General features: G+C 58.9%; 44 protein-coding genes, 1 tRNA gene and 1 pseudogene (1 of these 46 only partly in view). 19 read left to right on the top strand and 27 right to left on the bottom strand.

Annotated features, from left to right (window positions below):
- The first annotated feature begins 183 nt into the window (after positions 1-183).
- Entirely contained in the window at positions 184-1,554 is a 1,371-nt protein-coding gene (gene creD / locus NHU87_RS21440) for a cell envelope integrity protein CreD (RefSeq protein ID WP_253552305.1), read from the top strand.
- Between the two features lie 195 nt (positions 1,555-1,749).
- Here the strand turns inward: creD and NHU87_RS21435 are convergent, their stop codons facing one another.
- The 8 genes from NHU87_RS21435 to NHU87_RS21400 form a co-directional block, all read right to left on the bottom strand.
- Positions 1,750-2,379 (bottom strand): glutathione S-transferase, encoded by a 630-nt coding sequence (locus NHU87_RS21435; RefSeq protein ID WP_253552308.1) that lies wholly within the window; start codon positions 2,377-2,379, stop codon positions 1,750-1,752.
- 385 nt (positions 2,380-2,764) lie between these two features.
- Complete coding sequence (locus NHU87_RS21430; protein WP_253552304.1) at positions 2,765-2,944, bottom strand: hypothetical protein; 180 nt, start codon at positions 2,942-2,944, stop codon at positions 2,765-2,767.
- Positions 2,941-4,071 carry a PepSY-associated TM helix domain-containing protein gene (locus NHU87_RS21425; protein ID WP_253552303.1) on the bottom strand — a complete coding sequence of 377 codons (1,131 nt, stop codon included), beginning with the start codon at positions 4,069-4,071 and terminating at the stop codon, positions 2,941-2,943. Before NHU87_RS21425 ends, NHU87_RS21430 begins: the two co-directional genes overlap by 4 nt.
- 72 nt (positions 4,072-4,143) lie before the next feature.
- Positions 4,144-6,573, bottom strand: coding sequence for a TonB-dependent siderophore receptor (locus tag NHU87_RS21420; RefSeq protein ID WP_253552302.1), 2,430 nt, complete (start codon positions 6,571-6,573; stop codon positions 4,144-4,146).
- 234 nt (positions 6,574-6,807) lie between these two features.
- The gene (locus NHU87_RS21415; protein ID WP_253552301.1) at positions 6,808-7,782 is read right to left on the bottom strand and encodes a FecR domain-containing protein; all 975 of its coding nucleotides are present in this window, start codon (positions 7,780-7,782) and stop codon (positions 6,808-6,810) included.
- Positions 7,779-8,297, bottom strand: a complete 519-nt coding sequence (locus tag NHU87_RS21410; RefSeq protein WP_253552300.1) for an RNA polymerase sigma factor — start codon at positions 8,295-8,297, stop codon at positions 7,779-7,781. Before NHU87_RS21410 ends, NHU87_RS21415 begins: the two co-directional genes overlap by 4 nt.
- A 246-nt stretch (positions 8,298-8,543) precedes the next feature.
- Positions 8,544-9,251, bottom strand: coding sequence for a 3'-5' exonuclease (locus NHU87_RS21405; RefSeq protein ID WP_253552299.1), 708 nt, complete (start codon positions 9,249-9,251; stop codon positions 8,544-8,546).
- Positions 9,248-11,188 carry a putative nucleotidyltransferase substrate binding domain-containing protein gene (locus NHU87_RS21400; protein ID WP_253552298.1) on the bottom strand — a complete coding sequence of 647 codons (1,941 nt, stop codon included), beginning with the start codon at positions 11,186-11,188 and terminating at the stop codon, positions 9,248-9,250. Before NHU87_RS21400 ends, NHU87_RS21405 begins: the two co-directional genes overlap by 4 nt.
- 266 nt (positions 11,189-11,454) lie before the next feature.
- Between NHU87_RS21400 and NHU87_RS21395 the strand changes: the two genes are divergently transcribed.
- Both NHU87_RS21395 and NHU87_RS21390 read left to right on the top strand, forming a co-directional pair.
- Positions 11,455-11,901: a response regulator gene (locus NHU87_RS21395; RefSeq protein ID WP_253552297.1), complete on the top strand. Its 447-nt coding sequence runs from the start codon at positions 11,455-11,457 to the stop codon at positions 11,899-11,901.
- A 118-nt stretch (positions 11,902-12,019) separates the two neighbouring features.
- A complete protein-coding gene (locus NHU87_RS21390) occupies positions 12,020-12,463 on the top strand; it encodes a hypothetical protein (protein WP_253552296.1) in 444 nt (147 codons plus the stop codon).
- Positions 12,464-12,523: 60 nt separating this feature from the next.
- On the opposite strand, the gene NHU87_RS21385 is transcribed toward NHU87_RS21390, so the two are convergent.
- Complete coding sequence (locus NHU87_RS21385) at positions 12,524-14,722, bottom strand: malate synthase G (RefSeq protein WP_253552295.1); 2,199 nt, start codon at positions 14,720-14,722, stop codon at positions 12,524-12,526.
- On the opposite strand from NHU87_RS21385, the gene NHU87_RS21380 reads away from it, so the two are divergent.
- Together NHU87_RS21380 and NHU87_RS21375 are read left to right on the top strand one after the other, a co-directional pair.
- Positions 14,705-14,971 carry a hypothetical protein gene (locus tag NHU87_RS21380; protein ID WP_253552294.1) on the top strand — a complete coding sequence of 89 codons (267 nt, stop codon included), beginning with the start codon at positions 14,705-14,707 and terminating at the stop codon, positions 14,969-14,971. The genes NHU87_RS21385 and NHU87_RS21380 overlap by 18 nt on opposite strands.
- Positions 14,972-15,292: 321 nt before the next feature.
- Positions 15,293-15,811, top strand: a complete 519-nt coding sequence (locus tag NHU87_RS21375; RefSeq protein WP_253552293.1) for a glycine cleavage system protein R — start codon at positions 15,293-15,295, stop codon at positions 15,809-15,811.
- A gap of 215 nt (positions 15,812-16,026) precedes the next feature.
- Here NHU87_RS21375 and rarD read toward each other — a convergent pair whose 3' ends face one another.
- From rarD to NHU87_RS21350, 5 genes are all read right to left on the bottom strand, one after another.
- On the bottom strand, positions 16,027-16,914 hold the full coding sequence (rarD, locus tag NHU87_RS21370; RefSeq protein ID WP_217857379.1) for an EamA family transporter RarD: 888 nt from the start codon (positions 16,912-16,914) through the stop codon (positions 16,027-16,029).
- 162 nt (positions 16,915-17,076) lie between these two features.
- Positions 17,077-18,051 carry a serine/threonine protein kinase gene (locus NHU87_RS21365; protein WP_253552292.1) on the bottom strand — a complete coding sequence of 325 codons (975 nt, stop codon included), beginning with the start codon at positions 18,049-18,051 and terminating at the stop codon, positions 17,077-17,079.
- Positions 18,052-18,233: 182 nt separating this feature from the next.
- Entirely contained in the window at positions 18,234-20,135 is a 1,902-nt protein-coding gene (locus NHU87_RS21360; protein ID WP_253552290.1) for a PhoX family protein, read from the bottom strand.
- A 193-nt stretch (positions 20,136-20,328) separates the two neighbouring features.
- Positions 20,329-21,093 carry a TOBE domain-containing protein gene (locus NHU87_RS21355; RefSeq protein ID WP_253552287.1) on the bottom strand — a complete coding sequence of 255 codons (765 nt, stop codon included), beginning with the start codon at positions 21,091-21,093 and terminating at the stop codon, positions 20,329-20,331.
- A gap of 63 nt (positions 21,094-21,156) precedes the next feature.
- Positions 21,157-21,897, bottom strand: a complete 741-nt coding sequence (locus NHU87_RS21350; protein WP_253552285.1) for a ComF family protein — start codon at positions 21,895-21,897, stop codon at positions 21,157-21,159.
- 90 nt (positions 21,898-21,987) lie between these two features.
- On the opposite strand from NHU87_RS21350, the gene bioB reads away from it, so the two are divergent.
- The 11 genes from bioB (at position 21,988) to NHU87_RS21295 (ending at position 35,048) form a co-directional block, all read left to right on the top strand.
- Positions 21,988-23,043 carry a biotin synthase BioB gene (gene bioB / locus NHU87_RS21345; RefSeq protein WP_038981183.1) on the top strand — a complete coding sequence of 352 codons (1,056 nt, stop codon included), beginning with the start codon at positions 21,988-21,990 and terminating at the stop codon, positions 23,041-23,043.
- A 173-nt stretch (positions 23,044-23,216) separates the two neighbouring features.
- Complete coding sequence (bioF, locus tag NHU87_RS21340) at positions 23,217-24,395, top strand: 8-amino-7-oxononanoate synthase (RefSeq protein ID WP_253552283.1); 1,179 nt, start codon at positions 23,217-23,219, stop codon at positions 24,393-24,395.
- On the top strand, positions 24,388-25,119 hold the full coding sequence (locus tag NHU87_RS21335; RefSeq protein WP_253552281.1) for an alpha/beta fold hydrolase: 732 nt from the start codon (positions 24,388-24,390) through the stop codon (positions 25,117-25,119). The genes bioF and NHU87_RS21335 overlap by 8 nt, the downstream gene beginning before the upstream one ends.
- Positions 25,112-25,924, top strand: a complete 813-nt coding sequence (gene bioC, locus NHU87_RS21330; protein WP_253552279.1) for a malonyl-ACP O-methyltransferase BioC — start codon at positions 25,112-25,114, stop codon at positions 25,922-25,924. The genes NHU87_RS21335 and bioC overlap by 8 nt, the downstream gene beginning before the upstream one ends.
- Positions 25,921-26,601 (top strand): dethiobiotin synthase, encoded by a 681-nt coding sequence (gene bioD / locus NHU87_RS21325; protein ID WP_063342337.1) that lies wholly within the window; start codon positions 25,921-25,923, stop codon positions 26,599-26,601. The genes bioC and bioD overlap by 4 nt, the downstream gene beginning before the upstream one ends.
- A 120-nt stretch (positions 26,602-26,721) precedes the next feature.
- The gene (locus NHU87_RS21320; protein ID WP_253552277.1) at positions 26,722-27,018 is read left to right on the top strand and encodes a pyrroloquinoline quinone biosynthesis protein PqqE; all 297 of its coding nucleotides are present in this window, start codon (positions 26,722-26,724) and stop codon (positions 27,016-27,018) included.
- Positions 27,019-27,294: 276 nt separating this feature from the next.
- Positions 27,295-29,100 (top strand): phenylacyl-CoA dehydrogenase, encoded by a 1,806-nt coding sequence (locus NHU87_RS21315; RefSeq protein ID WP_253552275.1) that lies wholly within the window; start codon positions 27,295-27,297, stop codon positions 29,098-29,100.
- 204 nt (positions 29,101-29,304) lie between these two features.
- Entirely contained in the window at positions 29,305-30,594 is a 1,290-nt protein-coding gene (locus tag NHU87_RS21310; protein ID WP_253552273.1) for a GGDEF domain-containing protein, read from the top strand.
- A 90-nt stretch (positions 30,595-30,684) separates the two neighbouring features.
- Positions 30,685-32,481, top strand: coding sequence for an acyl-CoA dehydrogenase C-terminal domain-containing protein (locus NHU87_RS21305; RefSeq protein WP_253552271.1), 1,797 nt, complete (start codon positions 30,685-30,687; stop codon positions 32,479-32,481).
- A gap of 268 nt (positions 32,482-32,749) precedes the next feature.
- Entirely contained in the window at positions 32,750-34,528 is a 1,779-nt protein-coding gene (locus NHU87_RS21300; RefSeq protein WP_253552269.1) for an acyl-CoA dehydrogenase C-terminal domain-containing protein, read from the top strand.
- A gap of 361 nt (positions 34,529-34,889) precedes the next feature.
- On the top strand, positions 34,890-35,048 hold the full coding sequence (locus NHU87_RS21295) for a YqaE/Pmp3 family membrane protein (RefSeq protein WP_007904205.1): 159 nt from the start codon (positions 34,890-34,892) through the stop codon (positions 35,046-35,048).
- A gap of 105 nt (positions 35,049-35,153) precedes the next feature.
- Here the strand turns inward: NHU87_RS21295 and NHU87_RS21290 are convergent, their stop codons facing one another.
- From NHU87_RS21290 to NHU87_RS21245, 10 genes are all read right to left on the bottom strand, one after another.
- Positions 35,154-36,986, bottom strand: coding sequence for a S9 family peptidase (locus tag NHU87_RS21290; protein ID WP_253552268.1), 1,833 nt, complete (start codon positions 36,984-36,986; stop codon positions 35,154-35,156).
- The gene (pqqE, locus tag NHU87_RS21285; RefSeq protein ID WP_253552307.1) at positions 36,952-38,094 is read right to left on the bottom strand and encodes a pyrroloquinoline quinone biosynthesis protein PqqE; all 1,143 of its coding nucleotides are present in this window, start codon (positions 38,092-38,094) and stop codon (positions 36,952-36,954) included. Before pqqE ends, NHU87_RS21290 begins: the two co-directional genes overlap by 35 nt.
- Positions 38,095-38,098: 4 nt before the next feature.
- Positions 38,099-38,374, bottom strand: coding sequence for a pyrroloquinoline quinone biosynthesis peptide chaperone PqqD (pqqD, locus tag NHU87_RS21280; RefSeq protein ID WP_253552267.1), 276 nt, complete (start codon positions 38,372-38,374; stop codon positions 38,099-38,101).
- Positions 38,371-39,123 carry a pyrroloquinoline-quinone synthase PqqC gene (gene pqqC / locus NHU87_RS21275; protein WP_253552266.1) on the bottom strand — a complete coding sequence of 251 codons (753 nt, stop codon included), beginning with the start codon at positions 39,121-39,123 and terminating at the stop codon, positions 38,371-38,373. Before pqqC ends, pqqD begins: the two co-directional genes overlap by 4 nt.
- Before the next feature lie 128 nt (positions 39,124-39,251).
- The gene (gene pqqB / locus NHU87_RS21270; protein WP_253552265.1) at positions 39,252-40,163 is read right to left on the bottom strand and encodes a pyrroloquinoline quinone biosynthesis protein PqqB; all 912 of its coding nucleotides are present in this window, start codon (positions 40,161-40,163) and stop codon (positions 39,252-39,254) included.
- A gap of 84 nt (positions 40,164-40,247) precedes the next feature.
- The gene (gene pqqA, locus NHU87_RS21265) at positions 40,248-40,322 is read right to left on the bottom strand and encodes a pyrroloquinoline quinone precursor peptide PqqA (protein ID WP_009045898.1); all 75 of its coding nucleotides are present in this window, start codon (positions 40,320-40,322) and stop codon (positions 40,248-40,250) included.
- Between the two features lie 156 nt (positions 40,323-40,478).
- Complete coding sequence (pqqF, locus tag NHU87_RS21260; protein WP_253552264.1) at positions 40,479-42,908, bottom strand: pyrroloquinoline quinone biosynthesis protein PqqF; 2,430 nt, start codon at positions 42,906-42,908, stop codon at positions 40,479-40,481.
- A gap of 38 nt (positions 42,909-42,946) precedes the next feature.
- Positions 42,947-43,741 (bottom strand): carbon-nitrogen hydrolase family protein, encoded by a 795-nt coding sequence (locus NHU87_RS21255; protein ID WP_253552262.1) that lies wholly within the window; start codon positions 43,739-43,741, stop codon positions 42,947-42,949.
- 12 nt (positions 43,742-43,753) lie between these two features.
- Positions 43,754-45,436, bottom strand: a complete 1,683-nt coding sequence (locus NHU87_RS21250) for a flavin monoamine oxidase family protein (protein WP_253552260.1) — start codon at positions 45,434-45,436, stop codon at positions 43,754-43,756.
- A 230-nt stretch (positions 45,437-45,666) separates the two neighbouring features.
- The gene (locus tag NHU87_RS21245; protein ID WP_007980298.1) at positions 45,667-46,128 is read right to left on the bottom strand and encodes an Lrp/AsnC family transcriptional regulator; all 462 of its coding nucleotides are present in this window, start codon (positions 46,126-46,128) and stop codon (positions 45,667-45,669) included.
- 126 nt (positions 46,129-46,254) lie between these two features.
- Here NHU87_RS21245 and NHU87_RS21240 point away from each other — a divergent pair, with 126 nt between their 5' ends.
- Positions 46,255-46,914 (top strand): peptidase M41, encoded by a 660-nt coding sequence (locus NHU87_RS21240; RefSeq protein WP_253552258.1) that lies wholly within the window; start codon positions 46,255-46,257, stop codon positions 46,912-46,914.
- A 1-nt stretch (position 46,915) separates the two neighbouring features.
- Here the strand turns inward: NHU87_RS21240 and NHU87_RS21235 are convergent.
- Positions 46,916-47,161 (bottom strand): annotated as a pseudogene (locus NHU87_RS21235) (response regulator transcription factor); the annotation flags it as partial.
- Positions 47,162-47,405: 244 nt separating this feature from the next.
- Between NHU87_RS21235 and NHU87_RS21230 the strand changes: the two are divergent.
- Both NHU87_RS21230 and NHU87_RS21225 read left to right on the top strand, forming a co-directional pair.
- Positions 47,406-48,509, top strand: a complete 1,104-nt coding sequence (locus NHU87_RS21230) for a polyamine ABC transporter substrate-binding protein (protein WP_253552255.1) — start codon at positions 47,406-47,408, stop codon at positions 48,507-48,509.
- 125 nt (positions 48,510-48,634) lie between these two features.
- The gene (locus NHU87_RS21225) at positions 48,635-48,832 is read left to right on the top strand and encodes a hypothetical protein (protein ID WP_253552254.1); all 198 of its coding nucleotides are present in this window, start codon (positions 48,635-48,637) and stop codon (positions 48,830-48,832) included.
- Positions 48,833-48,958: 126 nt separating this feature from the next.
- Here NHU87_RS21225 and NHU87_RS21220 read toward each other — a convergent pair.
- Both NHU87_RS21220 and NHU87_RS21215 read right to left on the bottom strand, forming a co-directional pair.
- Positions 48,959-49,035: transfer RNA gene (locus tag NHU87_RS21220), tRNA-Ile, on the bottom strand.
- Between the two features lie 15 nt (positions 49,036-49,050).
- Positions 49,051-51,002, bottom strand: the 3' portion of a protein-coding gene (locus tag NHU87_RS21215) for a bifunctional diguanylate cyclase/phosphodiesterase (protein WP_253552253.1). Its footprint extends 1,795 nt past the window's final position; the window shows 1,952 of its 3,747 coding nt (coding positions 1,796-3,747); its start codon lies off the right edge, out of view; its stop codon occupies positions 49,051-49,053.

Genomic DNA, 51,002 nt, shown 5'->3' with positions numbered 1-51,002 from the left:
CACGGTCCGTACTGGCGAGAGTCGGAATCGAGCCTTTAGTCACGCCCACCCCTTCAAGTCTAAACATACAAGCGAGCTTGCTCGCGATGGGGCCGACCCAGTCTCCACACACTCTCCATATTCCCTCCATAAAATCCCCACACACCCATCCCAGACTTTCCCCATCCAAACAGGGAGAGTCCCATGAACCGTAGCCTGACCCTAAAACTCGGGGCGATTGCCCTTTTGATTCTGTTGCTGCTGATCCCGCTGCTGATGATCAACGGTGTGATTCAGGATCGGCAACAACTGCGCGACGGTGTGCTCGAAGACATCGCCCGCAGTTCCAGCTACAGCCAGCAACTGAGCGGCCCGCTGATGGTGGTGCCCTATCGCAAAACGGTGCGTACCTGGAAAACCAACGAAAAAACCAACCAGCGTTACCAGGATGTCGGCGAGGAGCGTGGGCGTTTGTATTTCCTGCCGGAGCGCTTCGAACTGGACGGCCAAGTCCAGACCGAACTGCGCGCTCGGGGTATCTACGAGGCGCGGCTTTTTCATGCCGATAACCACATCAGCGGACATTTCTCGGTCCCGGCACAACTGGGCATCAAAGAGGACTTCGCCGATTACCGCTTCGATCAACCCTTCCTGGCCGTCGGCATCAGCGACATTCGCGGCATCGAGAATGCGCTGAAACTCGAACTCAATGGCCAGAGCCTGGACTTTGTACCGGGTAGCCAAGTGCGCTGGTTGGGCGAAGGTGTGCACGTGACGCTGCCAGCGCTGGACACTCAACAGGCCACGGAACTGGCCTTCGCTTTCGACTTGCGCCTGCAAGGCACTGGCCAGTTGCAGATTCTCCCGGTGGGCAAGACCAGCAAGGTTTCACTGACCGCCAACTGGCCTCACCCCAGCTTTATCGGTAACTACCTGCCGGCCCAGCGTGAAATCACCGATCAGGGTTTCACCGCCAATTGGCAGACCTCGTTTTTCTCCACCAACCTGCAAGAGGCGTTGAACAGTTGCGTGTCTGGCGGCCAGTGCGAGGCGTTCAGCGGTCGCAGCTTCGGCGTGAGTTTCATCGACCCGGTGGACCAGTACCTGAAAAGCGACCGGGCAATCAAATACGCGTTGCTGTTCATCGTCCTGACCTTCGCCGGTTTTTTCCTTTTCGAAGTGCTGAAAAGCCTGGCGGTACACCCGGTGCAATATGCGCTGGTGGGCGTGGCGCTGGCGTTCTTCTACCTGTTGCTGTTGTCGCTGTCCGAGCACATCGGCTTTGCCCTGGCGTATCTACTGTCGGCGAGTGGCTGTGTGTTGTTGATCGGTTTCTATGTCTGTCATGTGCTGCGCAGCGTGCATCACGGTTTGAGTTTTTCGGCGGGATTGGCGGCGTTGTACGGTTTGCTCTACGGCTTGCTGAGTGCCGAGGATTACGCGCTGTTGATGGGCTCGCTGCTGTTGTTCGGTCTGCTGGGCGTGTTCATGGTGCTGACCCGCAAGCTGGACTGGTACGGGATCGGGCAGAAAACTGTGAAGCCGCTGGCCTTTGATATTGGAGCCGTGGAATGAGCCGGTCGTTGGGGTTGCGCGAGGATCAGCGGTTGGGCGAGGTGTTGGCGACGCGGATTGCCGGGTTGTTTCCGTTGGATTGCGGTGGTTCCTTCGCGGGCAAGTCGGATCGCCGCACCGCTCGCTCCTACGGATCACTTGGACCTGTAGGAGCGAGGCTTGCCCGCGAAGACGGCAGACCAGTCACCGCGAGTTTCAGACCTTCGGCATCGTCGCAATCATCGAAGGCCGCTGACTCACCTCGAAATACCAGTCCGCCAGCTTCGGGTTCGCCTTGCGCCATTCCAGATCCGGATGGCGCAGATCCAGGTAACCCAAGGCACAGGCCACACTGATTGCCGCCACATCGAAATGGCTGGTCAGCTCGGCAATCGCGTCGGCTTCCAGCAGTGCCAGAGCACGACGAATCTTGTCGCGCTGACCGTCGAGCCACTCGTCCCAATGCTTTTCCGGGACGCGCAGGGCCACTTCATAACGAATCATCACCGCGGCATCCATGATCCCGTCGGCCAGGGAGGCCAGGGTCAGACGCCGCCAGCGCGCCGAACCGTCGCGAGGAATCAGCGGATTGCCGACGTGCTGGTAATCGAGATAGTCGAGGATCACTCGGCTGTCGTACAACACATTGCCATCGGCCAGGCGCAGGGCTGGAATTTTGCCCAGCGGGTTGTCTTTGTTGAGGGCCTGATCCGGGCTGACCGGCGTGAGCTGACTGGCTTGCAGCGCCACGCGGTTCATTTGACCGGTTTCGTGCAGCAGTACCATGACTTTGCGAACGAAGGGCGATGCGGGGTTGTGGAACAAGGTCATGCTGGGAGCGGACATGGCAACGATCTCGGTCATGGGCAGTGTCGGCAGCATAGCGCGTTGCGTCGATAGCTCAAGATGGCTTTAACCCTTGTAGGAGCGAGGCTTGCCCCAATGCCAGTCAGTTAAGCGGGAATGCGATCTGTAGCAGCTGGCGAAGCCTGCGTTCGGCTGCGTAGCAGTCGTGAATCCGGCTAATGCGGTCTGCCTGACACACCGCGATCTCTGATTTTACGACTGCTTCGCAGCCGAACGCAGGCTTCGCCAGCTGCTACAAAGAGTGCGTCGCGGCTGAAATTACTTAACTGATTGGCATTAAGGCTTGCCCGCGAAAGGGGAGTGTCAGTCGGCATCAGTGTTGAATGACACTCCGCTTTCGCGGGCAAGCCTCGCTCCTACAGTTTTAGCGGTGTTGCAGAAATCCGCGCAAGGCGAGGAGGGCGGGGATGCCCAGCCCGAGCCAGCTCAATGCATCCCACACGCCATCGCCCAACAACGCGGCAAACAGCCCCGCGGCGCTGAGCAGGGCAATGACGATTGGCGTAGCGAAGACCTTCCAGAAACTCGACTGTCTCGGCCTCATGTCGGGCACTCCGCATTTTCGAGCACAGGTTTCGCGACCTTGCGCCGCACCACCCACAGATAAACCCCACTGCCGAGCACGATGATGGTCAGCACATCGAGGGTCGCCCAGAGGATTTTCATCGGCATGCCGCCGTAATCACCGAAGTGCAGCGGCTGCGACATGCCCATGGCGTCCATATACCACGGCCGCTCGGCCACCGCCGTGACGTGCAGAGTGCTGGCATCGATCAACACCGGCGTCAGCAAGTGCGAAGTCAGGTGGGTGCTGCCTTTCATGAACACCGCGTAATGGTGTTCGCTGGAAAACCGCGTGCCGGGGAAGGCGATGAAGTCGGGCTGCATGCCCGGCGCGACTTCTTTGGCGATGTCGAGCAAACGGGTCGCGGGCGCCAATTGAGTCAGCGGCGGCGCATCGCGGTAAGGCGCGATCATCACATTCAAGCTGTCGTTGCGCCACGCGGCGATCAGCAAGTCGGCGCAGGCACTGATCACCCCGGTCACGCCGACCACCAGCGCCCAGGTCAGCGTGACCACGCCGATCAGGTTATGCAGGTCGAGCCAGCGCAGGCGGGTGGATTTGTCGTGGCGCACGGTGGCGAACTTCAAGCGCCGCATGAACGGCAGGTACAGCACCGTTCCGGAAACAATCGCCAGCACAAACAGAATCCCCATGAACGCCAGCAGTAACTTGCCCGGCAGGCCAGCGAACATGTCCACGTGCAGGCGCAGCATGACCATCATCAGCCCGCCATTGGCCGATGGCATTTCCAATGCTTCGCCGGTGCGAGCATCGAGCATGAAGGTGTGGGACGAGTTCGGCTCGGTGCCGGCGGTGGGCGCCATGATGGTGATCACGCCGTTGGGGTCTTCTTCGTCGTAGCCGAAATACTGCATGACCTCGCCGGGACGATGCTTTTCAGCCGCTTGCACCAGCTGCTGCAAATTCAGTTGCGGGGTATCGGCCGGCATCGATTTCAACTCGGCGGCATCGCCCAGCAGATGATCAATCTCGTGGTGGAAGATCAACGGCAGGCCGGTGAGGGCCAGCATCAGCAGGAATACCGTGCAGATCAGGCTGGTCCAGGTGTGAACGAATGACCAGCGGCGGATGGTTTTGCTTTTCATTTCATGGCCTTCAGAAAGACCAAAGCCGTCCTTGAAGGACGGCCTGGTCGTGGCGCGTGTCAGTTCAGGCGATTACCACTTGTACGTAGCACTGGCGACGACGCTGCGTTGGTCGCCGTAGTAGCAGTAGAAGCTGTCGCACGTGGAGATGTAGTCCTTGTCGAACAGGTTGGTGGCATTCAGCGCCAGTGACGCACCTTTCAGACTGTTATCCAGACGGCCCAAGTCGTAATGGACCGCCGCGTCAAACACCGTGTAGGCATCCGCCTTGCCCAGCCAGGTGTTGCCCTGGTCGCCATAAGTATTGCCGGTGTAGCGTGCGCCGGCACCGATGCCGAAACCATCCAGCACACCGTTGTGCCAGGTGTAATCGGCCCACAGAGACGCTTGCTGGTTAGGCATCAATTGCAGGCGATTGCCCTTGAAGTCGCCCTTTTGCACTTCGGACTTGGCCAGGGTGTAGGCGGCGATGACTTTCAGGTTGTCGGTGACGTCGGAAACGGCTTCCAGCTCCAGGCCTTTGACCTTCACTTCGCCGCTCTGGCTGGTAATCGAGACGTTGTCCGAGTTGGTCGTGGTGACGGAGACGTTTTTCTGGGTCAGGTCATAGACCGCAGCCGTCAGCAGGGTGTTGCTGCCCGGCGGTTGGTACTTGATGCCCAGCTCCCACTGCTTGCCTTCAGTCGGCTTGAACGACTCGGTCGGCGATGCCGTGGCTTTGCTGGTCGGCTGGAACGACTCGGCGTAGGACAGGTAGGGCACGAAGCCCGAGTCGAACACATAGCTGATCGCTGCGTTGCCGCTGAATTTCTTGTCCCGTTCGGTGTTGGTGGCATCACCCTTGTTGAAGAATTTGGTGCCCGTGTGGATCCAGTCCTCACGACCACCGAGGGTCAGACGCCATTGGTCGAGGGCCATTTGGTCCTGGATATACAAACCGGTCTGGTAGGTCTTCTGGTCATAGTCATAGAAGGCCGTCGAGCGTGGCGGGCGAACGATTGGCTGGCCATAGATCGGGTTGTTGACGTTGGTGGTCAGACCGTCGCCGAAGATCGAGGTGTAGTTGGTATTGGTACGCTGGTGATCGAGGCCGATCAACAGGGTGTGACGGATGTCGCCGGTCGCGAAGTCGCCCTGAAAGTTGTTGTCCACGGCGAACTGGCTGATGTCCTCGTCGACACTGGTGCTCGAGCGGCCAACGTTGCCCTCGGCATCGACCTGGGTGAACGGGTAGGCGCCGGGGGTAAGAGCCTGGAAGGACAGGTCCGATTTGGTGTACCGCAGGTTCTGCTTGAACTGCCAGACATCGTTCAAGCGATGTTCAAAGGCGTAGCCCAGCGCGTAGTAGGTGCGGTCGTAGAATTCCCAGTCCGGGTCGCCGAGGTTCTTGTGATGGGAAATCTTGCCGAGTGGCGAATGGATCTTGGTGCCTTGCACAGGCAGGAACTGGCTGGTGATGCCGGTATCGTCGCGGGTAAATTGCGTCAGCAGGGTGAATTTGGTGTCTTCGTCGATGTTCCAGGTCAGGCTCGGCGCGATGTTGTAGCGCTTGTTGTCGACGTGGTCGATCTGCGTGCCGCTGTCGCGTACCACACCGCTCAAACTGTAGAGGAACTGGCCTTCGTCGTCGATCTTGCCGGTGCTGGCGAAGTTAATCTGGCGATGATTGTCGCTGCCATATTGCACCTGGATTTCGTTGCTCGACTCGGCGCTGGGGCGGCGGCTGACCATGTCCAGCAAGCCGCCTGGCGGGGTCTGGCCGTAAACCGATGAGGCCGGACCGCGCAGCAGGGCCAGGCGATCAAGGTTCCAGGTTTCCTGTTTCGGGTTGGCGTACACACCTTTTGGCAGTGGCAGGCCGTCGAGGAACTGGGTCGGTTCGAAACCGCGCACAAGCAGCCAGTCGGCGCGGGTGTCGCTGCCGTAGCTGCTGGCAGTAATGCCGGGCATGTAGCGCACGGCATCATCGAGGTTTTGCACACCGCGATCTTCCATTTGCTGGCGGGTGGCGACGGAAATCGAACGCGGCGCTTCGACCAGTGCGGTGTCGGTTTTGGTCCCAGCGGCGGTGCGCGTGGCAACGTAACCTTCGACTGGGCTCCAGGCAGTTTCCGCATTTTCCAGGCCAATGACGGCGGTTTCCGGCAACGCCATCACGCCCTCGGGCACGGCCACCAGGCTGTAGGTGCCGGCGCTGCTCTGTTCCAGTTGCAGACCGGTGCCGCGCAAGGCTTCACGCAGGGCGCCGGTGGCATCGAACTGGCCCTTCACCGGGGCCGATGTCTTGCCCGCTGCCAGCGACGGATTCAACGACAGCGCCAAACCGGCTTGGCTGGCAATCTGATTCAGGGTGCTGGCCAATGGCGCAGCCGGCAGGTTGTAGGCGCGAACGCTGGAGGCCTGTTCGGCGGCAATCAGTGGGCTGCTGGCCAAAGGGGCGCAAAGGGCAATGGCGACCGCCAGCAAACGGGGGCGCAACACGGTGTCTAGCGAACGGGACATACAGCGGCTCCTGAATGGAAATATTTCTCAATTGCCTAGGTGCCGGACGAGAATTCAAAAGTGATAGGGCGAGATGAAAATAATTTCGATTCGTGATGTGCGGTGTGGCTGCTGGCCTCTTCGCGGGCAAGCCACGCTCCCACAGGTTTTGTGCCGAGCGGGAATCCGGTGAACGACACAAAACCTGTGGGAGCGGGCTTGCCCGCGAAGGCGGCGGATCAGGCGCAGCACCTTTTAGGGCTTGGCCTCAGTCTTCGCCGCCACTGTTACCCACCATGGCGTGTGCTGTTCGATCTGCACCGGCAGGGTCGGTAAAAGCGCGTTCAACGCCTTGTCGGTATCGTTCAGCGGGAAGCTGCCGGTGATGCGCAGGTCGGCGACCTCTGGCGTCACGCCAAGATGCCCGCGACGATAGCGGCCGAGCTCCTGAACCAGATCCTCCAGTCGCGCGTTGTCCACCACCAGCATGCCGCGAGTCCAGGCATCGGCGCCGAGGTTGAGGGCGATGATCGGGCCCAGGCCATTGCTGCGCATCAGCACTTGCTGGCCTTCGCGCAGGATCTGTTCCTCGGGGCTCGATTCGGGATGGGCGGCGACCGCTGACTTCAATACGCTCAGGCGCGTGCCTTCGTCTTCACGCTTGACCAGGAACCGCGTCCCGAGTGCGCGCATGCTGCCTTCGCGAGTTTCGACGATAAATGGCCGGGCATCGCCATGGCCTGTTTCGACAAGAATTTCCCCTTCCTGAAGGACGATCAGCCGCTGGTTCTCATCGAAGCGCACATCCACCGCGCTGTGGGTGTTGAGGTTGATCAGCGTGCCGTCGGTCAGGCGCAGGGTGCGCTGCTCGCCGGTAGCGGTGCGCTGATCGGCCAGCCAATAGTCGATGGGCAGATAACGATCACCGGCGAACAGCGCCAGGCCGATCACCGCCACGACGCTGGCCAGGCCGCTGCCAAGCTTGCGCACCCGACGCCGGATGCTTTCGCGCGATTGCAGCAAGGCTGTGCGGGCCGGGCCGTTGGCAACGCTGAAACGTTGGTCGAGCATGCCCAACTGACGCCAGGCCCGAGCATGTTCTTCGTGTGCTGCGTGCCATTTGGCGAACTCTTCGCGCTCGACCGCGTTGCCGGAATCCAGCGACAGTTGCCAGGCAATCGCGGCATCCAGCACCTGCGCCGACACGGGTTTGGAGTTGACCGGGCTCATACCGGCTCACCGTACAAGGCGATGTAGCACTGACGAATGCCTTGGGCCAGGTACTGACGAACCCGCGGCACTGACACGCCCAGACGCTCGGCGATTTCGGCGTGACCGAGACCATCGAGACGGTTATAGAGAAACGCCGCCCGGGCCTTGCTCGAGAGCTTGCCCAGCAGGTGGTCGATGGCTTTGAGGTCTTCGAGGATCAGTTGCTGTTCTTCCACCGACGGTTGTTCGCCTTCGGGGATCAGCATCAACTCGGTGAGGTAGGCCTGTTCCAGTGCGGCGCGACGGAAATAGTCGAACAGCAGACCCTTGGCGATCGCCACCAGAAACGCCCGGGGTTCGCGAGGCGCCTTCAGTTCGTCACGGCCCAGCAAGCGCACGAAGGTGTCCTGGCTCAGGTCTTCGGCCCGTTGCGGGCAGGCCACGTTGCGCCGCAGCCAGGCCAATAGCCAACCGCGATGGTCGCGATACAACGCACCAACGAGCTCACTTTGGGGGCTTTGGACTGACGACACGCAACATCACCGAATGGGAAGTGTTAAGTAACGAGAATTGTTCGCGATTGTGGCAGAGGCGGGAGAGGTAAGCAATTGGCGCTGGTCGGGTGGTTTTGGCGGGTGTATTCAGTTTGACCGTGTCATCGTTCTTCGCGGGCAAGCCTCGCTCCCACAGGTTTTGTGTCGTTCACGAAATTGGTGTACGACACAAAACCTGTGGGAGCGAGGCTTGCCCGCGAAGGGGTCGGCACAGGCACCGCGGATCTAGAACGAAGGCGCTTGCCGCCGTCGCTTCCACTGACTCAACCGCTGTTGCAGATTCAACGGGCTATGAATCTGCTGCTGTCGCGCCCGGCTGAACAAAATCAACATCAGCTCTGCCGTCGCCAAGGCATCGGCACTGGCGTTATGCCGCTCGAAGACTTCCAGCTTGAACCAGTCGATCCACTCGTCCAGCCCGGCCTCGCGAAAATGCGCCTGCGGGCACAGCAGCGGCGCGATGTCTGCCACGTCCAGAAATGGATGCTGCAACTTGTAGCCCAGATGCTCTTTCAGCGCGCGCCCCAACATGTGCTGATCGAACGGCGCATGAAAGGCCAACACCGGACTGTCGCCGACGAACTCCATGAATTCGAGCAAGGCCTGCGCGGGGTCGCTGCCGGCGGCAATGGCGCTCGGGCCCAGACCATGAATCAACACGCTGGGGCCGAGTTTGAGTTCGCTGCATTGCAGCGTGCGCTCGAATTGCTGACTGAAATCGATCGCCCCGTCCTCGATCACCACCGCGCCGATGGACAACAGCCGATCCTTGTTCAGGTTCAGCCCGGTGGTTTCCAGGTCGAGTACCACCCAGCGTTGCTGGCGCAGGCTGCAATCGCCCAGCTCGGCCACGGCGGGCAAGCGCTCCAGACGTTGTTGCAGTTCGTCGGGCAAAATGAGGCTGACTGGGCGCAGCCATGAAAACAGGCTCATAACTGATACCGCAGGGTCAGGCTGCTTTGCAGGCGTTGGGCCTGGCGCAGGGATTCACGCAGGATGCGTCGGTCCAGATGATTGAGGCTGTCGGGATCGACGCGGTTGGAGTAGGGCAAGTTCTCGCGAGTCTGTAGCTGATGTTGCTGCATGCGGGTTTGCTGAATGAAGTGATAGGCCTCTTCGTACGCCGCGCCGTCCAGCCGTTCAATGACCTCTTTGGCCACCAATTGGCGAAAGCGCTCCAGGGTATTGTTGGTGTCGATGCCGTGGGCCAGGGCCAGTACTCGAGCGCCATCGACGAAAGGGGTCAAGCCCTGGAGTTTCAGGTCAAGGGTGGCTTTCTCGCCATTCTTGCGAGCCAGCACGAACTCGCGGAAACGGCCTACGGGCGGACGGTTGCGCAGGGCGTTTTCGGCCATCATCCGCTGGAACAAGCGGTTGTCGCCGACCTGATCGAGGATGCCCTGGCGCAGCTGCTCGCAGCCTCGCTCGTCGCCCCAGACCACGCGCAGGTCGAAATAGATGCTCGAGCCCAGCAGGTTTTCCGGTGTCGCCTCGCGGATAAACGCCGCAAAGCGTCGTGCCCATTCGGCCCGGGACAAACACAGCTCGGGATTGCCGGCCATGATGTTGCCCTTGCACAGGGTGAAGCCGCACAGCGCCAGGCTCTGATTGATCTGCTGGGCGATGGGCAGCAACTTGCCGCGGACTTCGGCGGCGTGGGCCGCGTCGCGGGCTTCGAACAGAATGCCGTTGTCCTGATCGGTGTGCAGCGTCTGCTCGCGGCGGCCTTCGCTGCCGAAACACAGCCAACTGAACGGCAAGCCGGGGTCACCTTTCTCGGCGAGCACCAGTTCGATCACCCGGCACACGGTGTGGTCGTTAAGCAGGGTGATGATGTGGGTGATCTGGGTCGAGGACGCGCCGTGGGCCAGCATCCGCTCCACCAATTGGCCGATTTCGCCGCGCATCGCCACCAGGTTTTCCAGCTTCTGGGCACTGCGAATAGTCCGCGCCAGATGCACCAGATCGACCCGTTGCAGGGAAAACAGGTCACGCTCCGAGACCACGCCGCACAGACGCTGATCCTTGACCAGGCAGACGTGGGCGATGTGGCGCTCGGTCATGGCGATCGCGGCGTCGAAGGCGCTGTGATCGGGCGTCAGGTAAAACGGTGCCCGGGTCATGTGCCCTTCGATGGCTTCATTGAAGTCGCTGGTGCCGTTGGCCACCACATGTCGCAAGTCGCGCAGGGTGAAAATGCCCAGCGGCGCCTTTTGCTCATCGACCACCACAATGCTGCCGACTTGCTGATCGTGCATCAGCGTTACGGCTTCACGCAGAGGGGTGATCGGGCTGCAGGTCACCGGGTGACGCATGGCCAATTCGCCCAGCCGAGTATTGAGCGAATACTGGGTGCCGAGGGTTTCCACGGCTTTTTGCTGGACTTGCTGGTTGACCTGATCCAGCAAACTGCTGACACCGCGTAGGGCAAAGTCGCGAAACGGGCTGGAAAGTGCGAATAGTTTGATGAACGCCAGCTTATTCAGCTGTAGGCAAAAGGTATCTTCGGCCGCCAGATGTTCGGTGCGAGTCGCCCGTTCACCCAGCAGCGCGGCGAGCGGGAAACATTCGCCGGTGGTGATTTCGAAGGTGGTTTCGGTCCCGCCCTTGGCTGTGTGCGGACGTTCGCCCACGACCCGGCCCTGTTTGACAATGTAGAAATGCTCAACCGGGCCATCGGCAGGTTTGATGATGCTCTCGCCGGGGGCATAAAAACGCAGCTGACATTGCTCGACCAGATAGGCCAGGTGGGTGTTTTCCATCTGATTGAACGGCGGGAAGCGCTGGAGGAATTGCAAAGTGCCCTGAATGTTCTGCAACACCGCGGTTTTCCCTGCCTGGGTGAAGGCGTCCGCTTTACTCATAACCATTACCGCAGTCTTTTTCTGATTGTTGTGTCGGATCGTTGTGTCAGATCGTTACAGGCATGGTCGACCCCTGCGGGCGGGGTGCCCATTGGACGTAAGTCTAGGTAGGCAGTGCAGCGGCCGGAATATGGGAAAGGTCTGACACAATTGCAGGAAAAACCTCCTACATTGTCTATTGGAAAAATTTCCGACGAAGTGCACATTGAAGCTCTGCTGATCGATGTCTGACCACTGTGTCAGGGATCGAATCGAAAAACGTTGAGAAAGCCATGTCCGACCACGATATTTTGAGTGATGCCGAGCGCGAAGCGCTCAGTGCCGTCATGTTGGAACCAGACTTGCCGCCGCAGCGGGTGCTGATCGTCGATGACGATAAGGACTCCAGGGAATTGCTGTCGGAAATTCTGGGACTGGACGGCATTCACTGCATGACGGCAGCCAGTGGCGAAACTGCACTCAAGATGCTGGAAGATAAACCATCGATTGGCCTTGTGATTACCGACCTGCGGATGGGGCACGTCGATGGCCTGGAACTGATTCGTCAGGTGCGGGAATCGGCGCGTGCGGCGTTGCCGATCATCATTGTCTCCGGTGACGCTGATGTGAAGGATGCGATTGCCGCCATGCATTTGCACGTAGTGGACTTTCTGCTCAAGCCCATCGATAGCGGCAAACTGCTTGAGTTGGTCAAGCATGAGCTGGGGATGGCGCAGTAGGTGCCGTTTGTCAGGACTGTCAATTCTGACAGTAGCTTCTGAGTTCTGATAAAGATGTAGTGGTGTGGAGAGTTCAGGGCGTTCCCAGTGACTCATATACCCACACAGGAGTGTCATCATGACCACTAAAGAACACGGTGCCGATAAAAAAGTGCAGCTAAAAACCACTGATCTAACAGATAGCGGAGTCGCTCATATTCTATTTCTAAGGGATCAGCAGGCACGTTTTTTTGCGTCTAATAACGTTTCAGCGAGCTTAAGACATTGTTCGATGTATACCGATGCTGGATCTTTGATAACTCAGTATGGGAGAACACTGTTCCCACAGGATGACCCCTATATTCTCGATCTTCCGGGGGCTCCACATAACATCGACTATAGAGATGAGGATGGTGTTTACTTTATAAGGCCTCTGTCCGGACAGATTATTATCCAGTCCGAACACGCTGGCGCTCCGGATACTTACACCCATAAACTTACATTCTTAAATGTAAGGTTCGAGACGGAAGGAATCGAAGTCACGATTAACGGTACCGGCATTGCTACTTTTATTTTCAATTGAGTTTCCACCTTGTACGCAAAAGCCCTGATCTCACGACCAGGGCTTTCTTCGTTTCAGCGTTTACTCAAAAAGCCCATTCTTGGCCTTGAACTCCCGACGCCGACGGTGCAACACCGGCTCGGTGTAACCATTCGGCTGCTTGGTCCCTTCAATCACCAGTTCGACCGCCGCCTGGAAGGCGATATTGCTGTCGAAGTTCGGTGCCAGCGGACGGTACAGCGGGTCGTTAGCGTTCTGACGATCAACCACCGGCGCCATGCGCTTTAGACTTTCCATCACCTGGTCTTCAGTGACGATGCCGTGGCGCAGCCAGTTGGCGATGTGCTGGCTGGAAATACGCAGCGTCGCACGGTCTTCCATCAGGCCGACGTCATTGATGTCTGGCACTTTCGAGCAGCCCACACCCTGGTCGATCCAGCGCACCACGTAACCGAGAATGCCCTGGGCGTTGTTGTCCAGTTCGTTCCTGATCTGCTCCGCGGTCCAGTCTGGATTAACGGCCAACGGGATGGTCAGGATATCGTCCACGGAAGCGGGAGCACGTTTGGCCAGTTCGGCCTGACGGGCGAACACGTCGACCTTGTGATAGTGCAACGCGTGCAACGCGGCGGCAGTCGGCGATGGAACCCAGGCGGTATTGGCGCCGGCCATCGGGTGAGCGATTTTCTGTTCGAGCATAGCTGCCATCAGGTCCGGCATGGCCCACATGCCTTTACCGATCTGGGCGCGACCTTGCAGGCCGGTGCTCAGGCCGATGTCGACGTTCCAGTTCTCGTAGGCGCTGATCCATTTTTCAGCCTTCATGTCCGCCTTGCGCACCATCGGGCCGGCTTCCATGGAGGTATGGATTTCGTCGCCGGTACGGTCGAGGAACCCAGTGTTGATGAACACCACGCGCTCGGCTGCGGCCTTGATGCAGGCCTTGAGGTTGACCGTGGTACGGCGTTCCTCGTCCATGATCCCGACTTTAAGGGTGTTGCGCGGCAAGTCGAGGACGTCTTCGATACGACCGAACAGCTCGTTGGTAAACGCAGCTTCTTCCGGGCCGTGCATCTTCGGCTTCACGATGTATACCGAGCCGGTGCGGCTGTTTTTGCGCGAGCTATTGCCGTTGAGGCTGTGGATCGCCGCAAGGCAAGTGACCAAGCCGTCAAGAATACCTTCCGGGACTTCGTTGCCGTCTTTATCGAGGATCGCATCGATGGTCATCAGGTGACCGACGTTGCGCACGAACAGCAGCGAACGACCGTGCAGGCTCAGTTCGCTGCCATCGAGGGCGGTGTAGGTGCGATCGGCGTTCATGGTGCGGGTAAAGGTCTGACCGCCCTTGGCGACTTCTTCCGACAGATCGCCCTTCATCAAGCCGAGCCAGTTGCGGTAGATCACCACTTTGTCATCGGCATCGACCGCGGCGACCGAGTCTTCGCAGTCCATGATGGTGGTCAACGCGGCTTCCATCAGGATGTCTTTGACGCCGGCAGCGTCGGTCTGGCCGACTGGGGTGCTGGCGTCGATCTGGATTTCGAAGTGCAGGCCGTTGTTTTTCAGCAGGACCGCGGTCGGAGCCGCTGCATCACCGTGGAAACCGATCAATTGAGCGTCGTTGCGCAGGCCAGAGCTCTTCAAAACCGAGTTGCTGCCGCCTTTGAGGGCGACGACCAGTTTGCCGTCAATGATCTTGTAACCGGTGGAGTCGACGTGGGAGCCGGCAGCCAGTGGCGCCGCTTCGTCAAGGAAGGCGCGGGCGAAGGCGATCACCTTGTCGCCGCGAACCTTGTTGTAGCCTTTGCCTTTTTCCGCGCCGTCCGCTTCGCTGATGGCATCGGTGCCGTAGAGCGCGTCGTACAGCGAACCCCAGCGGGCGTTCGAGGCATTGAGCGCGAAGCGCGCGTTCATCACCGGCACCACCAGTTGTGGGCCGGCCATGCGGGCGATTTCGTCATCGACGTTTTGTGTCGTTGCCTGGAAATCGGCCGCTTCTGGCAGCAGATAACCGATGTCTTGCAGGAAGGCTTTGTAGGCCACCGCATCGTGCGCAACACCTGCACGAGCCTGGTGCCAGGCATCGATACGTGCCTGGAAATCATCGCGTTTGGCGAGTAGGGCTTTGTTCTTCGGCGCCAGGTCATGGATGACCTTGTCGGCACCGGCCCAGAACGTGTCGGCGGTGAGGCCGGTACCGGGAATGGCTTCGTTGTTCACGAAGTCGAACAGGACTTTGGCGACCTGCAGGCCACCGACTTGAACGTGTTCAGTCATTGCTTGCCTCACTCTGCTCAGCTATTTCGCTTTTCAGCTCTTCAATTTAACAATGAAGCCTCTGGCCATTTAAACCACAAACCCTTCTACCAGTACATGCCATTGCTGGCGGCTGGGTTCGATCCGATCAACGGCTTTGCGGCCTTGCTGACAGGGCTTTCAGGGGTTGCGGCGGCACCTGCGGCAGACATCGATCCAGCGTTATGTAGTGCGCGCTGCGGCATACTACATGATGAATTGCGGTTGTGAAAATTAGACTAATTACGTCGTTCTGCGACCCTATGACGCATTGCGGTCATGGCGGGGAACGGGATGTTCTCAAAAAACTGTTGGATTGTTCCAGTTAAATATAAAAACATGTACACGATTTATGGTTTGGCAGGATTGTTGGTGGAGCCCCATTCGCGGGCAAGCCTCGCTCCTACAGGTCCGCGTCGTTCATGCCAACGCGGTACACGCCACCTGTAGGAGCGAGGCTTGCCCGCGAAGACATCAGCCGATTCAGCGCAAGATCAACCCTTGCCTATACTTGTTTTTCTATAACAAAAGTCATGACCAGAGGGCTGCGCCATGGACCATCTCGTACTCACCGTTATCGCTCCAGACAAGCCCGGGCAGGTCGAGCGCATTGCCCAATGCATTGCCGAGCACGGCGGTAACTGGCTGGAGAGCCGCATGTCGCGCATGGCCGGACAGTTCGCCGGGATTCTTCGGGTGGGTGTGCCAGCCGAGGCCTACGACGAATTGGTAGACGCCCTACATGGATTGTCGACCCAGGGGATTCGCGTGCTGATTGCCGAAAGCGGCATCGAACAATCCTGCACCTGGAAGCCGATTGCCATGGAGCTGGTGGGCAATGATCGTCCGGGTATTGTGCGAGACATTACGCGCCTGCTCAGTGAGCAGGGCGTGAATCTGGAGCAGTTGGTGACCGAAGTTCGACCAGCGCCGATGAGCAGCGAGCCGCTGTTCCATGCCGAGGCGATTCTTGCGGTGCCGCTGACATTGTCGCTGGAGGTGCTGCAATCGCGCCTGGAAACCCTGGCGGACGATCTCATGGTCGAATTGGTACTGCGCAGCGAACCCTGAAAAGGTTATCCAAGTTATACGTGCACCTGCCTGTGGATAACCTGTAGAGACACCTGGCCAGGCCACGTCGGCCGGTGCTCTTCAGGATCTGATCAAAAAACCAGCAGTTTCAGTGACTTGCGCACAAACGCCGGGGATCACACTGTGGATAACCTTGGGAAGGATGGATGCAGGCCACGGGAGACGTGGCCTGTAGAGATTTGTACGTTTTCTGATCAGCTGCGGCGACGCAGACTTATCCACGCGTCGACGCTGTAAACCGCCAGACCGGCCCAGATAAAGATGAACGCCACCAGTGTGCTGGACGACAAGTGCTCGCCAAACAGCAGCACGGCTTGCAACAACACCAGCGTCGGCGCCAGGTACTGGAGAAATCCGAGGGTGGTGTAGGGCAAATGCCGGGCGGCGGCGTTGAAACACACCAGCGGCACCAGCGTGACCGGACCTGCAGCTACCAGCCACCAGGCTTCGGAGGTGGTCCAGAATTCGGCTTGCGCGCTGCTCGCCGTTGGATTGAACAGCAACCAGGCGACGGCAATCGGCACCAGCATCCAGGTTTCCACCACCAGCCCCGGTAGGGCCTTGACCGGTGCCTGCTTGCGGATCAGTCCGTAGAAACCGAAGGTCAATGCCAGCACCAGCGACACCCACGGCAGACTGCCGACTTGCCACACCTGTTGCGCGACACCGACCGCCGCCAGGCCAACCGCCAGCCATTGCATGCGCCGCAGCCGTTCGCCGAGGATCAGCATTCCCAACAGCACGTTTACCAGCGGGTTGATGTAATAACCGAGGCTGGCTTCGAGCATGCGCCCATTGTTCACCGACCAGACGTAAGTCAGCCAGTTGGCGGCGATCAACGTGCCGCTCAGGGCCAGGATTGCCAGCCGCCGCGGATTGTCACGCAGTTCGCGCCACCAACCGGGATGCTTCCAGACGAGCAGCAGCAAAGCACCAAACAGTGCGGACCATAGCACTCGGTGGATGATGATCTCTACGGCGGGCACGTTGGCGATGGCTTTGAAGTAGAGCGGGAACAGTCCCCAGATGATGTAGGCACTCAGGCCCAGGATGTACCCGCGACGCGGGTTGGCGGCTTGCATGAGAATCCTTGCTTAGGCAGCTAACAAAGAGGGGATTGTATAGATGTGTCATGTTTTGTGTAGGAGCGAGGCTTGCCCGCGAAGAACGATGATGCGGTTCGTCCGACAAACCGCGTCATCGTTCTTCGCGGGCAAGCCTCGCTCCTACAGGGTCTGGTGTGTTTAGAAGAGTTTTAGTGGTTCTTCATTGAGCGCCGCCAATTGTTCGCGCAGCGCCAGTACCTGATCGCCCCAATAGCGCTCGGTGCCGAACCACGGAAAGCTGCGAGGGAAGGCCGGGTCGTCCCAGCGACGGGCGAGCCAGGCGCTGTAGTGCATCAGGCGCAAGGCGCGCAGCGGTTCGATCAGCGCCAGTTCCCGCGGGTCGAAGTCGTGGAATTCGTTGTAGCCGTCCATCAATTCCGACAGCTGCCCCAGACATTCCTGACGATTACCCGCCAACATCATCCAGATATCCTGCACCGCCGGGCCCATGCGGCAGTCGTCGAGGTCGACGATATGGAACATCTCATCGCGGCACATCATGTTGCCGGGGTGGCAATCGCCGTGCATGCGGATGTTCTGGTGCGGCGTGGCCTTGTAGACCTCTTCGACGCGCTTGAGCAGGTCGCGCGCAACTGACTCGTAGGCCGGCAGCAAACTTTTGGGTACGAAATTGCCTTCGAGCAGGGTCGTCAGCGAGTCATGACCGAAGTTCTTCACGCCCAGTGCTTCACGGTGATCGAAAGGCTTTGTCGCGCCGACCGCGTGCAGCCGACCGAGCAGTTGCCCCAGGCGATACAGCTGATCGAGATTGCCCGGTTCCGGCGCACGGCCGCCACGGCGGGGGAACAGGGTGAAGCGGAAACCGTTGTGTTCGTGCAGGCTGGCACCGTTGTGGATCATCGGCGCGACCACCGGCACGTCGCACTCGGCGAGTTCGAAGGTGAATTGGTGCTCTTCGAGAATCGCTTCGTTGGTCCAGCGCTGCGGGCGGTAGAACTTGGCGATCAGCGGCTCGGAGTCTTCGATGCCGACCTGATAGACACGGTTCTCGTAGCTGTTGAGCGCCAGAATGCGGGCGTCGCTGAGAAAGCCGATGCTTTCGACGGCATCGAGCACGAGATCTGGGGTGAGCGTTGCAAACGGGTGGGCCATGCTGACTCCTGCGCGCGGCAGGCTGCCGCGTCGGGCCAAACATGGTAGCGCAGACGGGGCTTCTTTAGTGGTTGGGGTTGAGATGAGTGTTGTCTGGGATGACGCCTTCGCGGGCAAGCCTCGCTCCTACAAGGGATTACGCTAAACCTGTAGGAGCGAGGCTTGCCCGCGAAGAGGCCCTGTCAGGCGCCGACGATCCCGCCATCCTCGCGGGAAATCGCCATCACCGAAGACCGCGGCTTGCCGCTGGGCAGGTGCTCAGGGAACGTCGATCCACCGTTTTCCCCCGGATGCTGAATCCCGACAAACAAGGTTTTCTGGTCCGGCGAGAAGCTGATCCCCGTCACCTCGCAGCCCACCGGGCCGACCATGAAGCGGCGTATCTCGCCAGTCACCGGGTCGGCACAGAGCATCTGGTTATTGCCCATGCCCGCGAAGTCGCCGGCGTTGCTCGAATCGCCATCCGTGAGAATCCACAAGCGCCCGGCATTGTCGAAGCCCAAGCCGTCCGGGCTGTTGAACATGTTCTGCGGGGTGATGTTCGACGAACCGCCCTTCGGCGTACCGGCGTGGACGCCCGGGTTGCCAGCGACGACAAACAGATCCCAGGCAAAGCTTTTCGAGCCGTGATCGTCGCGGTCGGTGCGCCAGCGCAGGATCTGCCCGTAGACGTTTTTCTCGCGCGGGTTCGGGCCACCCACCGGTTGGCCTTCTTCGCCGCGTTTGGCGTTGTTGGTCAGGGTGCAATAAACCTGGCCATCCTTGGGGCTGACGACGATCCATTCCGGACGGTCCATGCGCGTGGCGTTCACAACGCTGGCGGCGAGGCGTGCATGAATCAGCACTTCGGCCTGATCGGCAAAGCCGCTGCTGGCGTCGATGCCGTTCTTGCCATGGGTAAGTTCGATCCACTGGCCCAGGCCTTTCGGGTGATCGGCGTTGCCGTCGCCTGCATCGAAACGCGCGACGTACAAGGTGCCGTGATCCAGCAGGTCGCGGTTGGCTTTGGGATTTCTGTGGTTGATCTTGTCGCGGCTGACGAATTTATAGATGAACTCGCCACGTTCGTCGTCGCCCATGTACACCACGGCGCGACCGTCATTGGTTTCGGCCAGGGCGGCGTTTTCATGTTTGAAGCGGCCCAGCGCGGTGCGTTTGACCGGCGTCGATTGCGGATCGAACGGGTCGATTTCCACCACCCAGCCATGACGATTGAGTTCGTTGGGGTTTTTCGCCAGGTCGAAGCGTGGGTCGTATTGATGCCAGTTGATGTCTTTGCTGGCTACCACGGCGCCGTAGCGTTTCTGCGCGGCGTCGAACTTCTGCTCGGCATTGCTGCTGCCGAAACAGTCGGTGAAGTTCTCTTCGCAGGTCAGATAAGTGCCCCACGGCGTTTTGCCGTTGGCGCAGTTCTGGAAGGTACCGAGGACTTTCTTGCCGTGTTTGTCGGCGCTGGTTTTCATCAGTTCGTGACCGGCCGCCGGACCGCTCAGGCGGATCGGCGCGTTACCGTGAATGCGGCGGTTGTAGCGCGAGCCCTGGACGAATTGCCACTGGCCATTCTTGCGCTGCACCTCGATCACCGACACGCCTTCGCACGCCAGGGCCTTGCGTACGTCTTCCGCCGATTGCGGCATGCCGCCGTGGGGGTAGAGGTAGCGGTAGTTGGTGTATTCGTTGTTGATCGCCATCAGCGCCCGGTCTTTTTCACCGGGGAATTCGAACAGGCTCATGCCGTCGTTGTTGTCGCCGAACTGGACTTCCTGTGCCTGGGCCGTGCCGTTGCCGCTCGGGTCGAACGCCGGACCATTCTTTTGCAATGGCTGGCCCCAGCTGATCAGCACCGAGGATTTGTAGCCCGGCGGCAGGGTGATGGCGTCGGTCGTGGCGGCGGCGATGCTGTCGAAACCCAACAGTTTGCTGGAGCCGGCGCTGACGCTGGCGGCCAGCACGCTGCGACTCAGCAGGTTGCCACCGAGAAACATCGCTGCACCGCAGAGGGCGCCAGCGCTGATGAAGCCACGACGGCTGAGGCCGACCATCTTTTCGAGGTCGGTGGGTTGGTTGTCTTCTAATAGGCTCACATCAGGCTCCCTGCGGGTTTTTGCAGTCACCTTAATGGTGGTCGATGAAGGTTATGTTGCAGTCGATGCATTGTTTTTGTAGCAGCTGCCGAAGGCTGCGTTCGGCTGCGCAGCAGTCGCCATCCGGTTTACGACCGCTTCGCGATCGAACGCAGCCTTCGGCAGCTGCTACAGGGCTATGTAATGTCCTGATCTAGAGCGGTGTGCCCAGCAGGATGTTGGACGGGGCGAATTGCACAAGAACGGGTTTGCCAGCGGCAAGCTCGAGAGTTTTCAGGTGCAGCGGCTCGGACAGGGCGCAAAGTGTCTGGCCGTTGGGCAGGCCGATGCGCACTTCGCTGGGGCCGTCGTCGGCGTCGAGGATTTCTTCGATCGTGCCCTTCAGGCAATTGTTGCCGGACGCCCCGGTTTGATCGATGCCCAGCAATTCCAGCCAACCGGCCTTGATCAGGGCCACCACTTCGGTGCCGGTTTGCAGTTCCAGGCGCAGAGTGCTGTCGTGAGTGATCTGCGCATCGATACGCAAACCTTCGGCCAATTCAAGACGGATGCGGTCGTTGCGCCCTTGTGCGTCGATCGCCACGACCTTGCCGTGCAGTTGGTTGCGCGCGCTGGTTCTGAGCATCAGCCGACCGAGCAGGTCCAGATCACTGGCCTCTTCGGCGGCTTCCAGCACCTGAGTCTGCAAGGCTTGCAGCTTTTGATACAGGCGCAACACACGCTCACCTTCGCTGGACAGTTTGGCGCCGCCACCGCCCTTACCGCCGACGCTGCGCTCCACCAGCGGTTTTTGCGCGAGGTTGTTCAGCTCATCGATGGCATCCCACGCCGCTTTGTAACTCAGGCCCGCGCTTTTCGCGGCGCGGGTGATCGAGCCTTGTTCGGCGATGTGTTGCAGCAACGCGATGCGCTGCGGACGACGGACAATGTGCTGGGACAACAACGTAGGCAAGGACATGGCGAGACGCTTTGGGCTGTGGCGATGGGGAGGACGTTGGCGGCTTGGCGCACGAGAGTCAAGTCAGGCCCCATCGCCAGGTTTGGGTGTACGGGCCAGGCAGTAGACATCGACTTGCGCGGCACCCGCCTCCATCAACAAGCGAGCCAGGGCCTGGGCGGTGGCGCCGGTGGTCAGCACGTCGTCGACCAATGCGAAGTGGCGACCCTTGATCGAGGCCGTGGGCGCCAGGGCAAAAGCGTGGCGCAGGTTCTTTTTACGGGCGTCGGCATTCAGCTCTTGTTGCGCGCTGGTGTCCTGAATCCTCAGCAACAGGGTTTCATCACAAGGTATGTCGAGGCTGACACTGAGCCAGCGGGCGAGCATTGCCGCCTGGTTGAAACCGCGCTGACGCAGCCGTTTGGAGGCCAGCGGCACCGGGATCAGCGCATCGGGCCGATCCAGATCCTCATCGAAGCGATGTTGCAGGAACTGAGCGAGAAGTTCGGCGAGCAGGCGGCCAAATGGCCACTTCGCGTTGTGTTTGAAACGGGTGATCAAACTATCGACCGGAAAGCTGTAAGTCCAGGGCGCCGCAACTCGCTCGAAGGCCGGCGGTTGTTTCAAGCATTGGCCGCACGTCAGGCCCGTGGCGGGCAAGGGCAGGGCACAGGTTTGGCAGTGCTCGCCCAGCCAGGGCAACTCGGTTTCGCAGGCCATGCAGATTGGCGTGGTGTCGTCCGTGACTTCTGCGCAGAGCAAACAGAGTTGTTTGTTTTTTAACCAGATGTAAACCGGTCCTTCGTATCGTGGTTGACAGTGCATGAGTCTTCCTTAAATATGCCGAACATCCGTGTCGCGTCTGTGGGTATTCCATTCCCCAGCCGCTTGCCAAGCATAAACAAGGAAACGCCCATGAGCGCCAGCACCACTGCAACCCTGCGTCATGACTGGTCTTTGGCCGAAGTCAAAGCACTCTTCGTTCAGCCATTCAACGACCTGTTGTTCCAGGCGCAGACGGTGCACCGCGCGCATTTCGACGCCAACCGCGTCCAGGTCTCGACGCTGCTCTCGATCAAAACCGGCGCTTGCCCGGAAGATTGCAAATATTGTCCGCAGTCCGGCCACTACAACACTGGCCTGGAAAAAGAAAAACTGATGGAAGTGCAGAAGGTCCTCGAAGAGGCCGCTCGCGCCAAGGCCATCGGTTCGACCCGTTTCTGCATGGGCGCGGCGTGGAAACACCCATCGGCCAAAGACATGCCGTACGTGCTGGAGATGGTCAAAGGCGTGAAAGCCATGGGCCTGGAAACCTGCATGACGCTCGGTCGTCTCGATCAGGACCAGACCGTCGCCCTGGCTGAAGCCGGCCTCGATTACTACAACCACAACCTCGACACCTCGCCTGAGTTCTACGGCAGCATCATCACCACCCGTACGTACAGCGAGCGCCTGCAAACCCTGGCCTATGTGCGTGATTCGGGGATGAAGATCTGCTCCGGTGGGATTCTTGGCATGGGCGAGTCCCTTGACGACCGCGCCAACTTGCTGATCCAGCTGGCCAACCTGCCGGAGCATCCAGAGTCGGTGCCGATCAACATGCTGGTGAAAGTCGCCGGTACGCCGCTGGAAAATGCCGACGACATCGACCCGTTCGACTTCATCCGCATGCTTGCGGTCGCCCGCATCCTGATGCCGAAATCCCACGTGCGCCTGTCCGCTGGCCGCGAAGCGATGAACGAGCAGATGCAGGCCCTGGCATTTTTTGCCGGCGCCAACTCGATTTTCTACGGCGAAAAACTGCTGACTACCGCCAACCCGCAGGCGGACAAGGACATGCAACTGTTCTCGCGCTTAGGGATCCTGCCGGAAGCCCGCGAAGAGCACGCCGACGAAGTGCATCAGGCCGCGATCGAACAGGCACTGGTGGAGCAGAAGAGCAGCGAGCAGTTCTATAACGCTGCTGTCTGAAGCTGGAATCGACTCTTTTGATGCAATGCAAAACACTGTGGGAGCGGGCTTGCCCGCGATAGCGATGGAACATTCGACATCTTTGTTGAATGTGACGCCGTCATCGCAGGCAAGCCAGCTCCCACAGGATCTGTGTCCATCCTGATATATGTGATCTGACACTTGAGGCCTGCATGTCTTTCGATCTCAGCGCGCGCCTTGCTGCCCGTCGTGCCGAAAATCTTTATCGCCAGCGCCCGCTGCTCGAAAGCCCCCAAGGCCCGGAAGTGGTGGTCGATGGCCAGCCGTTGCTGGCGTTCTGTAACAACGATTACCTGGGCCTGGCCAATCACCCGCAAGTGATCGAAGCCTGGCGCGCCGGCGCTTCGCGTTGGGGCGTGGGCGGTGGCGCTTCGCATTTGGTGATCGGTCACAGCGGCCCGCATCACGCACTGGAAGAAGCCCTCGGCGAATTCACCGGGCGCCCGCGAGCGTTGTTGTTCACCACCGGTTACATGGCCAACCTCGGCGCGGTCACCGCATTGGTCGGTCAAGGCGATACGGTGCTGGAAGACCGACTCAATCATGCGTCGTTGCTGGATGCAGGGCTGTTGTCCGGTGCGCGTTTCAATCGCTATCTGCATAACGACGCGGCCAGTCTGGCCAAGCGCCTTGAGAAGGCCACCGGCAATACGCTGGTGGTCACCGATGGCGTATTCAGCATGGACGGCGACATCGCCGACCTGCCGGCGCTGGCGCGGGAAGCCAAGGCCAAAGGCGCCTGGCTGATGGTCGATGACGCTCACGGTTTTGGTCCGCTGGGCGCCAATGGCGGCGGGATCGTCGAGCATTTCGGTCTGAGTCAGGAAGATGTGCCGGTGCTGGTGGGCACCCTCGGCAAGGCTTTCGGTACGGCCGGTGCTTTCGTGGCGGGCAGTGAAGAGTTGATCGAAAGCCTGATTCAGTTCGCTCGCCCTTACATCTACACCACCAGCCAACCGCCGGCGCTGGCCTGCGCGACCCTGAAAAGCCTGGAGCTGTTGCGCAGCGAACATTGGCGACGTGAGCATCTGCAGACGCTGATTCGCCAGTTCCGCCAAGGCGCCGAACAGATTGGCCTGGAGTTGATGGACAGCTTCACGCCGATCCAGCCGATCATGATCGGCGATGCCGGCCGCGCAGTGCGACTGTCGCAGATGCTGCGCGAACGCGGGCTGATGGTGACCGCGATTCGTCCACCGACTGTGCCTGCGGGCAGCGCTCGTTTGCGCGTAACCCTGACCGCCGCTCACAGCGAGGCGCAGGTACAGCTATTGTTAAATGGACTGGCCGATTGTTTTCAACAACTGGGACCGGAGCCAAGCCATGCGTGATCGTCTGATTCTGCTGCCGGGTTGGGGCCTCGGGGTTTCACCGCTGGAACCTTTGGCGGCAGCCTTGCAGGGTTTGGATGAGCACCTGCGTGTCGAGATCGAGCCGTTGCCGGAACTGGAATCGAGCGATCTTGAAGAATGGCTCGATGAGTTGGATTCGACGTTGCCACAGGATGCCTGGCTCGGTGGCTGGTCTTTGGGTGGCATGCTTGCGTCTGAGTTGGCAGCGCGTCGTGGTGATCGTTGCTGCGGCCTGGTGACGCTGGCGAGTAACCCTTCTTTTGTCGCCCATGAGCAATGGTCGAGCGCGATGCCCGGTGAGACCTTCGATGCGTTTCTGGCCGGCTGCAAGACCGATCCGCGCACGACATTAAAACGTTTTTCGCTGCTCTGCGCCCAAGGTGCCGAAGACCCGCGCGGGATATCGCGACTGTTGCTCGCTGGCGCACCGCATACGTCTTCGCCGGTGTTGATGAGCGGCCTGGAGTTGCTTGCCCAGCTGGATACCCGGCAAGCGTTGCAAGCGTTTCGTGGCCCGCAGTTGCATTTGTTTGGCGGCCTCGACGGGCTGGTCCCGGCCGAAGCGGCGGGGGATTTGCTGGCACTGTTGGCGGATGTCGAAATCGGTCTGATCGAACAGGCCAGTCACGCGTTTCTTCTGGAAGACCCCCACGGTGTGGCGGGGGCGATTCAGGTCTTTTTGCATGAGTTCGGTGATGACTGATTTATCCCTTCCCAACTTGCCCGGCGGCTTGCCCGACAAACGCCAAGTGGCGGCATCCTTTTCCCGCGCGGCGGCGAGCTACGACAGCGTGGCCGAATTGCAGCGTGACGTGGGCAGCGAGTTGTTGCGTCGTTTGCCGGAGGATTTTGTCCCTGCTCGTTGGCTGGATATGGGCTGCGGCACCGGGTATTTCAGCCGTGCGCTCGGTGATCGTTTTCCTACAAGTAACGGACTGGCCCTTGATATTGCAGAAGGCATGCTCAATCACGCCCGGCCCTTGGGCGGCGCCATCCATTTCATTGCCGGTGATGCCGAGCGCTTGCCGTTGCAGGATTCGACCTGCGATCTGGTCTTCTCCAGCCTGGCGGTGCAATGGTGCGCGGATTTCGCATCGGTGCTCAATGAAGCGCATCGCGTACTGAAACCGGGCGGGATTTTCGCCTTTGCTAGTCTGTGTGTAGGCACGCTGTACGAATTGCGCGACAGCTGGCGTCAGGTGGATGGCATGGTGCACGTCAACCGCTTCCGCGAGTTCGGTGTTTACCAACAACTTTGCGCGGAAAGCGGTTTGAAGGTCGTCAGCCTCGAAACGCGTCCGCATGTGTTGCATTACCCCGATGTCCGCAGCCTGACCCACGAGCTGAAGGCACTTGGGGCGCACAACCTGAACCCCGGTCGGCCGGGCGGTTTGACCGGCAGGGCGCGGATCCTCGGCTTGATCGAGGCTTACGAGCAATTTCGTCAGGCACAGGGACTGCCGGCGACTTATCAAGTGGTTTACGCCGTGTTGGAGAAACCCTTATGAGTGCAGCCTATTTCATCACCGGTACTGACACTGATGTCGGCAAGACTACCGTCGCTGCAGGTTTGCTGCATGCCGCGCGGTTGGCGGGCTTGAGCACGGCAGCGGGCAAACCGGTGGCCTCCGGTTGCGAGCTGACGCCCAAGGGTTTGCGCAACGCCGATGCGCTGGCACTGTTTGCCGAGTGCTCAATACCGTTGACCTACGATCAGGTCAATCCGGTCGCGTTCGAACCGGCGATTGCACCGCATCTGGCGGCCCGGGAGGCTGGCGTGGCGTTGACCGTGCAATCCCTGTTGACACCGATGCGGCAGATTCTCGATATGCAGGCGGATTTTACCTTGATCGAAGGCGCTGGCGGCTGGCGAGTGCCATTGGCGGATCAGGACAATCTGTCGGACCTAGCCATGGCGCTGGGTCTGCCAGTGATCCTGGTGGTCGGCGTGCGGCTGGGATGCATCAATCATGCGTTGCTGACAGCCGAGGCGATCGCACGGGATGGTTTGCAATTGGCAGGGTGGGTGGCCAACATCATCGATCCAAAGACTTCGCGCCTGGAAGAGAACCTTGCGACGCTGGCAGAGCGCATCCCCGCGCCGTGTCTGGGGCGGGTGCCGAAACTCAAGTCAGTGACAGCTGACGCGGTGGCCGCGCATCTGCAGCTGGACCTGCTGGACTGAGATTGCTGGCTTGGGTTTTACCTATGACAAGGCACTGTGCCATTAGTGTTTTTGTCGGGCCTTTTGTCGGCGTGTCTGGTTCAATGGCCGCTGTTGATCCTTTGTAGGACGAGTTCTCCCATGGAAATCTCAGGAAACACCGCTTTTTATGCCGGTCTGAGCACTGTTCAGACAGGGCAGAACCGTGTCGATCAGGCTTCGGGCCAGATCGCCAACAACACCATCGAGCGTTCGGTCACCAGTCAATCGTCCGAGGTTCAGGTCGATCGTCTGCGTTCGGTAGACCGCAGCCAGCAATCGGATCTGGCCAGCAACATGGTTGAGATGTCCCAAGGCAAGTTTCAGGTGGAACTGGGCGTCAAAGTTGCCAAGGCATCCGATGAAATGCTCGGCACGCTGATCGATACGTTTGCCTGATCCCCGCTGAATCCGCTACTCCAACGCCGCGACAGTTCGCGGCGTTTTTCTGCGTAAGTCCTTCTGCCTCAACTAATCTCTCCTACATGGCGTGTTGCTCAGTCAACGGCGTTGCGCAACTGCGTGGCCGAGGTTTTCATGATGCGATGACGAACGGCAAAAGATCGGCGCTTGACAAGATTTCGGCGTAAACGTATGTTTCAAACAACTGTTTGACCGCCACAACAAATCAACGCGGTCGTTCATTCCCGGTTACATCAGCAGAGGTTTATCGCTATGCCTGACTACAAGGCCCCCTTGCGTGATATTCGCTTCGTTCGTGACGAACTGCTCGGCTACGAAGCGCACTATCAGAGCCTTCCGGCTTGTGCAGACGCAACTCCGGACATGGTTGACGCCATTCTCGAAGAAGGCGCCAAGTTTTGTGAGCAGGTGCTGGCTCCGCTGAACCGCGTGGGTGACACCGAAGGCTGCACCTGGAGCGAATCCGGCGTTAAAACCCCGACCGGCTTCAAAGAAGCCTACAAGCAATTCGTTGAAGGTGGCTGGCCAAGCCTGGCTCACGACATAGAGCACGGCGGCCAAGGCTTGCCCGAGTCTCTGGGTCTGGCTGTCAGCGAAATGGTTGGCGAAGCCAACTGGTCGTGGGGCATGTACCCAGGCCTGTCCCATGGCGCGATGAACACCATTTCCGAACACGGCACGCCTGAGCAGCAAGACGCTTACCTGACCAAATTGGTTTCCGGCGAATGGACCGGCACCATGTGCCTGACCGAACCGCACTGCGGCACCGACCTGGGCATGCTGCGCACCAAGGCCGAGCCTCAGGCCGACGGTTCCTACAAAGTTTCCGGCACCAAGATCTTCATTTCAGCCGGTGAACACGACATGGCCGACAACATCGTCCACATCGTTCTGGCACGTCTGCCGGATGCACCGGCCGGCACCAAAGGCATTTCCCTGTTCATCGTTCCGAAATTCCTGCCGAATGCTGACGGCTCGATCGGCGAACGCAACGCTGTGACCTGCGGTTCCCTGGAACACAAGATGGGCATCCACGGTAACGCCACCTGCGTGATGAACTTCGACGCGGCCACCGGTTACCTGATCGGCCCGGCGAACAAAGGCCTGAACTGCATGTTCACCTTTATGAACACCGCACGTCTGGGTACCGCGCTGCAAGGTCTGGCGCATGCCGAGATCGGCTTTCAGGGCGGCTTGAAATACGCTCGCGATCGTCTGCAAATGCGCTCCCTGACTGGCCCGAAAGCGCCGGACAAAGCCGCTGACCCGATCATCGTTCACCCTGACGTACGTCGCATGCTGTTGACCATGAAGGCGTTCGCCGAAGGCAACCGTGCGATGGTTTACTTCACCGCCAAGCAAGTCGACATCGTCAAGTACGGCGTCGATGAAGAAGAGAAGAAGAAAGCCGACGCACTGCTGGCCTTCATGACGCCGATCGCCAAAGCCTTCATGACTGAAGTCGGTTTCGAATCCGCTAACCACGGTGTACAAATCTACGGCGGCCACGGTTTCATCGCCGAATGGGGCATGGAGCAGAACGTTCGCGACAGCCGCATTTCGATGTTGTATGAAGGCACCACCGGTATCCAGGCACTCGACCTGCTGGGCCGTAAAGTGCTGATGACTCAAGGCGAAGCGCTCAAAGGCTTCACCAAGATCGTCCACAAGTTCTGCCAGACCAACGAAGGCAACGACGCGGTCAAAGAGTTCGTCGAGCCATTGGCTGCGTTGAACAAAGAGTGGGGCGAGCTGACCATGAAGGTCGGTATGGCCGCCATGAAAGACCGTGAAGAAGTCGGCGCTGCGTCGGTGGACTACCTGATGTACTCCGGTTACGCCTGCCTCGCCTACTTCTGGGCTGACATGGCGCGTCTGGCTGCCGAGAAACTGGCTGTCGGCACCACCGAAGAAGCGTTCTACACCGCCAAGCTGCAGACTGCGCGCTTCTACTTCCAGCGTATCCTGCCGCGTACCCGCACTCACGTTGTAACCATGCTGTCGGGCGCCAACAACCTGATGGACATGAAAGAAGAAGACTTCGCCCTGGGTTACTAAGCCCTGCGTAGTCCCTTCATAAAGCCGCTGCTTCCTTGGGAGCAGCGGCTTTTTTGTATCTGACGCAAACGGATTGCGCCTGTAAATATTCCTGACTAAAACGCTAAGAAGAACGCCGTTGCTGCCGTTAAAGAGGGTGGCGATGTGACACACGTCACATCGTGGGCTAATGCCATCTATGTTTGCCGGTCGGAGCTTTATCCCTTGCTGCGTTCTTCCGCTGCACGTTTCAGTCATTTTTTGCCATCGCTGCTGTTGTTGCTTGCAGGGCTTGCGGCTGCCTACGTCAAGGATCTCAACGTTTTCTTCACTTCGCTGTTCAACGTGCTGCCTACTCTGGTGCTGTTGCTCGGCGGGGCGTATTGCGCGGTTTACCGACGTCAGCGTGAACTGTTTCTGATGGTCACGGTGTACATCGCCTACTTCCTGCTCGACACCCAGACCGACTTCTACCGCGACAACGGCAAAGTCCGTGAAGACGCCGCCGTGGTCTTCCATCTGTGCTGTCTGTTGCTGCCGTTACTCTTTGGCTTGTTCGCCGCTTGGCAGGAGCGTACTCACCTGTTTCAGGACATGGTGGCGCGTTTCGCCGTGTTGCTGGCGTTCGGCAGCGTGGCGCTGGGGCTGGAACAAAGTTACCCACAGGCATTGCTGATGTGGCTCTCGGAGATCCGCTGGCCAGCGTTGCATGGCGCCTGGATGAGCCTGATCCAGTTGTCCTACCCGGTATTCATCGCCTCATTCCTGTTACTGGCCTGGCAATACTGGCGCAACCCAAGACCCTTGCATGCTGCGCAATTGGTGGGCCTGCTGGGATTGTTCTGGATGTTGCCGAAAACCTTCATCCTGCCCTTTACCCTGAACATCATGTGCAGCCAAGTGATGTTGATGATCGCCGCGGCGGTTGCCCATGAGGCCTATCAGATGGCCTTCCGCGATGAGCTAACCGGCCTGCCGGGTCGTCGCGCCCTGAACGAACGCATGCAGCGGCTGGGGCGCAATTACGTACTGGCCATGGGCGACGTCGATCACTTCAAGAAATTCAACGACACCCATGGCCACGATGTCGGCGACCAGGTGCTGCGATTGGTCGCCAGCAAGCTGTCGAAAATCAGCGGGGGCGGTAGGGCATATCGCTACGGCGGTGAAGAGTTTGCTCTGGTGTTCGCAGGCAAAACCCTCGAAGAATGTATGCCGCACCTGGAAGTCATCCGCGAATCCATCGCCACCTACAACATCCAGTTGCGCAATCAGGACAACCGTCCCCAGGATGATCAGCAGGGACGCCAGCGCCGCGCGGGCTCAGGCGCCTCGAGTGTATCGGTCACCGTCAGCATCGGCGTCGCCGAACGGCTGGAGCAGCGCACGCCGGAAGAAGTGCTCAAATCCGCTGACCAGGCGCTCTACAGCGCTAAAGGCGCGGGGCGAAACTGTGTGATGGCTTTCGGTCAGAACCGTCGCGGAGCGGTGCGCATGGACGCCGCTGCGGGTTGAGTGATGATGGCGCATTCAGCGTCTGGACTGTGATTGTGAGGCGTGGTGGGCGGCAGTAGGTTTGAGCAATCTGCTGCCGGAGAAATGACCATGCCCGAGTACAAAGCTCCCCTGCGCGATATGCGCTTTCTGATCGACCACGTATTCGATTTTCACAGCAACTACGCCGCGCTGGGCGCCACCGATGCCAGCCCCGACATGATCAATGCGATCCTTGAAGAAGGCGCGAAATTCTGTGAGAACGTTCTTGCACCGCTGAACCGCAGCGGCGATGAAGAAGGCTGCCATTTCGACAACGGCGTGGTTACAACGCCTACAGGTTTCAAGCAGGCTTTCGCTCAATATGTTGAAGGCGGCTGGCATGGCCTGGCGGCGGATCCGGCTTATGGCGGCCAGGGTTTGCCCAGTTCTTTGGGGCTGGTCATCAGCGAAATGGTCGGTTCCAGCAATACCTCCTGGGGCATGTACCCCGGCTTGACTCACGGTGCGATGTCGGCCATCCATGCCCATGGCACCGAAGAACAGAAACAGACCTACCTGAGCAAGCTAACTGCTGGCCAATGGACCGGCACCATGTGCCTGACCGAAGCCCATTGCGGCACCGATCTGGGCATCATCAAGACCCGCGCCGTGCCTCAGGCCGATGGCAGTTACGCGATCTCCGGCAGCAAGATATTCATCTCCGCCGGCGAACACGACATGAGTGACAACATCATTCATCTGGTATTGGCCAAACTGCCGGACGCTCCTGCCGGTACCAAGGGCATTTCGCTGTTTATCGTTCCCAAATTCCTACCCAATGCAGAGGGCGAGGCGGGCGAGCGCAATGGCGTTTCCTGCGGTTCGATCGAACACAAAATGGGCATCAAGGCCTCGGCCACCTGTGTGCTGAATTTCGACGATGCGAAGGGGTTCTTGATCGGTGAGCCGAACAAGGGCCTGAACTGCATGTTCACCATGATGAACCACGCGCGGCTCGGCACCGGCATGCAAGGTTTGTGTCTGGGTGAGGCGAGCTTCCAGGGCGCAATCAAATACGCCAATGATCGTCTGCAAATGCGCTCTCTGACCGGCGCGAAAGCGCCGGAAAAAGTTGCCGACCCGATCATCGTTCATCCCGATGTACGCAGGATGTTGTTGACCATGAAGGCCTTCAACGAAGGCAACCGGGCGCTGACTTATTTCACCGCGCAGTTGCTGGATGCCGCTCATCTGAGCCCGGATGAAACGACGCGTCAAGATGCCGAAGACCTGTTGGCATTCCTGACGCCGATCTGCAAAGCCTTCATGACCGACACCGGGCTGGAGGTGACCAACCTCGGCATGCAGGTGTTTGGCGGTCACGGTTTCATTCGCGAGTGGGGCATGGAGCAGTTGGTTCGCGACTGCCGGATTGCGCCGATCTACGAAGGCACCAACGGCATTCAGGCGCTCGACTTGCTTGGGCGCAAAGTCCTTGGCAGTCAGGGAAAACTGCTGCGCGGCTTCACCAAAATCGTTCACAAGTTCTGTGCGGCAAACGCTGAACATCCGCAACTCGGCAGCTATGTGGCGCAGCTCAATGGTCTGAATCAGCAATGGGGCGAGTTGACCACCAAGATCGGCATGGCGGCGATGAAAAATCCGGATGAAGTCGGCGCCGCCTCGGTGGATTACCTGATGTACAGCGGCTACATCATCCTCGGCTACCTGTGGCTACGCATGGCGTTGGTGGCTCAGGCGCAGTTGGAGGCGGGCGGCGGCGATGCCGAATACTGCCGGGGCAAGCTGGCGACCAGCGAGTTTTACTTCAAGCGTTTGCTGCCACGTACCGCCGCTCATCGGGCGGCCGTCGAGGCGGGCAGCGATTGCCTGATGAAGCTGCCGGCGGAGTTGTTTGCGCTCTGACGGTTAGGCTTGAAAAGCTTCGCGGGCAAGCCTCGCTCCTACGGTTCTATGTCGTTCACGTGAAATGCGTGCGACACGACCTGTAGGAGCGAGGCTTGCCCGCGAATGCGTTCTGGCGGACCTAAGACATCTGTCTGATCCTCGGTGACTAAAAATAACAAATCAGTCATGGCCTGACCCTATGTGTCGTAAAAGTTGTTGAGGTACACTCGGACACAACGAAATCACTATTCTACGAACCACCTGTTTAGATCTTGCGAGGTTTGCCATGGCTGACTACAAAGCGCCCCTGCGCGATATGCGCTTCGTCCTCAATGAAGTTTTCGAGGTCGCCAAACTCTGGGCCGAACTGCCTGCGCTGGCCGAGACCGTCGATGCGCAAACGGTTGAAGCCATTCTCGAAGAAGCCGGCAAGGTCACCAGCAAAAGCATTGCGCCGCTGAGCCGTGCAGCCGATGAAGAAGGTTGCCACTGGGCTGACGGTGCCGTCACCACCCCGGCAGGTTTCCCACAGGCTTATCAGACTTACGCTGAAGGCGGTTGGGTCGGTGTCGGTGGCGATCCGACCTACGGCGGCATGGGCATGCCCAAAGCGGTTTCGGCGCAGGTCGAAGAAATGGTCAACTCCGCGAGCCTGTCGTTCGGTCTGTACCCGATGCTGACCGCCGGCGCTTGCTTGTCGATCAACGCCCACGCCAGCGAAGAGCTGAAAGCTGCGTACCTGCCGAACATGTACGCCGGTGTCTGGGCCGGTTCCATGTGCCTGACCGAGCCGCATGCCGGTACTGATTTGGGGATTATCCGCACCAAGGCCGAGCCTCAGGCCGACGGTTCCTACAAAATCAGCGGCACCAAAATCTTCATCACCGGCGGTGAACACGACCTGACCGAGAACATCATCCATCTGGTCCTGGCCAAACTGCCGGACGCGCCAGCGGGGCCGAAAGGCATTTCGCTGTTCCTGGTGCCGAAGTTCATGGTCAATGCCGATGGCAGCCTAGGCACGCGCAACCCGGCGAATTGTGGTTCGATCGAACACAAGATGGGCATCCAGGCGTCCGCGACCTGCGTGATGAACTTCGACGAAGCCGTGGGTTACCTGGTCGGCGAGCCGAACAAGGGCTTGGCGGCGATGTTCACCATGATGAACTACGAGCGTCTGGGCGTCGGCATCCAGGGCCTGGCCACTGGCGAGCGCTCGTACCAGAACGCTATCGAATACGCTCGCGACCGCCTGCAAAGCCGCTCGCCGACCGGCGCGCAGAACAAGGACAAGGTGGCTGACCCGATCATCGTCCACCCGGACGTGCGTCGCATGCTGCTGACCATGAAAGCCTCGAACGAAGGCGGCCGTGCCTTCTCCACTTACGTGGCGATGCAGCTGGACACCGCCAAATTCAGCGAAGACGCCACCACCCGCAAGCGCGCAGAAGATCTGGTTGCACTGCTGACGCCGGTGGCCAAGGCATTCCTGACCGATCTGGGTCTGGAAACCACGGTTCACGGCCAACAGGTTTTTGGTGGTCACGGCTATATCCGTGAGTGGGGTCAGGAGCAACTGGTGCGCGATGTTCGCATTACGCAAATCTACGAAGGCACCAACGGCATTCAGGCGCTGGACCTTGTAGGACGCAAGATCGTTGGTAGCGGCGGAGCGTTCTACAAACTGTTCGCCGACGAGATTCGTCACTTCACCGCGACAGCCAATGCAAACCTGGCGGAGTTCACCCAGCCACTGAATGATGCGGTGGATACTCTCGACGAACTGACCGCGTGGTTGCTGGACCGGGCGAAAAACAACCCGAACGAGATTGGCGCGGCGTCGGTCGAGTACCTGCAAGCATTCGGTTACATGGCCTACGCCTACATGTGGGCCCTGATGGCCAAGGCAGCCTTCGGTAAAGAAGCGCAGGACGATTTCTACGCGAGCAAAGTCGGAACGGCGCGGTTCTATTTCGCACGTTTGCTGCCGCGTATTCACTCGTTGAGCGCGTCGGTAAAGGCGGGCAGCGAATCGCTGTTTCTGCTGGACGCAGGACAATTCTGACCCTTTAACGTCATGTAAGCATTCTCTTACATGACGTGCTGCTATTTTCCCATAGGCGAAGATTGGATCCAGAGCTAATCTACTTCACATGGACGTCGCGCAGGAAGCGCAAAGCAACAACACGGACACGTAGGATTCTGCCAGGATGGCGGAGTGAAATGGATGTCAGGGAAACAGTCTGCAAAGCCCCGCTTCGGCGGGGTTTTCTTTTGCCTGCAGAAAAGTACTCAGCTTATTGAGGCTGTCAGGTAGCAGGTTTTGCGTTTAGGGTATGAGCTGAATTCGCACTGAACCCTGATGAACGGTACAGGTCGATTAGCTATATGGCTCACACGAGCCAACTTCAATCAGGAGCTACCCGATGGACTTTATTCGAATCATCATCGCCATTCTATTGCCGCCACTGGGTGTGTTTCTGCAAGTCGGTTTCGCTGGGGCGTTCTGGCTGAACATTTTGCTGACGTTGTGCGGGTACATTCCGGGGATCGTGCATGCGGTGTATATCATCGCCAAGCGCTGACATTCCCTGCGTTAGGTAAATAGCTTTCGCGGGCAAGCCTCGCTCCTACAGGTATTGTGTTATCCCGTAGGAGCGAGGCTTGTCCGCGAACGGCGCGACGCGGTTTCAGCCTGCGAGCGCCATCACCCTTTGATAAAACAACCACTCCTGCTCCAGCGCATGGGCCTGATTGCCGGCCTTGCGAAAGCCATGGCGCTCGTCGGCGTAGTAATGCGCTTCGACCAGAATGCCGTTTTCCTGTAGCGCAGTAACCATGTCGCGAGTCTGTTGCGGCACCACCACGGCGTCCAGTTCTCCCTGAAAGAAAATCACCGGAACGCTGATGTTGTTCGCGTGCAGCAATGGCGTGCGCGCGGCGTAGCGTTCGGCGTCCTGCACGGGATCGCCGATCAACCAATCCAGATAATCGCCTTCGAACTTGTGGGTGGCGCGGCCTAGCGCAACGGGATCGCTGACGCCATACAGGCTGGCACCCGCACGAAAAACCTTGTGAAAGGCCAGTGCGCACAACGTGGTGTAGCCACCGGCGCTGCCTCCGCGGATAAACGCCTTGTCGCCGTCGATCAGTCCCCGATCGGCGAGGTAGGCCACCACCGCACAGGCATCTTCCACATCCACGTCGCCCCAGCTCAAATGCAGCGCCTGGCGATAAGCGCGGCCATAGCCGCTGCTGCCTCGGTAATTGAGGTCGGCCACGGCGAAGCCGCGTTGTGCCCAGTACTGGATCCGCGGGTCGAACATCGGGTAGCACGCCGAAGTCGGGCCGCCGTGAATGAACACCACCAACGGCGGTTGCGTGTCGCCGGTCATCGGCGGGTAGAAGAAACCGTGGGCATCGCCCGAACCGCTTGGATAACGCAGGGTTTGCGGACGGCTGATCTGTTCGACGGGCAACGGTGCAACACCGCCAGCGAGGGTCTTCACCTGCCGATTTTGGCGATCAATGGCAATCACCGCCGCCGAACTGACCGGCGAAGCGACGATGCAATAGATGAACTGTTCATCCTGTGCGAGATGGCGGAAGCGGCTGTAGTCGCCAGTGAAATCGTCAGTGGAACCATCACCATGACAAAGCCCCAGTCGACCAAAACCGCCTTCGGTCCAACTCGCCAGATAACTGTCTTCGCCCAACGGCAACCACGTGCAACCACCCAGTTGCCAAGGCGCAGGTCCATGGTCGGCGGTAGCGCTTGGGAGTGGGCTCAAACCGTTGCCCGATTCCATCCACGGCTGCCAGAAACCGCCGCGATCCGTCAGACAAAACAGACGGCCGCTGTCATCGAATCGTGGTTGTTGCAGTGACTCCTGGGCACCGTCACCCGCCACACAGCGCGGTTGTGCAAAGGCGTGATCGCTCTGGCGTTCGGCAACCATCAGGCGAGTAGCGGTCCAGGGCTGATCCGGACGATTCCACTCGATCCAGGCCAGACGCTGACCGTCAGGACTCATGGTCGGAGCCGCGTAGAAATCGGCGCCTTCGGCCAGCAGATGATGTTGGCCGCTAGCCAGATCGATAGCCACCAGGCGATGTCGATCGCGGTTCTCTTCCACCGCCAGCACTCGCCCGTTGGCGAAGTGCAAATCGCCGTAGCGGCATTCACTTGAAGTCAGCACCTCAGGCGTCTCACCGGTCAACGATTGCCGATACAGCTGCTGATCAGCCTCGTTGACGAAAACAAGCCCGTCATCGGTCAGAGAAAACGCGCCGCCGCCATATTCGTACACTCGGCTGCGCACACTGAAGGTGGGCGGCGTCAGGCAACGAGCCTGGCCGTCGCGCCACTGCCAGATCCGACAGGCGGCATCTTCGGGCCGGTATTCGTTCCAGAACAGGCCATGTTGCCCGACCTGCAACTCGGCGAAGTCGATGCCGGCCGCGACAGCCTTGGCGGCGCTTAAGGGTTCAGCTTTTGGCGATGAGGCGTGAGTTTCGTTCATTGCGAAAGGCCAGTTGTTCGATGGTCTGGGTCGCGTGCTCGGCTTCTTCGCGGGCCTTGAGAATCACGCCGTGATGTTCCGACTTGCTGCACACCGGGTCGGCGTTGCTCGCGTCACCCGTGAGCATGAATGCCTGACAGCGGCAGCCGCCAAAATCCTTTTCTTTCTCGTCGCAGGAGCGGCACGGCTCGGGCATCCAGTCGTAGCCGCGAAAGCGGTTGAAACCGAACGAGTCGTACCAGATGTGCTGCATGCTGTGGTCGCGCACGTTGGGAAACTGCACCGGCATCTGTCGGGCGCCGTGACAAGGCAGGGCGGTTCCGTCCGGCGTGACGGTCAGAAAAATGCTGCCCCAGCCATTCATGCAGGCTTTCGGGCGTTCTTCGTAATAGTCCGGCGTAACGAAAATCAGCTTGCACGGATGCCCTTCGGCTTCCAGTTTCGCGCGGTATTCATTGGTGATGCGTTCGGCGCTAACCAATTGTTCTTTGGTCGGCAACAGGCCGACCCGATTGAGCTGCGCCCAACCGTAAAACTGGCACGTCGCGAGTTCGACGAAGTCTGCCTCAAGGGCGATGCACAGCTCGATGATCTGGTCGATCTTGTCGATGTTGTGTCGATGCGTGACGAAGTTCAGCACCATCGGATAACCGTGAGCCTTCACCGCGCGGGCCATTTCGAGCTTTTGCGCGAAGGCCTTTTTTGAGCCGGCCAGCAGGTTATTCACTTGCTCGTCGCTGGCCTGGAAACTTATCTGGATGTGGTCCAGGCCGGCCTTCTTGAAGTCGCTGATTTTCTGCTCGGTGAGGCCGATGCCGGAGGTGATCAGGTTGGTGTAGAAACCCAGCTTGCGCGCCTCGGCGATCAGCTCGGCGAGGTCTTGGCGCACGAGCGGCTCACCGCCGGAAAAACCCAACTGCGCCGCGCCCATTTCCCGGGCTTCGCGAAACACCTTAATCCACTGCTCGGTGGTCAACTCTTTGCCTTGCTCGGCGAAATCCAGCGGATTGGAGCAGTACGGGCATTGCAATGGGCAGCGATAGGTCAGCTCGGCCAGCAACCACAGTGGCAGGCCGATTTCCGGCTTGGGCGGTAACTTGTCTGACACGGAATCAGGCAAGTTCGATCCAGTGCTGAGCACGGGCGACCTCCATGAATTGCTCGATGTCTTCACCGAGCTCGGGCACGTCGGGGAACTGCATGTTCAATTCGGCGATGATTGCCGCGACATCCCGCTGACCATCAATCAAACCGCCAATCAGCGCGGCGCTGTCGTTGAGTTTGATCATGCCTTCCGGGTAGAGCAGCACATGGCCTTTTTGCGCCTGTTCGTACTGGAAACGATAGCCGGTGCGCCATGTCGGGGTTTTGCTGCGATCGAAACTCATACGATGATTCCTTTATGCCAGACCCGCTGTTCGGTCACGCTGTGGTACGGCGGGCGATTCAGTTCGTAGGCCATGCTCATGGCATCGAGCATGCTCCAAAGAATGTCCAGTTTGAACTGGAGAATTTCCAGCATGCGCTCCTGGCCTTCCCGCGTAGTGTAATGCTGCAAAGTGATCGTCAGACCGTGCTCCACATCCCGGCGCGCCTGGCCCAGACGCGTGCGGAAATATTCGTAACCGGCCGGGTCGATCCACGGGTAATGCTGCGGCCAGCTGTCGAGGCGTGATTGGTGGATCTGCGGCGCGAACAGCTCGGTCAGCGAACTGCTGGCGGCTTCCTGCCAACGGGCCCGGCGGGCGAAGTTGACATAGGCATCCACGGCGAAACGCACGCCGGGCAGTACCAATTCCTGAGAGCGCAGCTGATCCGGGTCGAGGCCGACCGCTTGCCCAAGACGCAGCCAGGCTTCGATGCCGCCCTCTTCGCCGGGGGCGCCGTCGTGGTCCAGCAGGCGCTGAATCCACTCGCGACGAATCTCGCGATCCGGGCAATTGGCCAGAATCGCGGCGTCCTTGAGCGGGATATTCACTTGATAATAGAAACGGTTGGCAACCCAGCCCTGGATCTGCTCGCGGGTCGCCCGGCCTTCATACATCGCCACGTGATACGGGTGATAGATATGGTAGTAGGCGCCCTTGGCGCGCAGGGCCGCTTCGAATTCGGCGGGGGACATTGCGGTGTCAGTCATTGCGGTTCTCCGGGAACGACCGGTGGATTCTCTGGTGTCGGGTCTGACGCCTTCGCGGGCAAGCCTCGCTCCTACAGAGATAGCGCTATCCCTGTAGGAGCGAGGCTTGCCCGCGAAGGGGCCATTCGCTACAGCACAATACTCATGCCGTCATACGCCACTTCAACCTCGCGCCGAACCAGCTCCGCACGCTCCGGCGAATCCTCATCGAGAATCGGGTTGGTGTTGTTGATATGGATAAGTACTTTGCGCTGCTTGGGCAGCTGTTCCAGCACTTCGAGCATGCCGCCGGGGCCGTTCTGCGCCAAGTGACCCATTTCCCGGCCAGTGCGCGTGCCGACGCCACGGCGCTGCATTTCATCGTCGTCCCACATCGTGCCATCCACCAACAGGCAATCGCTGCTGGCCATGATCTTCATCAGCGATACGTCGACCTTGCCCAGGCCCGGTGCATAGAACAGTTTGCCGCCGGTGTTCAGGTCTTCGACGATCAGGCCGATGTTGTCGCCCGGATGCGGATCGAACCGATGCGGCGAGTACGGTGGTGCGGCGCTACGCAGTGGCAGTGGGGTGAAGCGCAGGTTCGGACAGGCCTGGACGGTGAAGCTCTGATCGAGTTCGATACGGTTCCAGTTCAACCCGCCGTTCCAGTGAGTCAGCATGGTGAACAGCGGAAAACCGGTGCTCAGGTCTTCGTGGACCATATCGGTGCACCAGACCTGATGCGGGCACCCTTCGCGCAGGCTGAGCAGGCCGGTGGTGTGGTCGATCTGACTGTCCATCAGGATGATTGCGCTGATGCCGGTATCACGCAGCGCGCGCCCGGGCTGCATCGGAGCGAAGTTCTGGAGCTGGGCGCGGATGTCCGGCGAAGCATTGCATAGCACCCAGTTCACGCCGTCATCGGAAATCGCAATGGACGACTGGGTACGCGCCTCGGCCCGCAGGCTGCCGTCGCGAAAACCTGCGCAGTTCACGCAGTTGCAGTTCCACTGGGGGAAACCGCCGCCGGCGGCGGAACCTAGAATCTGGACAAACATGGCCGCTCCATCATTGAAAGCTGAAAATAAAAACGCCCCGGCGAGCCGAGGCGTAGCACTGCATTCTCTACCAGATGGCAGAGCTTAGCGGCTTGCGAAGTACATGGTGACTTCGAAGCCGATACGCAGGTCGGTGTAAGCAGGTTTGGACCAGGACATAGAAGCGCTCCTTCAGGTGGATGGGACAGTTGAGACCTATACATATAGTCCACCTCCAGCCGGAGATGTTCAGATAGTTAGGTGGCTATGTTACTCAAAATTACAGAGCGGTTGGCCACGAATCTTTGAGAAAGCTAATTGCAGCACCCGTAATGATCATTTTGCCACTTGCCAAGGCGCCGCGGAACAAGGCCCGCTGGCCAGACAGCGCCATCCGCCGTCGGCCCGATTCAGTCGTTGTGCCGCCGCCAGCAAGGCTTCACGGTCGATCATCAGAATTGCCTGAGGCAGACGCTGCAGGTAATCAGACGAATGGCCGGCCAGTTTGCCTTGCCAGAGCAGCTCGGCGGCTTGGGCGTTGGGCAAGGCGGTGCTGTCGAATTGATCGGCCAAGGCTTGGCGCTGAGCGATGAAGGTCGATTCATCGATGCTTTCGATCATCCCTCCCAGTTCGCTGAGGAACTGTTCGATGTGCTCCAGTAAATCCATGGGCGCGACGCTCGGCGATTGCACACCGAACAGCAGCCCGGTCTGCCCGTTTATCTGGCGTAGTCCGCTGAACACGGCGTAACCGAGTTGCAGCTCCACCCGCAGGCGCTGGTAGAACGGCGTCTGGCACACATGTGCGAGCACACGCCAGGCGGCTTCATCGGCGATGTCATGGGTTGCCGTCGGACAAAAAAGTAACAGCGCGTGTTCGCTGGAGCCGGTTTCGACGGCGTCCCAGAGATGCTGCGAGCGAATCGACGGAGGTGGCGTCAATTGACTGTCCGCAGTGCCGGGAATACGACTAAAGGCAAGCCCCATCGCCGCTTGTGTTTGGGCAGACAGGCCTGCGGCCAAGCCATCCCAGCGGGCGCCCGACCAGAGGTGCTGTAGGTCATTCGAGGCTACGGTGTGTTCAAGGCATAGATCAGGCAATGCCTTGAGAAGCTGTCGAATCGGCATCAACGCAATGGACGCCGGCTCTTCCTGTGAGAAATCCGCATCAGGTTTTGTCAGTTCTTTCAGCGCATGTTCGAGGATTGTCGGCATCGGTTCCTGCAGGCCTGTCATCTTCAGCAGCCATTCATTGCCCGAAGCGCTGAAGGAAAAGTCGACACCGGCCTGACGCGCATCTTCGCGCAGCATCCGCAGGCGGTTTTCCAGATTCGACTGAAGGCGGCTGTGAGGTGCGAACTCCAGGCGCCAGCGCAGATAAACCGCTCCTTCATCGGTGTTATCCGGCAACGCCTGACTGCACTGCATCGGCGATCGTTCGCGGCGGCTGCGTGAGCGATCCTGGGCAAAAGTCCGCAGGCCGCGGTGGGCGCTGGTCTGGCCGCGAATCAGTCCGGCATTCGAGGCTGGAGTCTCGGCGCGCAAAAACGGATTGGGGGTCGGCAGTTGCCACTGGCCGGTGAAGTTATCCACAGCGCCGATCTGTTTGAGGATTGCTTTGAGGGCGACAACGCCCTGTTCGGACAGCCCGACTTCAAGCTGTTCGCTGTCTCGTTGGGCCAGTTGCAGGGCGCTGCTGACTTGCTGTTGGCGCTGCAGCAGGGCGGCATATTCTTTGCGCAACTCGAGCCAATCCTGATGAGAGGCAAAGAAGCCCAGCCAATCCAGGAGCCGTTCGCGGATCACGTTGGTCGGTTGGGCGGGCCGTGTGAATTCGATGTGCAACAAGGCTTGGCCTGCGTAGTGATAGAGCGGCGCGGCTTTCAGGTTGTCCGCCAGCCCATGCTCTCGCAGCTGCGCCAATAGGCCGCCGGGTTTTTCGGCGTTCAGCCAGTGGCACAGGAAAGCCAGCGCTTCGGGCGATGAGTCGGGCAGTGCTTCGAAGGCGAACAGCAGATCCAGCCGACGTTCTCCAGCCTGTTGATAACTATTGTCAGAAGAATCCATCAACAGGGTGGGCTTTGTCTGAGGGACTTTTTCGCCGGGGGTAATAGCAACGGCAAACGCCTGCGCCATCCCCTTCAAGTCATCGAGACTCTGTGGGCCGGCCAAGCTCAGCGTCATCTGCCCAGTCTGGTAAAACCGCTGATAGAAGTCCTTCAACGCGTGCTGAAATTCGGGCTGCGGCACCGGCAGGCTATAACGGTTTCCAGCATGAAACGCCCGCAATGGATGAGCCGCCGAGAGCCCGTCGAACAAAGCAAATTGCTGCTGAGCTGTCGCATCCCGCGACCACGCGACAAATTCGGCGTGCAGCACTTCCCGTTCCCGCCGCTGATCGTCCGGATTCATACGCGGATGAGCGAGCATGTCTGACAGACGCTCCAGCCCATCCCTAACCGCCTGAGGCGGCAGCTCGAAAAAGTAGTCCGTCGTACGTTCGCTGGTTCGCGCATTCACCTGCCCGCCATGACTTTGTACGTAGGCCATCAGCCCTTGCTCTGCGGGAAAGCGCTCTGTACCCATGAACAGCAAATGCTCAAGAAAGTGCGCCAGCCCCGGCCAGGCCAATGGCACGTCGTGACTACCGGCAGCGACCCGCAACGCGGCGGCGCAACGCTTCAAATCGGGAGCATGACGCAGCGTCACCCGTAGGCCGTTGGCGAGGGTTTCAGTGTGGAGGCGAGGATGATTCAGCGCAGGCATGAGCACTTCCAGAACAGAGAAGCGCTAATGCTAGCGGATTAGGGCTTGTTCAGCTCGCCGTATAGCTCGGGACGGCGATCGAGGAAGTAGCGATTGGCGGTGCGGGAATCGATCATCAGCTGACGATCCAGTTCACCGACAATCAGCGCTTCATCAAGTCCGGCCTGGGCGATGCGGCTGCCATCCGGCGCGGCGATGCTGCTTTGGCCGCAATACTTGATCTCGCCTTCGTGCCCGCAATAGTTGGCGTAAGCCACATAACACTGGTTTTCAAAGGCCCGTGCGCGGACGGTGACGTCGGCGATGAAATCGTAGGGAATCATGTTCGCCGTCGGCACCAGAATCAGCTCGGCACCGGCCAAGGCCAGACGCCGGGCGTTTTCCGGGAACTCCAGGTCGTAGCAGATCAAAAAGCCAAGCTTCCAGCCGTTGAGTTCAACCAGCGGAAACTCATCCGGCCCGGCGCTGAACATCGAGTGATCGAGGTCGCCGAACAAGTGAGTCTTGCGGTAGTTGCATAACCGCTCGCCATTAGCGTCGATCAACTGCACGGCGTTGTAGATCTGCCCGTCTTCGGTGCGCTCCGGGTAGCCATACAAGATGGCGATCCCCGTCGCTTTGGCGATGCGCGCGATTTGCTGCGCCGATTCACCGTTGTGCACCTCCGCCAGCACGCTGACCGCATCGATGCCGATGTTGTAGCCGGTCAGGAACATCTCCGGCAGCACCAGCAAGTCCGCGCCCTTGGCCTCCAGCGCCAGTTGATGCAGGCGTTGAAGATTGCCTGAGACATCCAGGGGCAGCGGTGGACATTGGTAAAGGGCTACGCGCATTTCGGATTCCTCTTACTCGGGCAGGGCGATCGGCCCGATCTCGTTGAACACATCTCCTGGACCCGGGTTTTCGGCGTGAGTTTCACCGCCGAAGTGTTTCATGATCCCCCACACCGCATTGAGCGATGTCTGCACCGCGCCTTCGACCCAGGCCGGGGTCCACGAAACGTCATCGCCGGCGATGAAAATCCCGCGTTGCTCGGCCGGCATGTCGTCCTGCATGAAGTGCGCATACATGCGCTGATTGTAGCGGTAGTGGCCGGGCAGGGCGCCTTTGAAGGCGCCGAGGAAATGCGGGTCGGCTTCCCACGACACGGTGATCGGATCGCCGATGATCCGCGCGGCGATGTCGACTTTCGGGTAGATCTTCTTCAACGCGTCCAGCGCCAGCTTCACGCGTTTTTCCACCGGGTGCGGGAGCATTTTCAGCGCGTCGCTCATCCATGAGTAAGACAGGCAGATGACACCGGGCTTGTCGTCGCCGTTGTCGAAGAGGTAGGTGCCGCGGGTCAGGCGATCGGTGAGGGTCATGCTCATCAGGTCGCGACCGGTTTCAGGGTCTTTGTCCTTCCAGAATGGACGATCGACCATCACAAACGTCTTCGACGATTGCATGTAGCGGGTGCGGTCCAGGGCCATCCACATCTTTTGCGAGAACAGACTTTCGTCGCATTCGATCTGGGTGGTCAGCAGCCAGCTCTGGCAGGTGGTCAGTACGGCAGCGTATTCGCGTGTGTCGCCGTAGTTATCGGTGACCGTAAAACGTCCTTCGGGCGCATGGGCAATTTTTTTCACACCGGAGCGCGGCGCGCCGCTGTGCAGCGAACTAAGGCTGGTGCCTTCAGGCCAGTGCACGCAACGCTCCGGCACATGGCGCCAGATGCCCAGCGGCACCTGCTCCACGCCGCCGACGACCAAGTGCTGATGATCGTCGCAGTTGGTCATCACCACGCGGAAGATTTCCAGCATCGAGTTGGGGAAGTCCGAGTCCCAGCCGCCGGTACCGAAACCGACCTGGCCGAACACTTCGCGGTGATGGAACGAGAGCTTGGCGAAGGCTTCGGAGGTGGCGACGAAATCGTAGAACGTGCGGTCGTCCCACAGCGGCACCAAGGTATTCCACAGTTCCTTGAGGCGCGGCACGTCGCGGTCACGAATCGCTTGCTGGATATCGGAAAACTGCGAGCCGGCTTCCAGAGCATCGGCCCAGGCGTCAGCGACTTCCTGGAACAGTGCAGGAAGATCCGCCAGTTTCTGTGCGTAATGAGTTTTGCCTTCCAGATCGATCACTGTGCTGCCCGAAGCGGGTGTCAGCGGGTTCGGGAAAGGTTTGGTCTGGAGGCCGAGCTTGTCGACGTAGTGATAAAACGCGGTCGACGACACCGGGAAACGCATACCGCCGAGCTCGGCGATAATGCCTTCGGCGCCGTTGAAAGCCTGGGAGCGCAGTCGGCCACCCATTTTCGAGGCTTCATAGACGACGGGTTTGAGGCCCAGTTTCATCAATTCGTAGGCAGCCACCAGGCCTGCAATGCCCGCCCCGACAATCGCCACTTCGGCGCCGTGATTGTGCGCCGGAATGCTGCCCAGCCCGGCCGGGTGTTCGATCCAGTCGTCGAAGGCGAAAGGAAAGTCCGGGCCGAAAACGGTGACCGGTTTTTTACCGTCTGCAGGATGGCGATTGTTCTTGTTCATGGCTGACCTTGCTGGCGACCTGACGCAGAGTGCGCGTCTGAGTATAGGAAAAGATGGCAGCCATTCTAGAGAGCGTAGAACACGTTAATAAGACGCAATGTGTCGTCATTTTGATTTGTACTAATACATTATGACGACTTAACACGGCGTTACGACGAAATTAACCTGTAGGAGCGAGGCTTGCCCGCGAAGAGGCCCGACCATACAACCCAAGACCTTTTGGCTAAAACTCAAACCGGCTGCCCCCGATCAATCTTGCTGCTCAAGATGATCGAAGTCGTCGTCTTCTCCACCCCATCCACACTGCCAATCTGATCCAGCAACTGATCCAGTTGCTCCGGCGAGTCGGTGCGCAACCACGCTACATAATCAAATTCGCCACTCACCGCGCACAGCTGCTGCACCTGCGCCATGGCGCTAAGACGACGCAGCACTTCCTTGCCGGACCGTGGTTGCACAGTAATCCCGACATACGCCTGCAATCCGCCATCCACCACGCGCTGCCCCAGGCGAACACCGTAACCGGTGATCACCTTGGCCTTTTCCAGCCGTGCCAGACGCGACGTCACCGTGGTGCGGGCGATACCCAGTTGCCGGGCGAGCATGGCCACGCTTTCGCGGGCATTGATCTGCAGGGCCGCGATCAACTGGCGGTCGATTTCATCAAGAACGGGCGGGCGGGTGTCAGGCAAAGGTCGTCTCCAGCAGTACAAATCAATGGATAGGGATGTTACAGGCACTCCACGTCAATAGGATGGACACAAGCGATCACTCGTAGTCGAATGCGCAACCAAGGGCAGTGACGCGAGGGAATCGAAATGAAGAGCATGCCAGCGGCTCTGCGAGACTATGCACTGCAGATTGGCAATCATGAAATGGGGCACTACGTAATCGCCCGAGCCTTGGGCTTTAAAACGGGTGAGGTGACCCTGAAAGTCACCATGGACTTGAGGCATCAGGCCGGGGCTTCCATTCTCTTGACGCGCTCAATCTCCTCGATAGAAGAAATGAAGGAACATCTGGAACGTCGGCTGATCGTCCTCTTTGCTGGCGCTATGAGTCAGACCTTGCCTGCAAAGCATTCGGCCAGGAAATTCGTCGATAAATCGAAAGCGACAGCCATCCTGAATGGAGAGCTTGGAGCGGAACAGGATTACGCAAAAATAAGGGAATTACGGCACTTGCTGCGAAACATCTCCTACCCCGATACGGATCCAGCGTCGTCCGAGCGCATAACTGCCGAGCTTAAAGAGATTACTGATCGTGTGTGGTTGCGAACTCAACAAATCGTAGAGGCGTTGGCCGATACGATTACCGGCTTGGGCGCGACGCTGGTAGACGGCATGGTCATTGTGGAGCAATGGGGTAGGCCGGCGGATACCTATGAGGTCGTGTTGACGGGTGAAATGCTTGAGCGGTTGCGACCAGTGCAGGCCATTCCATCGTTGAGTGTTAGGCCTGAAAGTACCAAGCGCTGACTCAATTTGCAGGGGTGATATCCTGTTTTGGCATAAAAAATCGAGCAAATAATTCGGGTTGTGATTTGATGTTTAATTTGGCGTAAATATTTCGGCGATGAACTTTTATTGTTTCTGCCGACAGGGAAAGTTTTCCAGCTATCTCTTTGTTGGAGAACCCGCTAAGTAACAATTTCAGAACGTCCTTTTCGCGCGTTGTTATTTTTGTGCCAAATTGGAGGATTGTTTCTGGCCATAGAGTGGGTTCGGGGGGCTTGTTTCTAAGTGAGCTCCAGAATTCTGGACGGTTCAACTGCGTGATCAGCTTTCCAATCGGTCGATGCCAAGCGAGGCTATGAAGGTCGAGTGGCATTTTCTACCCCTTTAGGGTTAGGGATTCGTAGGTCGCAGGTAAGTATTTGTAGGTATTTACTATTCGTAAATGCCGGGTATATTCACGATCAGGATTCACGATGGCCATGAGGGCATGTCGTCATGACAAGGATAGTTGTATGAGCAAATCACCTTTGCGAACCATTTTTGCAGCCTCGCTTCTCTGTTTATGGATAAGCACATCAGTGGGGGCTGTAGAGCCTGGGGTGTATCTGTATAACTGGTTCGGGCTTATCGCACCGGAAACCCCAGAGGAGTTTGAGCAGGAGACCGGCACCCGAATTCATATGGATGCGTTCGACAGTGCCGAAATCATGCAGAGTAAAGTAATGGCTGGGCGCACGGGGTATGACGTGGTGGTGGCTACCTCCAATGTGCTGCCAAGCCTGATCCAGGCGGGAGTACTTCAGCCGTTGGATCGTAATCAACTGAGTAATTTGTCACACATCGATCCTGATCTCTTGTCCCAGCTTGCAGTCAATGATCCTGGTAACCGCTACGCTGTGCCCTATTTGTGGGGCACCACCGGCATTGGTTATGACGTTGATAAAGTCAAAGCGGCATTGGGTAATGATGCTCCGGTGAATAGCTGGGATTTGATCTTCAAAGAAGAAAACATCAGCAAACTCAAGTCGTGTGGCGTGGCAATGCTCGACTCTCCAAGTGAGATCATTTCGATTGCATTGCATTACCTTGGGCTCCCTGGCAACAGTAAGAATCCGGATGATTACCAGAAGGCTCAAGACCTACTGTTAAAAATCCGTCCCTACGTCCTCTATTTCGACTCATCCAAAATCGACTCTGACCTGGCTGATGGCAATATTTGTGCAGTTGTGGGATGGGCTAATGGTGCCCTTGCTGCGCAGGCCATCAACGAGAAGGCCAACACTGGACGCAAGATTGCCTACAGCCTTCCTCGCGAAGGCGCGCTGGTTTGGTCGGAAAATCTGGTTCTGTTAAAAGATGCTCCCCATCCAAAGGAAGGCATGGCGTTTATTAATTATATGTTGCGACCAGAAATTATTGCCAAGACTTCAAATCACACTCTTTATCCTAACGCTAATAAAGATGCCACTGAATTTGTTGAGCGGAAGCTGCGCGACAATACTTGGATTTATCCAGACAAAAAGACTGTTGCTACACTGATCCCACTTGAGCCGCTACCATTGAAATTGGAGCGAATCCGCACCCGGGTCTGGACCAAAGTGAAGAGTGATACGTGATCTGACTGGATTGTCGTCTTTGTTGTTCTATGGGGATCTTTATTTTATATGAGGGAGCTATGGGTATTTACAGAGAAATTAAAAGCGGAATTAAAGAATAGTGCTGATAAAAATGACTGAGAGGTATGAAGCGCTCGTTGCAAATGGCTTTATATCGCTGGACAAGCAGTCAGTTAGTTTTAATGAGCAGCGGCTGGGCCGCATTGAAGAATTGCTCCGTAAGTATGATGGTGATGGAACACATCGCCAGAGGTAACAAGGCACTGCTGGTTGAGTTCCCCGAACTTGTACCAGCTGAAAAGGGAGTTCTCGAGTCGAGCTAAGGCGGATCACGCAAGCCGTTGCAACGAAGGGAGTCACCGGTCCTGGATCGCGACGGCGTCCATAGGACTGTATCGGCGGTTGCTACCCCAGAAACACAAAAGCCGCGCAGTGCGCGGCTTTGAGTATGGTGGGCCCAGTAGGACTCGAACCTACGACCAAGGGATTATGAGTCCCCTGCTCTAACCAACTGAGCTATAGGCCCTCAGTAGGCCGCGGATTATAGCGATGGTTTCTCGGCTGTGCTATCCGAAAAATCCAATAAGGCTGTACGAAGAAACGTCACGGCGAATTCGTCCGGTGGCAAGGGCAGGCTGACGATGTAACCCTGGATCTGTTCACAGCCCTCCGCAGCCAGGAATTGCTGCTGGGCCTGGGTTTCGACGCCTTCGGCGATGACGGTGAATTGCATGCTGCGGCCCAGGGCGATGATTGCGCGAACAATCGCCGCATCGTGTGGGTCGTCCGGCAGGCCGCGGACGAAGGATTGATCGATCTTGAGAATGTCCAGCGGCAGGCGTTTGAGGTAGCTCAGGGACGAATAGCCAGTGCCGAAATCGTCGATCGCCAGTTGAACACCCAAGCGTTTGAGCTGATGCAGCACCGCCAGTGCTTCTTCAGCCTGGCTCATGATGAAGTTTTCAGTGATCTCCAGTTGCAGGAAGCCGGGTTTGAGTTGGTTGTCCTTGAGCAGTTGTTCGATCCGGCCAAGCAGGTTCGGCTGGCGCAGTTGCGCGCCTGCGAGGTTGACTGAGAGTGGGCCCAGGCACTCATAGACCTGGTTCCACTCGTACATCTGTCGGCAGGCGGTCTCAAGTACCCAGTCGCCGATTTGCAGGATCATGCCGTTTTCTTCGGCCAGGGGAATGAAATGCTCGGGAGGTACATCGCCGAAGGTTGGGTGACGCCAGCGAATCAGCGCTTCGGCACCGACCACTCGATGATCGTCCAGGCTGATTTTGGGCTGGTAGTACAAAAACAGCTCATTGCGCTCGATGGCGCGTCGCAGTTCATGTTCCAGCGCCACGCGCTCGCTGGCTTGGGCGGTGAGGTCGCGAGTGTAGCTTTCAACCCGGTTACGGCCTTTGGCCTTGGAGCGATACATCGCGGCATCGGCGTTTTTGACCAGCGTGGCGACGTCGCAGCCATCCTTGGGGTACAGACTGGTGCCGATGCTGGCGCTGATGAAAAACTCGTGCTCGCCGGCCTGGAACGGGGCGGCGAAGCAATTAAGCAGTTTGGTGGCAATATTGTCGGCATCGCTGGACTGTTGCAGGCCGGGGAGCAGGATGATGAATTCGTCGCCACCGAGCCGCGCCACGGTATCGATATCGCGCAGTTGCTCCTTGAGGCGCACGGCGATGCCTTTGAGCAGCAGGTCGCCGACCGGGTGGCCGAGACTGTCGTTGATGTGTTTGAAACGGTCCAGGTCGAGGAACAGCACGGCGCCCTGGCCACCGTTTTCCTGCTGGTTGTTCAGTGCGGTCAGCAGCCGACTCTCGAACAGCGTGCGGTTTGGCAGGCCGGTCAGCGGGTCGTGGTGCGCCTGGTAGTCGAGTTTGGCTTGCGCGTGCTTGAGGCTGGAAATGTCCGCGAACACCGCAACAAAGTGGGTGATGAATTTGTCCCGGTTACGCACTGCGCTGATGGTCAGCCAACTCGGGTAGAGCTCGCCATTCTTGCGCCGGTTGGAAATCTCGCCTTGCCAATGACCATCGGCGGTCAATTGATGCCACATCGCCGCATAAAATGCGCTGTCATGCAGGCCCGAGGCGAGCAGGCGAGGAGTGTGGCCCAGGGCTTCGCTCTCGCTGTAACCGGTAATTTCGGTGAACGCCCGATTGACCGCGCTGATGTGCTGTTGGGTGTCGGTGATCAATACACCCTCGGCGGTGCTCTCGAACACCGTAGCAGCCTGCTGCAGCTTCTCCTGCATCAGGTGCCGCTCGGTAATGTCCCGGGCGATAGTCAGCATGCAGTTCTCATCGCCGATGGGCAGCGGCCGGCTTGAAACCTCACAGAGCCGGATCTGCCCGTCTTTGCGGCGGATGTGGCAACTGAAGTCGCGGACGAAACCGTCTCGGTGCAGCAGTTCGAGCATCTGTTTGCGCTCGTTGAGATTGACCCAGATCCCCAGGTCCAGAGCCGAGCGATCCACGGACATCGCGCTGT

The organism is Pseudomonas mandelii (genome assembly GCF_024138395.1).
In the GTDB taxonomy this organism is placed as follows: Bacteria; Pseudomonadota; Gammaproteobacteria; order Pseudomonadales; family Pseudomonadaceae; genus Aquipseudomonas; species Aquipseudomonas mandelii_E.
Note: the sequence above shows the minus strand (reverse complement) of the source record. Positions and strands in the feature narration are given on the sequence as shown.

Excerpts from the sequence above, each read along its gene's own strand:
- NHU87_RS21420 (WP_253552302.1), bottom strand. The coding sequence starts at position 6,573 with ATGTCCCGTTCGCTAGACACCGTGTTGCGCCCCCGTTTGCTGGCGGTC.
- NHU87_RS21385 (WP_253552295.1), bottom strand. The coding sequence starts at position 14,722 with ATGACTGAACACGTTCAAGTCGGTGGCCTGCAGGTCGCCAAAGTCCTG.
- pqqD (WP_253552267.1), bottom strand. The coding sequence starts at position 38,374 with ATGAGTTTCGATCGCAGCAAAACCCCGACATGGCGCACCGGCTATCGT.
- NHU87_RS21230 (WP_253552255.1), top strand. The coding sequence starts at position 47,406 with ATGAGCAAATCACCTTTGCGAACCATTTTTGCAGCCTCGCTTCTCTGT.
- bioC (WP_253552279.1), top strand. The coding sequence starts at position 25,112 with ATGACTGATTTATCCCTTCCCAACTTGCCCGGCGGCTTGCCCGACAAA.
- bioF (WP_253552283.1), top strand. The coding sequence starts at position 23,217 with ATGTCTTTCGATCTCAGCGCGCGCCTTGCTGCCCGTCGTGCCGAAAAT.
- NHU87_RS21375 (WP_253552293.1), top strand. The coding sequence starts at position 15,293 with ATGGACCATCTCGTACTCACCGTTATCGCTCCAGACAAGCCCGGGCAG.
- NHU87_RS21415 (WP_253552301.1), bottom strand. The coding sequence starts at position 7,782 with ATGAGCCCGGTCAACTCCAAACCCGTGTCGGCGCAGGTGCTGGATGCC.
- pqqF (WP_253552264.1), bottom strand. The coding sequence starts at position 42,908 with ATGCCTGCGCTGAATCATCCTCGCCTCCACACTGAAACCCTCGCCAAC.
- NHU87_RS21405 (WP_253552299.1), bottom strand. The coding sequence starts at position 9,251 with ATGAGCCTGTTTTCATGGCTGCGCCCAGTCAGCCTCATTTTGCCCGAC.
- NHU87_RS21355 (WP_253552287.1), bottom strand. The coding sequence starts at position 21,093 with ATGTCCTTGCCTACGTTGTTGTCCCAGCACATTGTCCGTCGTCCGCAG.
- NHU87_RS21400 (WP_253552298.1), bottom strand. The coding sequence starts at position 11,188 with ATGGTTATGAGTAAAGCGGACGCCTTCACCCAGGCAGGGAAAACCGCG.
- NHU87_RS21320 (WP_253552277.1), top strand. The coding sequence starts at position 26,722 with ATGGAAATCTCAGGAAACACCGCTTTTTATGCCGGTCTGAGCACTGTT.
- NHU87_RS21225 (WP_253552254.1), top strand. The coding sequence starts at position 48,635 with ATGAAGCGCTCGTTGCAAATGGCTTTATATCGCTGGACAAGCAGTCAG.
- NHU87_RS21365 (WP_253552292.1), bottom strand. The coding sequence starts at position 18,051 with ATGGCCCACCCGTTTGCAACGCTCACCCCAGATCTCGTGCTCGATGCC.
- NHU87_RS21290 (WP_253552268.1), bottom strand. The coding sequence starts at position 36,986 with ATGAACGAAACTCACGCCTCATCGCCAAAAGCTGAACCCTTAAGCGCC.
- NHU87_RS21435 (WP_253552308.1), bottom strand. The coding sequence starts at position 2,379 with ATGTCCGCTCCCAGCATGACCTTGTTCCACAACCCCGCATCGCCCTTC.
- rarD (WP_217857379.1), bottom strand. The coding sequence starts at position 16,914 with ATGCAAGCCGCCAACCCGCGTCGCGGGTACATCCTGGGCCTGAGTGCC.
- pqqB (WP_253552265.1), bottom strand. The coding sequence starts at position 40,163 with ATGTTTGTCCAGATTCTAGGTTCCGCCGCCGGCGGCGGTTTCCCCCAG.
- NHU87_RS21425 (WP_253552303.1), bottom strand. The coding sequence starts at position 4,071 with ATGAAAAGCAAAACCATCCGCCGCTGGTCATTCGTTCACACCTGGACC.
- NHU87_RS21295 (WP_007904205.1), top strand. The coding sequence starts at position 34,890 with ATGGACTTTATTCGAATCATCATCGCCATTCTATTGCCGCCACTGGGT.
- NHU87_RS21350 (WP_253552285.1), bottom strand. The coding sequence starts at position 21,897 with ATGCACTGTCAACCACGATACGAAGGACCGGTTTACATCTGGTTAAAA.
- NHU87_RS21315 (WP_253552275.1), top strand. The coding sequence starts at position 27,295 with ATGCCTGACTACAAGGCCCCCTTGCGTGATATTCGCTTCGTTCGTGAC.
- NHU87_RS21305 (WP_253552271.1), top strand. The coding sequence starts at position 30,685 with ATGCCCGAGTACAAAGCTCCCCTGCGCGATATGCGCTTTCTGATCGAC.
- bioB (WP_038981183.1), top strand. The coding sequence starts at position 21,988 with ATGAGCGCCAGCACCACTGCAACCCTGCGTCATGACTGGTCTTTGGCC.
- pqqC (WP_253552266.1), bottom strand. The coding sequence starts at position 39,123 with ATGACTGACACCGCAATGTCCCCCGCCGAATTCGAAGCGGCCCTGCGC.
- creD (WP_253552305.1), top strand. The coding sequence starts at position 184 with ATGAACCGTAGCCTGACCCTAAAACTCGGGGCGATTGCCCTTTTGATT.
- NHU87_RS21390 (WP_253552296.1), top strand. The coding sequence starts at position 12,020 with ATGACCACTAAAGAACACGGTGCCGATAAAAAAGTGCAGCTAAAAACC.
- NHU87_RS21335 (WP_253552281.1), top strand. The coding sequence starts at position 24,388 with ATGCGTGATCGTCTGATTCTGCTGCCGGGTTGGGGCCTCGGGGTTTCA.
- NHU87_RS21240 (WP_253552258.1), top strand. The coding sequence starts at position 46,255 with ATGAAGAGCATGCCAGCGGCTCTGCGAGACTATGCACTGCAGATTGGC.
- NHU87_RS21300 (WP_253552269.1), top strand. The coding sequence starts at position 32,750 with ATGGCTGACTACAAAGCGCCCCTGCGCGATATGCGCTTCGTCCTCAAT.
- NHU87_RS21255 (WP_253552262.1), bottom strand. The coding sequence starts at position 43,741 with ATGCGCGTAGCCCTTTACCAATGTCCACCGCTGCCCCTGGATGTCTCA.
- NHU87_RS21395 (WP_253552297.1), top strand. The coding sequence starts at position 11,455 with ATGTCCGACCACGATATTTTGAGTGATGCCGAGCGCGAAGCGCTCAGT.
- NHU87_RS21250 (WP_253552260.1), bottom strand. The coding sequence starts at position 45,436 with ATGAACAAGAACAATCGCCATCCTGCAGACGGTAAAAAACCGGTCACC.
- NHU87_RS21430 (WP_253552304.1), bottom strand. The coding sequence starts at position 2,944 with ATGAGGCCGAGACAGTCGAGTTTCTGGAAGGTCTTCGCTACGCCAATC.
- bioD (WP_063342337.1), top strand. The coding sequence starts at position 25,921 with ATGAGTGCAGCCTATTTCATCACCGGTACTGACACTGATGTCGGCAAG.